The sequence below is a fragment of the Cetobacterium somerae ATCC BAA-474 genome, from assembly GCF_000479045.1.
GTDB lineage: Bacteria > Fusobacteriota > Fusobacteriia > Fusobacteriales > Fusobacteriaceae > Cetobacterium_A > Cetobacterium_A somerae.
This window is the reverse complement of record NZ_KI518170.1, coordinates 1-57,671: the sequence shown is the minus strand read 5'-3', so window position 1 is coordinate 57,671 and position 57,671 is coordinate 1. Positions and strand designations below refer to the sequence as shown.

Genomic DNA, 57,671 nt, shown 5'->3' with positions numbered 1-57,671 from the left:
TCTTTTAGAAAAAATATTGAAAGAGTCTAAAATAGAGAATGAGAAAGTGGCGGTTTTGATAAATGGATTAGGAGAAACCACTTTAATAGAACTATTTATAGTTAATAATAGAGTTACAGATATTTTAAAGGAAAAAAATATTATCATAGAAAAAACTTTAGTAGGAAATTATATGACATCTTTAGATATGGGAGGATTTTCAATTACAATATTAAAACTTAATGATGAAATTGAAAAATTATTAAATGCTAAATCTGATACTGTGGCGTTAAAAACATTCTAGGAGGACAGATGGAATTAATAACTTTAATAGATAAAATAGCAGATAGAATATATGAAAATAAAGATTATTTAAGTGAATTAGATAGAGAAATTGGTGATAGTGATCATGGTGTAAATCTATCTAGAGGTTTTCAAAAAATTAAAGATGAAAGTGAAATATTAAAAAGCCTTAATTATTCAGATTGTTTCAATAAAATGGCAATGATACTAATATCTAATGTAGGTGGAGCATCAGGAGCAATATATGGAACTGGATTAATGAAAGTAGCTCAAACTTTAAAGGGAGTTGATATATTAGATAGGAATAACATAGTAAAAGCAGCTGAAGCAATGGTAGAAGGGATAAAAATGAGAGGGAAGGCTCAGTGTGGCGAGAAAACAATGCTAGATACAATAGTACCAGTAGTTGAGGTATTAAAAAATAATAAAGAAGATTCTTTAGATGCATTATTAAAAAAAATTCAAATAACAGCAAAAGATGGAATGGAATCAACTGAAAATATGTTAGCAACAAAAGGAAGAGCGAGCTACCTAGGAGCAAGGAGTATTGGTCACATAGATCCAGGAGCAATGTCTTCATATTTAATTATTGATACAATCTGTAAAAATTTAAAGTAGGTGATAAAATGTTAGGTTTCGTAATTGTTTCTCATAGTAAACGTTTAGCTGATGAAGTTATCGAACTTTGTAATGAAATGAAAAAATATAACTTTCCTGTAGTAAATGGAAGTGGAACAGATGAAGATTATCTAGGATCAAATCCTTTAATTATAGCGGAAGCCATAAAAAAAGCATATATAAAAGGAGGAGTTGCTATTTTTGGTGATTTAGGAAGTTCAATATTAAATGCAGAGTTGGCGTTAGAATTTTTAGATGAGGATTATGATAAAGAAAAAATAAAAATAATGGATGCTCCTTTAGTTGAAGGTGTATTAATGGGAATGGCGATAAATGATGATAAATTAACTTTAAAAGAGTTAGAAGATGAATTAAAAGAGTTAAAGTTTTTAAGTAAGATATAGAGAGTACAAGCTATTAAAGTTATATTTTAATAGCTTATTTTTATATAAAAAAATAAAAAATGTAACTTATGTTACAGAAAAATTGTCTAAAAAGATATATTATATATTCAAAAGAGAAAGGAGAGGATATTGTGGGAAATTTTGGAGGAAATTTACAAAAGATTAAGAATGGTAAAAAAACATATGGAATAACACCCCATATTCCAGGAGGATTTGTAACACCAAATACACTAATAAAAATAGCAGAAGTTGCTAAAAAATATAAAGGTGTTTTAAAAATTACATCGGGACAAAGAATTTTAATAACAAATTTGAAAGAAGAAGACTTAGCTAGTGTTTGGAACGAGTTAGAAATGGAACCAGCTGTAAAAACCCAAAATTCTGTAAAAAATGTAGAAATTTGTCCTGCAAATTTTTGCAAAAGATCAAAATATCCTACAATAGGTTTAGGTATGAAAATTAGTAATGATTTTCATGGAATGGAACTTCCATGTAGAACTAAAATAGCAGTAGTTGGATGTAGAAACGCATGTACAAGTGCTTATTCTAAAGATATTGGTGTTATTGTAGATATGGATGGGAAACTTTTTATTACAGTTGGTGGAAGTGCAGGTTTTAATCCTAGAAATGCAGATATTTTAATTAAAAATCTTTCTGAAAATGAAGCGTACCTTTTAGTAAAAACTGTATTGGAGTATTATAATGAAAATGCTCAAATGGGAGAAAAGTTAGGTCATTTTATAGATAGAATAACAATAGATAAGTTTAGAAGTGATATTATAAAAGAAAAAAAATTAAAGGAGGAAAAAAATGATAACTAAGGATACTATAATAGCAGATATTATTGAAATAAATCCAATGGCAGTAGAAATTTTAATGGGATATGGGATGGGATGTATAGGATGCCCGTCAGCACAAATGGAAACTTTAGAACAGGCATGTGAGATTCATGGATTGAATATAAATGAAGTTTTAGAAAAATTAAATAAAAAATAGAGAGGTGTAAAATGAGTTTATTTTTAGGAAAAATACACTATTGGCTTTTTAATAAAATATTATGGTTTGAAAATATAGAAGAGTGTGTTATTACTTTAGCTTTAGAAGAGGGAATGGACGTTAAAAATATTAGAAATGAAATTGAAAGTAAATATGGAAAAAAACTTGAAAATAGAAATTTAGAAGAGATTATTGATTTAGAAAATATACACGGATGGTTACAAAATAGAATACATTCATCAGAAGCAAGATTAGCAGCATGGATAAAAATTATTTTACAAAATGATTTAGATGCTCAAATAAAATTAGAGAAAATTTTTCAAGAACAAGGTGTTTTAGCAGCAAGAGAGGCGAAAATTGAAATAGACTATATTAGTGCTACTGATATATATAATAGTATAAATAATTATATTTTAGATGGGATGCCTTGTGATAGAGTAAATGTTGTATCAGTTTCTGAGGAAAATCTTGTGAGTTGGAAAAGAAGAATTTGTGTACACGAAGAAATTTGGAGTAAAGAAGGTGTAGATGTAAGGTTTTTTTATAATTTAAGAAACATTTGGATAAAAAACTTTGTAAAGGAATTAAACAATAATTTTGAGTATTTAGAAGAACCTTTAGGAGAGTATAAAATATTAAAAAAGAATTAAAAAATAAGTACTTAAACGTAGCGAAGTTAATAACTTCGTTATTTTTATAAATGTCACTAATTTGACTGAAACTATAAATCATGTTACAATATATACATTATCTAAAAAAAGGGAGGTTTTACATGAGTGTGAACAAAGGAGAAAATATAGGGTTAGATATCGAAAAAACAAAAACTTTCAAAAATTTTTTATTAAGAGAGAATCCCATTTTTTACATTTCGTTTTTTATCATTTTTACAATTTTATCAGTTATTGGATTAAATAAATCCCAGTTTGAAAAGATAACAAAAGTATTATTAAATTCCATAATAACAAATTTTGGATTTTTATATTTAATAATAGTATTGTTAATAGCATTAGTATGTTTATATCTTTGTTGTAGTAGTTACGGTGATATTAGATTAGGGAAAGATGACTCAAAACCAGAATATTCAAATATTTCTTGGTTTTCAATGCTTTTTTCAGCTGGAATGGGAGTAGGGCTAGTATTCTTTGGGGTAGCAGAGCCTATGACTCATTTTGTAAATCCAATAGGTGGAATAGAAAGTGGTTCTAAATCGGCAATAGATTTTGCGTTTAATACATCATTTTTTCATTGGGGAATACATCCATGGGCTATTTATAGTTTTTTGGCCCTAGGAATGGCTTATTTTCAATTTAGAAAAGGAGAAAAAGGACTTATTAGCTCACTATTTTCACCGATTTTAAAAGGGAAAAAATATGAAAAACAGTTAAAAATGATAATAGATGTGATAGCTATTTTGGCAACAATAACAGGAGTAGCGACAACTTTAGGATTTGGAGCACTTCAAATAAATAGTGGACTAAATTATCTTTTTAATATTCCAAACAATATAATAAGTCAAATTATAATAATAGGTGTTGTTACAGTTATTTTTGTATACTCAGCATTGGGGTCACTGGATAAGGGAATAAAAACTTTATCGAATTTAAATGTGTTAATATCATTTTTATTATTGTTTATTGTAATTGTTTTAGGACCTACAATAGGAATTTTCAATGTTTTTTCAGAGAGTTTAGGAAATTATTTGAATAATTTTTTGAAGATAAGTTTAAGAACAAATAGCTTTGGTGATAAAACATGGTTATCTTCATGGACAATCTTTTATTGGTCTAATTGGGTTGCTTGGACACCTTTTGTTGGAACATTTATAGCTAGAATATCTAAAGGAAGAACTATAAGAGAGTTTATTATAGGAGTTGTGGTAATCCCATCGCTAGTTTCATTTATATGGTTTTCAGCTTTTGGAACATTAGGAATATCTTTGGGAAGAGAGTTTGCAAAAGTAGCAATAGAGCATACTGAAACAGCGTTATTTTTAGTTTTTGGTGAGTATCCTTTGGGAGATTTAATGAGTGGAGTAGCTATTGTTTTATTAGCTTCATTTTTTATAACCTCAGCAGATTCAGCAACATATGTTTTAGGAATGATGAGCTCAGATGGAGATTTAAATCCTCCAAAATATAAAAAGTTAATTTGGGGAGTTTTTCAATCTCTTTTGGCAATAGCTCTTATATCTGCTGGAGGGTTAGATATGTTAAAAACAGCATCTATAATAATAGCTTTTCCACTTTTGATACTACTTCCTATAATGATTTTTTCACTTTTTTACTCTCTTAAGAGAGATATTTTTATAAAAAAGCGTATAAAATTGAAAAATGAAATAAAAAAGATGTCTTTAGAAGAGATAGGATATCTTTCAGATACAGTAAAAGATTTAAGAATTTGCAAAGAAGAATAATTTTAAAATGAAAAAATATGAAACTAATTTCACCTAGGTAAAATTAGTTTCATATTTTTATTTATATGCTCTTTACAAAGTCCCATTTATAGGGTAATAAAGTGGGGACTAAAATTTTGAGGGGGTTTACAAAAATGAATACAGTAAAGATGATGCTATTATTAAGTTCAGTATTAACAACATTATGCTATTCGGATAATTTAGATGGGTCTAATCATGCAAAAGGTCACGAAGGTATAAATCCTGGGAGTTATTCTAAAACAAATCCATTTTGGACAAATAATCCAGAAATATTTGGAGATAACAGAGAGAAAGCACACGTAACTAAAATGTCTTTTAATACTATTGAAGAGGCACTAAATAATCCAAATTATACTGATTTTAAAAATTCTAAAAACTTTAAAAGTTTGAATGGAGATTGGAAATTTAAATTAGTGGATCATCCAGATCAAGATTTAAAAGATTTTTACAAAACTTCCTATAATACGAATAATTGGAAAACTATACCAGTTCCATCGAGTTGGCAGTTACATGGATATGATCAAATTAGATATAATGATACAGCATATCCTTGGGAATATCAAAAAACACCGATAAATCACCCTGATACTCCTAAAGATTATAATCCAATTGGTTATTATAAAAGAGAGTTTAATATGGATAAAAATTGGGGTGGAAGAGAGGTTTATATCTCTTTTCAAGGTGTTGAATCAGCATATTATTTATACGTAAATGGAGAGTATGTAGGATATAGTGAAGATTCATTTACAGGACATGATTTTGATATAACAAAATTTTTAAAAGAGGGAAGCAATGAAATTGCAGTTAAAGTATATAGATGGAGTGATGGTAGTTGGTTAGAATCTCAAGATATGATTAAATTAAGTGGTATTTTTAGAGATGTTTTCTTATATTCAACTCCTAAAACATATATAAGGGATTATACAGTTGTAACAGATTTAGATAAAAATTATGAAAATGCAGATTTAAATGTAAAGGTAGATGTATCTACAAAGTCTGGTTTTGTCCCAGGGAAATATACTGTTATTGGAAAAGTTTATGATGATAAGAAAAAAGAAGTTAAGAATTTTGAAAAAGTTGTTGAAGTTACAGGAGATGAATTAAAGCAAATTATAAATTTTAACGAAAAATTTATAAATCCCAAAAAATGGAGTTCAGAAGAACCAAATTTATATACTTTAGTTTTAGCTTTAAAAAATCCTAAAGGTGAAATAATTGAAACTGTAAGCAATAGAATAGGATTTAGAAAAGTTGAAATAAAAGATAATAAAATAATGGTAAATGGAAAGAAACTGATGTTAAGAGGAGTTAATAGACATGAGTTTACAGGAGATAAAGGTAGAGTTGTAAGTGAAGATGTAATGCGTAAAGATATTGAACTTATGAAACAAAATAATATAAATACAGTGAGGTCTTCACATTATCCTAATGATCCTAAGTGGTATGATTTATGTGATGAGTATGGACTTTATGTTATGGATGAAGCTAATTTAGAAACTCATGGAAGACTTGATGAGATTCCTCAAGATAGAGTAGAGTGGACACCAGCAGTTATAGATAGACAAGAAGCAATGGTTGAACGTAGTAAAAATGAACCATCTATAATTATGTGGTCAATAGGAAACGAATCATCAACAGGAAAAAACTTTGAATTAGCTGCAAAATATTTAAAAGAAAAGGATCCAACAAGACTTACTCATTATGAGCCACAAAGAGATATAACTGACACATATAGTAGAATGTATAGATCAATAGAAGAGATGAAGGCGTATTTGGTTTATGAAGATAATACAAAACCATATTTACAATGTGAATTTGCTCATGGAATGGGTAATAGTATTGGAAATCTTCAAGATTATTGGGATGTTATGGAAAGTAATGAAATATTTCATGGTGGATATATTTGGGACTGGGTAGATCAAGCTATAGAAACAATTGATCCTAAAACAGGTGAAAAATATTTTGCATATGGTGGAGATTGGGGAGATGAAGAATTTACAGATAAAAACTTCTCAGCTAATGGATTGATATTTGCTGATAGAACAGTGCAACCAGAACTTATAGAAGTAAAAAAAGTATTCCAAAATATAGGTATAAAAAATTCTGATTTATCCAAAGGAAAAATATCTTTAGAAAATAAATATATGTTCACTAATTTGAAAGATTATAGTGGAAATTGGGAAATTACTGAGAATGGAAAAGTTATAAAAAGTGGAAAATTTGAAGTAGATTTATTACCTGGAGCTAAAAAAGATGTAGATATTCCATTAAAAGATATAAAATTAGATTCTAAAAAAGAGTATTTCATAAATATAAATTTCGCATTAAAAAATGATAAAAGTTGGGCACCAAAAGGTTATATTGTTGCAAGTGAGCAATTCCAACTAAAAGATAAAAATATTAGTGAGAAAATAGATTTAAAGAATGTTAAAGAATTAAAGTATAAAGAAAATAATAGTATTTTAGATATTTCAGGGGAAAATTTTAAAGCAGAGATTGATTTGAAAAAAGGTGGAATAAAATCTTTTGAAAGTAATGGAAAAAATATTATAGAAACTCCACTTGAATTTAATTTCTGGAGAGCTCCAAATGATAACGATAGGGGAAATGGAGCAATGAAAAGACTTGATACTTGGAGATATGCTGGTAAAAATAGTAAAGTTGTAAATTATAAAGTTGAGAATATAGAAAATAAAGTTATTAAAGTAGATTTAGAAATAGATATTCCTACAAAAGAAACATCAAAACTTTATGTAACGTATCTTATTGATGGAAATGGTGAAATTTTAGTAGATTCGTCACTGTATTCTCCAAAAACTTTACCAGAAATACCTGAATTTAGTATGATAACAGAATTAAATCCTAAAAACAATAGAGTTAAGTGGTACGGAAGAGGACCAGAAGAGAATTATATTGATAGAAAGACAGGGTATGATGTTGGAATTTATGAAGAAAATGTAGAGAATTTCTTTATTCCATATATAAATCCATCTGAGACAGGAAATAGAAGTGATATTAGATGGGTTGAAATCGCTAATGAGAATGGAGAGGGATTATTAGTTACATCTCTTCCAGAGAGAGAAACTTTAGAGTTTAATACACTTTATTATACTCCTGAAGAACTTTCGAGTGGAAAAAGACATCCATTTGAATTAGATAAGAATAAGAACGTAGTTTTAAGAATAATTGGAAAACAGATGGGAGTTGGTGGTGATAATTCATGGGGAGCTAGACCACATGATCAGTATCAGTTAAAATCTGGAGAAGTACAAAGATACACATTTAAAATAGTAGAAAAAAATAAAGATATAGATTCATTTGAAAAAAGAGATAATAATTTAGATATAGATTCTAAAAATTATTTTGAAGCAAGAAGAGCTATTGAGCAAGTTGCAAATAATGTAGTATATCTATCTGATTTAGGAGTAAAAAACTCAAATAAGATGACATCTAAAGATAAAACTATCGCTGAAAATCCATTGACTCTAAGACTTGAGAATGGAGAGGTTATAAAATTTGACAAGGGTATAAATGGATTATCAGACAATGATATAATTGTTAATATTGAGGGAAAAGGATTTAAAAAGTTCCAGAGTTATGTAGGATTAGATAGAGAAGTTTTAGGTTATAGAGGAACAGCTGAATTTAAAGTTTTTGCTGATGGAAAAGAAGTTTTTAATAGTGGCGTTATGAAAAGTTCAGATAGAGCTAAATTTATTGATATTGATTTAAATGGAGTTAAAGAACTTAAGTTACAAATATTAAATTCAGATGGTGTAACAAAATATGATCATGGAACATATGGAGATGCAAAATTTGTAAAATAAAATGCTAAAATAATTAATTAGAAAAAGAGTTGTGGAGAATTTTCATAACTCTTTTTTTTGTAAAAAATATAAAAAATTATCCAATAAAAAAAAACTATATAGTTATAAAATGATTGAAGTTTGAACATAAAAGTGCTATAATTTGGTAATATGTAAAAAATGAAATTAGGAGCGTACAAATATGAATGACTGTGTAATTCTAAAGGGAAAAAAGGACAGGTTAGTTGTGCAATTAGATAGTAACATCGATTTTAGCTCTTTAAAAGATAAATTTTCTGAAAAGATTAAACAGGCTGAAGCATTCATAGGCGATGCGAAAATAGCCATTGAATTTACTAATAGAAAACTAACAGAAATAGAGGAAAATATTTTAATCGGAGTAATAAATAGAGAGACGAATATAAAGATAGCATTCATTTTTTCTGAAAAATCTACTTTTTCGCAGTTACCAGGAGGACAACTTCCATTTAGTAATATAAAAGATGTAACAGATGAGGGATGTACAAAGTTTCATAAAGGAACTTTACGTTCTGGACATAATTTAGAATTTGATGGAAATGTAGTTGTATTAGGGGATGTGAATCCAGGTGCAGTAATTAAATCTAAAGGAAACGTTGTTGTATTAGGATATTTAAATGGAACAGTTTATGCAGGAGAAGATGATGGTTCAGAGGCCTTTGTAGGAGCTTTTTCTTTAAATCCTATTCAAATAAAAATAGGACAAGTTATAGCGAAAAATCCAAGTACAAATGTATTAGATGTTAATAAAGTTAAAAAAACCTTAGATTTTGAAGTAGCTTATTTAAAAGATGGAAATATTTTTATTGAAAAATTCAATAAAGCAACTTTAGAGCATATGGTAAAAATATAAAGGGAAATAGGAGGAATTATGGGAAAAGTTATAGTAATTACTTCAGGAAAAGGTGGAGTAGGTAAAACGACGAGTAGTGCTAACTTAGGGGCTGCACTAGCTATGCAAAATCAAAAGACACTATTAATTGATACAGATATAGGTTTAAGAAATTTAGATGTTGTTATGGGATTAGAAAATAGAATAGTTTATGATTTAATCGACGTTATAGAGGGTGTTTGTAAGCCTAAGCAAGCTATAATAAAAGATAAAAGAAATGATAATTTACATCTTTTACCAGCAGCTCAATCAAGAGATAAAAATGCGGTAACTCCAGAGCAAATGAGAGAGTTAATTGAAATACTAAAAGCTGAATATGATTTTGTATTAGTTGATTGTCCAGCAGGAATAGAGCAAGGATTTAAAAATGCTATCGCAGCGGCAGAAGAAGCTTATGTTGTAACAACACCAGAAATTTCTGCAGTTAGAGATGCAGATCGTATTATTGGATTATTAGAAGCAAATGAAATTAGAAATCCAAAATTAATAGTTAATCGTTTAAGAGTAGAAATGGTTAAAGATGGAAATATGTTAAGTGTGGATGATGTAACAGATATTTTAGGAATAAAACCTATTGGAATTGTTCCAGATGATGAAAATATAGTTATATCAACAAATAAAGGAGAACCTTTAGTGTATAAAGGGGAATCTTTAGCAGCTAGAGCATATGTAAATATAGCTTCAAGAACACTTGGACAAAATGTTGAGTTTTTAGATTTAGATCCTAAAGTTGGATTTTTTGATAAGATAAAAGAAATATTTAAAAAATAAGGGGAGGCGAAATATGGGATTTTTTAGTTTTTTGAATAAAGAAAAATCTAGTTCAGTAGCTAAAGACCGTTTAAAGTTAGTACTGATACATGATAGAGCTATGCTTTCTCCCAAAATGCTTGAAACTTTAAAAGATGAAATAATTGCAGTAATATCTAAATATGTGGATATAGATAGAGATTCTTTAAATATTGAAGTTTCTCAAGAGGCGGAAACGGGAAGAGAAACAGCATTGATAGCAAATATACCTATAAAAATAAAAAAATAGTACTACGGTGCTATTTTTTTTTAATAAATGAGGGGATAAAATTAAATAATACAGGGGGATAAAAATGAAAAAAGAAAATTTAAGTAAACTATTATTACTTTTAGTTGCCATGATTTGGGGAAGTGGATTTCCAGCTACAAAAATAATTTTAGATAGTGGAATAAAACCATTTGAATTTTTAGGAATAAGATTTTTTATAACAGCAGTAGTCATGTTTTGTATTATGAAAATAAAAAAAATAAAAATTGAAAAAACTGAAAGAAACTTAGGATTAATAGCGGGCTTAATTTTATTTTCAGCCTTTGCTTTTCAAACGGTTGGATTAGTTTATACAACTTCATCTAAAAATGCTTTTATAACTGGAGCAAATGTTATTTTTGTACCATATATTGTATGGATTATCACAAAAGAAAAACCAAAGTTAATTTACATACTATCATCTATAATGTGCTTTATAGGTATAGGGTTTCTTTCTTTTGAAAAGAATTTAACAATTAATTTTGGAGATTTCTTAACTTTTATATGTGCTATATGCTTTGCTCTTCAAATTGTAGTTATAGGAAGCAGAATAAAAAATAAAAATCCCTTTACAATTAATGGATTTCAAATGTTTTCAGCAGGAATTATTGGAATCTTGCTGAATATAATATTTGAAGGAGCAACAATCTTTACTAGAACATATGATTTTAAACAGATTTTAGCATTAGTATACATAATTCTTTTTAATACTTTCATCTGTTATTCAATTCAAACATATGCTCAAAAAGAGATTAATCCTAGTCAGGTTTCTTTAATTTTAACAACAGAGATAATATTTGGAGCATTATTCTCTGTTTTACTTTTAGGAGACAAGATGACTTTTCAAGTTGTAATAGGTGGATTACTAATTTTTACATCTATACTATTAACAGAAGTCAAAAAACGATAAAAGTTAATTAGGAGGAAAACATGAGCCATATTGTAGGTAAGTCAGCATATAAAAGTTTAGAGGAGAGACTTAACAGATTTCCTCAAGGAGCACCACCATCTAAAGTCCTATATGATATACTAGCGATACTATTTTCAGAAAAAGAGGCAGAGTTAGTAGCACAACTTCCAATAAAGCCTTTTACATTAAAAAAGGCAGCATCAATTTGGAAGATATCAGAAAAAGATGCTAAAAATATTTTAGATACACTAGCATCAAGAGCGATTTTATTAGATACGGTACATAAAGGGGTTCAAACTTATATACTACCACCACCAATGGCTGGATTTATAGAATTTTCTATGATGAGAACTAGAGGAGATATTGATCAAAAACTTTTAGGAGAACTTTTATACCAGTATATGAATGTAGAAGAGGATTTTATAAAGGATCTTTTTTATAGTTCGGAAACAAAATTAGGAAGAGTTTTTGTAAATGAAGATGCTCTAGAAAAAACTAGAGAGACACAAAATACCATGTCTTCAAATACTTTAGATAATTTAGTTCAAGTTTTAGATTATGAAAAAGCTTCACATATAATAGAAACATCAGACCATATGGGAATTAGTATGTGTTATTGCAGACATAAAATGCAACATGTGGGAAAAGCTTGTGATGCACCAATGGATATTTGTATGACTTTTGGAAATGTAGCAAACTCATTGATAAATAATGGTTACGCAAGAAGAGTTGATAAAATAGAGGGAATGGATTTACTTCAGCAAGCATATGATAGTAATTTAGTTCAATGTGGCGAAAATGTAAGAGAGGGAGTAACATTTATTTGTAATTGTTGTGGATGTTGCTGTGAAGCTTTAGTGGCAGCTAAAAAATTTGGAATGATGCATCCCGTAGAAACAACAAACTTTTTACCTAAAATAAATCATGAGACATGTATAAATTGCGGTAAGTGTTTAAAGGTTTGCCCTGTTAATGCTATAAAGAAAATAGAGGGAGAATACGTAGTTCAAGAGGAACTTTGTTTAGGATGTGGAGTATGTGGAAGAGCTTGTCCTAAAAGTAGTATATTATTAATGCCTCGTGAAACAAGAGTGATAACTCCAATAAACTCTGTTCATAGATCAGTTTTAATGGCAATTGAGAAAGGTATGCTTCAAGAGTTGATATTTGATAATAAAGCTTTATTTAGTCATAGAGCTATGGCGGCCATACTAGGAGCAATTTTAAAACTATCTCCTGTGCATAAAATTATGGCGAGTAAACAGATGAAATCAGTTTACCTAGAGAAATTATTAAAAAATTATTAATTTTAAGAATGGAGAGGTTTATGAAAAAAATTATAGTTTTCCTATTTATTTCGATGATATCTTTTGTAAAAGGGGATGAAGTGAGTAAAATAAAAATGAGAGAACTTATAAAGCAGATAAAAACCCAATCCAAAGAGAAAATATTAGTGCCACAAAATGGAACTAATATTTTTTTTAATGGAGATAAATTGGATATGGAATTTATAAAAAATGTAGATGGGGTTTCCCAAGAATCATTGTTTTATGGTGTTGGAGGTATAAATGAAGCAACTCCTGAAGATGAAAAAAATTATCTTTTAAAGAATTTAATTGAAATAGAAAAAGAGGGAAAAGTAGTATTTTCAGTAAATTATGCTAACGATAAAAAGTTGAGAGGTAAAATTTTAAAGGATACAGAGAAATATAATTTTGTGGGAGAAGCAGTTTCTTCATATAGTGCTAATAGTATTTTTCAACCTCTTCAAAAAAATAGTTTAAAAAATGTAACTAACTTAAAGGAAGTTAAAAATTTTTTATATCTTTTAAATCCTGAAAAATTTAAGAATGTAGATGATTACTATAGAGTTTTAAAGAATACAGATTTTGATTTATTAATTATAGAACCTAGTTTAAATGGTAAATTTTTAACAAAAGAACAAATCAAATCTTTAAAAATAAGAAAAAATGGAACTCGAAGATTGATAATTGCTTATTTTAGTATAGGAGAAGCAGAAAATTATAGAGGTTATTGGCATAATTCTTGGAATAAAAAACTACCTGAATGGATAGTTAAAGAGAATGAGAATTGGGAAGGTAATTTTATAATAAAATATTGGAGTCCTCAGTGGAAAGAGATTATAAGAAATTATCAGAAAAAATTAGATGACATAGGAGTAGATGGGTACTATTTAGATACTATAGACACTTATGAGCAGTTTTAAAGGTGGTATTTTATGAAAAAAAATTTTATTTTAAGTATAGTTGAAAGTATTGTATATTGTCTAGCAATATATTTAATATTTTTTTATTTTTCAAATTTTAAAAGTGATTTCTTAAATATGAATATTCAACCATTAACTATTGTTATAGGAATAATGGCATTAAAATATGGAGTCTATATTAGTCTACAAACGGTTATAATAGCCTCATTATTTTATATTCTTGCTTACTATCAATTAGGCAATGATTTAGTTGTGTTCTTTTTAGATTTTAGTTATTATAAATTTATTTTGCTTTTCTTTTTTATTGCCCTATCCCTTGGAAGATTTTCTGATAATCTTAGAAAAAAAATTGATGATTTAAAAGATGAGAATAAAATCTTAGAAGAAAAAAATCAAAATCAAAGAGAAAAAAATTTAGAATTAGTGAATATAAATGAAAGATTAAAAAGTAGAATAGTGGGAAGTAAAGAAAGCATTTTAACTCTACATCAAATAACATCTTCAATATTAACTAAAAATGTAGAAAAAATATTTACACAAATTTTGCAGATATTAACAGATTTTTTAGGAAGTGACGTAGTATCGATATATATATACAATAAAGAGAGAAATACGTTTAGAGCAAGAGTAAAAATAGGAAATAGCGTAATTCCAAACTTTATAATAGTAGAAGAGGGAGATATATACTCTAAAGTTTTAAAAAGTAAAGAAACACTAGAAGGGAATAGAGATTTAAATATAAAAAATCCTGTTTATGTAGCTCCAATTTTGAAGGGCGAAGAAGTTGTTGGAATTGTAAACATAGAAAGATTAAAATATAATAATCAAGAAAAATATCTATTAGAATTGTTTAAGGTAATAAGCCAGTGGATTAATAATGCTTTAGTAAATGCTTTTGATAAGGCAGAGATTGAAATATTAAAAAATTCATATGAAAACACAAGAATATATAATTTACAATATTTTTCATATATTTTAGAAGAGGATAAGAAAAGAAAAAAATTATTTGGATCTGAATATATAGCATTAGAAGCTGGAAATCCAAATTTTACACCAAAAGAATTGAATGAAAAGTTAAAAGGAAAAGTTAGAGATATAGATGTTGTAGGAATGAGTGAGGAGACTATAAAATTTCTTTTTGTAAATGCTAATAGAGAAAGTAAAGATGTTTTAATAAAAAGGGTTTCTGAAATTCTTCCAGGAGTTGAAATATATGAAATCTAAATATATATTAGGTCTAGTACTAATAGCAGTATTCTTTTTTCAAGAGTTAAGAATAAAAAATTTGGAAGATATATTTAATTTAAAACAGATTTATAATTTTAGTCTTCCAACTCCAGTATCTGGAAATTTAAAAATAGAAAAACCTGAAAAATATCTTATTTTATACGGAGATGGAAGTGAGGGAAGTCAAGATATAAAAGATGGATTAGAAGAGGTTTTTAATTTTTCAAAAGTTAAGTATGACTCAATTTCAATTTCAACAGATAAAGCTTTAGATTTTTCTGAGTATAGTTTAATAATCTTAGCAGTAGAAAATTATAGTGGTTTATTAAAGGAAAACTTTTTAGGAATAAAAGAGAGAGTTGAAAAAGGTGGAAATCTTTTTATAACTCAAAGATCTTATAGAAGTCCTTTTAATCAAATGGCTGGGATAGAAAAAATTGGTGAATTTATTGAAACTAAAAGTTTCAATTTAAAAAAAGATATATTTCCAGGATTAAAGGATTTAAAACCTGGAAGTATTATCTTTGGTAGCTCGGGACTAAAAATGAATTTAAAAAAAGATATTGATGTGATAGCTACAACAGATAATAATGAACCTTTAATGTGGATTAGAAAATATGGAGAGGGAAAAGTATTTTTTAGTAATACCACATTATTTCAAGGTAAAATTTTTAGAGGAGTAATGAAGCAATTAATAGCTTATATTGAAGATGTTACATTTTTTCCAATTTTAAATTCTAAAATACTTCAAATTGATGATTTCCCATCACCAATTCCAGTAGTTCAAAATGAAATTATAAAAAAAGAGTATGGAATGGATACTTCAGGATTTTTTAATCTTATTTGGTGGCAAGATATGATGGGAATTGCAGAAAGACAAAGATTAAAAATGACAGGATTTATTATAATTGAGTATAACGATTTAACTATTAAAGATAAAATAGTCAGAGTTGGAAAAAAGACGTTTGATGATCTTAGTAAAAGAGGAAGAGAACTAAAATCGATAGGTGGAGAATTAGGATTACATGGATATAATCATTACTCTTTAGGATTGGAAAAAGAGATTGATTATGAAGATTATGGATATACACCATGGGAAAGCATTGATGCAATGAAAAAAGGATTAACAGTAGCAAAGGATGAAATAGAAAATATTTATGGTGAAAATTTTAATATTTATAGTTATGTAGCACCAAGTAATCTATTACCTGTAAGTGGGAAGAAAGCTATAGTGGAAACATTTACAAATTTAAAAGTATTTTGTGGAATTTTTTATGGAGAGAATGAACCGGGATTACTGTTACAAGAAGTAGGAAGAGATCCAGATTTTAAAAATATATACTCCCTTCCTAGAATGTCATCTGGATTTTTCTATACAGATACAGTTATTTGGCAAATATATAATGCTATTGGAGCATATGGATATCTTTCACATTTTATACATCCAGACGATATTATGGATAAAGAGAGAGGAAATGGTAAATCTTGGGAAGAGTTAAAAGCAGAGTTTGAAAGAATATTTTCAACTGTAAATAGTAACTATCCAGTTTTAAAATCACAAATTCAAAGTGAAATGACATATGATTATAGTGTTATAGAAAATATTGATTTAGAATATGAAAAGAAGGATAACAATGTTTTCATAAATATAAAAAACTATAGAGGACAATTTGATTCACATTTTAAAATAAAAAATAAAAAAATAATTAAAGTCCTAGGTGGCGATTTTAAATTTATTAACAAAAGTGAAAATGAATCTTTTTATATTGTGACAGCAAAAGACCCAGAAGTTAAAATAATATTGGAGGATTTATAATGAAAATAAAAAAGATATTCCTCATATTTATATTTCTTATATTAGATATTCTAATATTTTTTTATTTTAAAAATGGACTCTTAAGTTTCAGATCATACTTTTGGATTTCTCATTTTTCATTAGCTTTAATTTTTATATATTTAAATAGATTATTTTTAGGAGAAAATCAATTTGATATTTTTATTTTAATTTTTCCTATAGTTGGATATGTTATGGCTTTAATAAATAATTTTTTATTTTTTAGAGAATATTTTAAAAGTGATATTGAAATAAATGAGAATTTAGAAAAATATATTTTAAATGAAGAGAAAGAAATAATTGTAAATAGCTCAATTGATCTTAATTTAATAGGAGCTTATGATATCTTGGCAGTTGGAACTCCAACAGAAAAGAAAAACTTTTTAATTGGTTTTGAAACTCAAAATTTAAAGTTTAAGGTCGATGTTCTAAAAAAAGCACTGTGGGATGAAGATATAGAAGTTATACACTATGCAGCAACAGAGATAAATAAAATTGATGAAAATTTTCAAAAGGTTATAAAGGAAAAAGAGATGTTAAAAGACTCAAATGAACTTTCTAAAATATATTATGATTATTGTACTTCAGGACTTTTGCTTGGAGAGATTTTAGAATTTTATCAAAATAAATACATAGATATTGCAAAGTCAAAAGAAAATTTAGATATAATTGATAAATATAATCTTTTAACTATTTATAAAGATATGAAAGATTATAAAGCGTGTAATAGACTAATTCAAGAACTTATAGAAAAAAAAGATTTAGATGAGAAAATAGTGGAATTTATAGAAAAATATTACTATGATTTAAATGATTATGAAATGTTGAAAGAGGTTAAAAAATGGCAAAAATCTGTTTAATATGCGAAGGGTCTTATCCATATGTTGTAGGTGGAGTATCTTCATGGATTCAGGATTTAGTAAAATCCAATGAAGAACATTTATTCTCAATTGTATGTATAATACCAAATTTAGATTTTGCAAAAATAAAATATGAAATACCTAAAAATGTTACAGAGATTAAAAATATAATTTTGGATAAAAATTATGAGATTTCACCGTTTAAAGTTTTTAAAAATAGATTTAAATTTAAGAAATTAGAGGAAGAGATAGAAAAAATTTTAAATTTTAATAATCTTGATTCTGAAGAAGTTATAAAAATAATAGAAAAAATATCAGATAAAAAATATGGAAATCCATTGGAGATAATAATAAATAAGAGTTTTTGGAATAGTTTATTAAAATACTACAAGCAAAATTATGATGGAATTGGATTTAATACTTTTTATTGGACATATAGAAATATATTTTTAAATTTAATATCTTTATCTCAAGAGGAGTTGCCAAAAGCTGATATATATCATCCTGTGGCAACAGGGTACTCTGGATATGTATCCGCACTAGGAAAAATAAAAAATGGTGGATCATTGCTTTTAACAGAACATGGAATTTATCCACGTGAAAGAGAGGAAGAAGTTATTGGTGCTAAATGGATAGAGAAAGATTTTAAAAAAATATGGATAGATTTTTTTTACTTTTTATCAAGATTAACCTATGATGAGTGTGATAAAATAATATCTTTATTTGACTACAATAAAGAACTTCAAATTGAAAATGGAGCAGATTCAAAAAAGTGTGAAGTAATTCCAAATGGTATTGATATTGAATCTTATTCTAAAGTTATAAGAGAAAAAAGAGAAGGGTTTAATATTGGTTCAGTTTTAAGAGTCGTTCCTATAAAAGATGTAAAAATGATGCTAAAGGGATTTAAAATGGCGTTACCTAAGCTGAGAAATACTAAACTTTTTTTAATAGGACCTACAGAGGAAAATGAGGAGTATTATAACGAGTGCTTAGAATTAGTAGAAAATTTAGATTTGAAAGATTATGTTACTTTTACAGGAAGAGCAGATGTAAAAGATTATTATAAATTTTTAGATTTTTTAATGTTAACATCAATTTCAGAAGGACAACCACTTAGCATATTAGAAGGATTAGCTTGTGGAATTCCTTTTATAGCTACAGATGTTGGAAATTGTAGAGAAATTTTAAAAGAAAAATCTGAAGGAGAAGCAGGAATAATTGTACCACCAACTTCATACTCTGATTTAGGAGATGCTATAGTTTCACTTTTTCAAAATAGAGAAAAAATAAATGAGATGGGAAAAAATGGAAAAGAGATAGTTAAAAAATACTATTCAAAAAAGAAATTTATAGATTCATATAAAAGATTATATAAAGAGTTAGGAGAATAATATGGCAGGAATAGGATTTGAGTTGAAAAATCTGTTTTCAGAGGATAATAATACGTTTCAAGATATAAAGGCCATGGCCTATTCAGCCCTTATTGGAGTAGGTCCATGGCTCATAACTGTTATAACTTTAAATATTCTTATGTTTATAGGAAAACAATATATTCTTTCAAGAGGAGAGAGAAATCTATTTATGACAGGAATAGTTTATTCGTTCATATTTTCTCAACTTTTAACTGGAGCAGTTCAATATTTAATAACGAGATTTATATCTGATTGTATATACTCAGGAGAACAAAAAAAATTAAAATCAACATATATAGGAACAATAAAATTTATAACTATAATATCATTTTTTATAGGTGTTTTATATTTTAAAGGACAGGATTTATCGTGGTTTTACATATATACATTAACTGCATTATTTTGTTTTTTATCAGGAATTTGGGTAAGTATGAATTATATATCAGCTGTAAAGAACTATAGTTATTCGATATTAGCTTATGTTATAGGAAATGTTGTAGCGGTAGGTTTAGGAGGATATATTTTAAAATATTCAAATAATGAATTTTTTAAAAATAATCTAGCTTATTCAATTATTTTAGCTTATACAATTGGAATAGGAATAACATTTTTTATGCTTTTTTCATATTTAACATATATATTTGAAGATTCAGATGAAAGTGAGTTTGAGTTTTTAAGAGCTTTCAAGAGATATACCTCTTTAAGTTTTATTGGAATATTTTTTAATTTTGGAATGTGGTCTCATATATTTGTAAATTGGATATATGGTGATTCATATAGAGTAGGAGGAGTATTTTTAAGCTCTCCATTATATGAGGTTGCAGTATTTTATGCTTTCTTTTTAACAATTCCAACTATGATTTATTTTTTAGTATTTATGGAAACTAAGTTTTTTCCAATTTATAAAAGATATTACGCTCTTCTAACTTTAAATGGAAACTTAGTAGATATAGATGTTGAAAAGAAAAAAATGATTGATGTATTAAAAGAGGAGATTTACTATATAATGGAGCTTCAATTTTTTGTTTCATTTTCAGTAGCTCTTTTATCTAAAGTAATATTTTTAAAATATGGAATGGATTTATATTTACTAGATCTATTTAGAGTCATGATTTTTGCAGCTTATTGTACGGTTTTTATATCTGTATATATAACTATATTTTTATATTTTGATTCTAGAAAAGAGGCGTTATTAATATCAATTGTATTTTTCATTTTAAGTACCTTTTTTTCAATAATAACATCATTAATGGGAAATGAATATACAGGACTTGGATTTTTTGTAGCAGCTTTTTTATCCCTTATTTTATCAGAAATAATGCTAGATAGAATAGCTCAAGAGTTAAATTATATTACTTTTTATAAGCAAAATTTTTCTTTTAATATTAAAGCTCCTTTTCTTGAGAAACTAGAAAAGATACTAAATCGCAAATTAATTTTTCCGCTAATAATAGTTATACTCTTATTTTTAAGTGGTTGTACAAGTACTCATACAAAAGATGGATTTAATAGAAAAACTAAAAGAAATTGGAATACAATGAGTTATTATAATAAAGAAGGATATAATTATGATGGATATAATCAAGAGGGAATTAATTCAAGAGGATTTACAAAAGAGGGATGGAACATATATACAGACTCACCGTATGACTATTTTAATTTTGATTTTAGTGGAATAAACAGTGATACAGGAAAAAATATTGACGAAAGAGGATTTGATTATAACGGATATAATAGAATAACTAAGTCTAAATATGATAAAAAAGGATTTGATTTTCAAGGGTTAAACAAGGAAACAAAAACAGAGTTTGATAAAAATGGATGGACGTGGTATGGTTTAAATAAAGAAACAAATAATTATTATAATAAGAATGGGTATAACTATGAAGGATATAATGAAGAGGGTTATAATAAAAGTGGTTATGATAAAGATGGAAACAAAAAACCAATAGAAGGTTTTGAAAATGAAAATGACGCGTCATATGAGAATATTTATGATAAAGATGGTTACGATAAAAATGGTTATGATGAAAATGGAGTAGATAGAGAAGGATTTAATAGAAAAGGAGTGTATGTTGGAGATGAATATTAAAAATATTATATGTACATTTCTACTACTTCATTTAAGTTCTTTTGGTGTTGGACGGGAGATATTAAATTTTTATTTAGAAGAACCAGAAAACAATCTATATCAGAGCTATGGAGAGCTAGAAAATAAAGATGGAAAAAAATATTACAAATGGAAAATAGGAACGGGTACATCAAAACTAAATGACAATTGGACTTTTGATTATGATATTGAAAAAAAATATGATAAAAATTCTAATACAGATGGATGGGAAAATACCTTTTCTTTATATAGGAAATTAGAGGAAAAAGAAGTTTTTGGAAAAAATTGGTTTAGCGATATAGGCCCCTACATTAAATATAATGTAAGTGATATATCGAGTGATTTTGGAGAGAACTTTAAAGAAAATAAATACTCATTGAGATATAGAGTTCGTACTAATTCAGATATAGGATTGGGTGGAGCTTATTGGGGATTTGATTTTTTTCTTTCATCTATTGATACAAATTCTAGAGATGGATATTCCTTAGAGGGTAACTTAACAGGAAGTATAAATTTAGGTTATGGATTCCAGAATTTTTTCACAATATATAATGAGTATTTAGATTATGGAAATAATAGAGGAACCTATTTATTTAGAATTGAAAACAATTTTAGATGGACATATGATTTAAATGAAAATTTTGCATTTTCATTAGATTCAGAAATTGATTCATATAACTACTACAAGAATACAGATCAAGATAAATCATTTAAATTCAATGTAGGACCGTACTTATTATACAGTCAAGATATAACGGAGAAGTTGAGAATTTTTGCAAAAATTGGAATAACTGGATATAATTTTGAAGAAGTAAAAACAAAATTTTCAAATGTTTCAGAATCTGGACTATATATGAAAATTAGATGTGGTTTTGAATATGTTTTTTAAAAAAAATAGTTAAAAACATTGATAAAAAAGTCATTATGTGCTAAAATTTTCTTTGAATATTTGTTCAAAGAAAATTTAAAGGGGTAATAATGAAAGTAAACAGGTGTAAATTAGCAATTTTGTTAGCAAGTTTAATGTTAATGGCTTGCGGTGAGAAGGAAAAGTCTATTATAGGTAAAGGAAATGGATTTTCTGGAGAGATTAAAGTAAATGTAATCACAAAAGGAGATAAGATTGAAAATCTTGAATTAGTTTCAGATAATGAAACTTCACATATAATGTCAAGATCATTTCCAATTTTAAAAGATAGAATTTTAAAAGCTCAATCTCCAATAGTTGATAGTGTATCAGGAGCAACATACACATCTTTAGGAGTTAAAAGAGCAGTGGCTGCAGCATTAAAAGAGGGTGGAAAAGATTTTGGTAGAATAACTGTAAAAACAGCAGGACCAGAGCAACCAGTGGCATATTTAGAGCCAGTATCTACAGACCTAGTTATAGTTGGTGGAGGACCAGCAGGTCTTGCAGCAGCAATATCTGCAAAAGAAGCTGGATTAAATAATATAATATTAATTGAAAAATTAGATATATTAAGTGGAAATGGAAAGTACGATATGAATTTCTATGACTTAATTAATTCAGAAGCAGAGAAAAAAGCAGGTGTAGAGGATTCTGTTGAGAAATTAATTGCTGATAATACAAACTGGATGGATACTCCAGAAAGAACTAGAGCTCAAGCAGAAGGAGCTTCAAAATTAGATTCTTGGTTAAGAGAAATGGGAGTAAAATTAAATCATTATTACGGAAAAAGAGGGCATATGGCTGAAAAAGATGCTTATGCTGGAGAAGAAGTACAAGATGGAATGGAAGCAAAAGCTAAAAGTTTAGGTATAGATATAAGAACAGGGACAAAAGGAACAGATTTAATAGTAGAGAATGGAGCTATTAAAGGAGTTAAGGTTCAAAATGGAAATAACTTTTATGATATAAAGGCAAAAGCTGTTGTTATGGCAACTGGAGGATTTTCATCAAATAAGGAGTTGTTAGCTAAATACTCTCCTGGAACTGAAAAACTTCAAACTTCAAATCAACTTGGAGCAACGGGTGATTTTATTCCTGTATTTGAAGAAAATAATATGCAATTAGCTAATTTAGATGAACTAAATTTATTCCCATTTATAGTTAGAACTACTAGAGATTTAACTGGTGGTGGAGATGGATTTATGCTTGTAAATGCAAAGGGAGAAAGATTCTTAAATGAAAATATCTCTAAAAATGATAGATTTAAAGCTGCTCAAACAATATTAGCTCAACCAGATGGAAAGGCATTCTATATATATGATCAAGCTTTATATGAAGCAAGTTACCGTTTACAAAAGCACACTGCAAAAGGATATCATGTAAAGGCTGATACTTTAGAAGAATTAGCACAAAAATTAGGTGTACCAGCAGATAAGCTAGTAGCTACAAGAGATCATTTCAATAAAGCGATACGTGGAGAAGAAGAAGATCCATTTAGAGCAAAACCATTTAAAAGAGAGTTCAGAACAGAGGGACCATTCTATGGTGTTCAGGTTGAATCAGCTGTTCATATGACTAGAGGTGGAGTAGTAGCAAACGAAAAAACTGAAGTTTTAGATGTAGAAGGAAATGTAGTTCCAGGAGTATTCGCTGCAGGAGAAGTTACAAACAGTAGTGCTGCATACAGTGCTGCAGTTATATTTGGACGTATTGCAGGAGAGAACGCAGTTAAATTTATAAATCAACAATAAAAAAAGGGTTGCATAAACCCTTTTTTTATATATCTATAACTTTTCCATTTTCAAAAGAAATAATACGGTCACACATATACTTTACAACATTTAAATCATGAGATATAAAAATATATGTTAGATTTAATTTTTTTTGTAGCTCACTTAAAAGATTTAGAATTTGAGCCTGAACAGAGATATCTAAAGCTGAAACAGATTCATCTAAAACAATAACTTTAGGATTTATAAGTAGAGCTGCTAGAATTAAAACTCTTTGTTTTTGTCCTCCACTTAGCTGATTTGGATATTTATTTAAGTAATCTCTAGATAAACCAACTAATTCTAACATAGAAAGAATTTTTTCAAGTCGTTCATGTTTAGGAAAATTTAAAACAGATAAAGGTTCTTCTAAATGCCACTGAATATTTTTTTTAGGATTTAGAGAAAGATAGGGATCTTGTAGGACCATTTGAATATCTTTACGAAACTCTAAAATTTCATTTTTATTATAAGCAAATATATTTTTATTTTTATATATGATTTCACCAGAATCAGGTGATAAAAGTAGTAGTAATATTTTTCCAAAAGTACTTTTGCCGCATCCACTAGGTCCTACAATTCCAAGAGTTTCACCTTCAAAAATATTAAAAGTAACGTTATTTAAAACCAAAGAGTTTTTAAATTTTTTGTTTAGATTTTTTATTTTAAAGATTATTTTATTTTTCATAGATTCTTTTCCTTTAAAGGATTGATACATCGAATTCCTTTATGATTTTTTTTATCAAAATTATACATAATTCTATTTTTTTTACAATTCTCTATAGCAGCAGGACATCTAGGAGAAAAAAAGCATCCTTCGATATTGTCATTTATATTTGGGATTCCTCCTTTCATCACTTTAATAGACTCTCCTTTTTTAAAATTTTCAGGAAGAGAATCCAGAAGTCCTTTAGTATAGTGATGATTAGGATTAAGAAAGATGTCATAGGTACTACCACTTTCTACAATTTGTCCAAAATACATAATTAAAGCATTGTCAGTAAAATTCTTAATAATCTCTAAATCATGAGATATTAGAATTATAGAAGTTTGATATTTATTTTGAATCTCTTTTAAAAGATTTAAAATTTGTGCTTGAGTATTTTTATCAAGTGCTGTTGTTGGTTCATCTGCAATAATAATTTTGGGATTATTGGCAATTGCCATTGCAATACCGATTCTTTGACCCTGTCCTCCACTAAGTTCATGTGGATATTTATTATATATCTCCATAAAATTATCTTTAAAACCAACATCAGATAGAACTTCAAAAGTTCTATTTAACATCTGTTTTTTATCTAAATTTTGATGTTTTTCAATTACTTCTAAGATTTGTTTTCCAACTTTCATTAGAGGATTTAATGAACTAATTGGATTTTGAAATATAATAGAAAAACTATTACCTCTAATTTTTTCAAGTTCTTTTTCAGAAGCTTTACAAATATCAGTACCTAAAAAATTAATGGTTCCTTTTGAAATTTTTAAATCATCTGATAATAAATTTAAAAGACTCATTGCTGTAACAGTTTTACCACTTCCACTTTCACCAACTATTCCTAGAACTTCACCCTTTTTTAAAGAGAAAGATATTTCATCAACAACAACTCTATTAATTTTTGAAATCTCCTCTATGGATAGATTTGTAACATTTAAAATAACCATATTTATATATACTCCTATTTTTTTATATACTCTTTGATACCTTCGCCAAGAAGATTAAAGCCAATAGCTACTAAACTAATTAAAACTCCAGGAACAAAAGCATAAAATGGATTTGTTGTTATATACTCCTGAGCTCTGTAAATAATCTCACCCCAAGTAGGTTCAGGAGGATTAGCTCCCATTCCTAAATAACTAAGACTAGCTTCTGTTAGAATTGCTGTTGAAAAAGATAATGCACCAACAACAATTAATGTAGATAGTATATTTGGAAAAATATGTGAAAAAATAATTTGAATCTCTTTAACCCCTATTATTCTAGCCCAAGTTATATATGGTAGATTTTTAATTTCCATAACTTTACTTCTGCTAATTCTGAAAAAAGTAGGAATATTTAAAATGCCAATTGAAATGGCTGTGTTTTTAAGATCTTTTCCAAATATGGTTATAAAAACTAATAAAAATAAGATAGATGGAATAGACATAAAAGCATCAATTATTTTAGAGATTATTTCATCAATCCAGTTGGAGAAATACCCCGATATAGTTCCTAAAAAACTTCCGATAATTCCACCAATAAGAACAGAAATAAAACCAACATAAAAAGCTCCTTGAGAAGCAACCATAACTCTAGATAAAATATCTCTTCCCAACTGATCAGTTCCTAATATATGGGAAAAAGATGGCGGTTTTAATCTATTTAACTCATCAATTAAGTATGGATTATATGGAGTCCAAAATATACTTAAAATCATAAAAAAGAAAAGAACACCAATAATAGATAAACCAATTTTTAAGTTAGTATTTTTAGATAGATTCATCTTTTTTCTCCTTCTTTTCTAATTCTTGGATCGATAATAGAATACATAATATCTATAATAAAATTTATCAAAATAACAGAAAAACTTATATAAAGAACAATACCTTGAACAAGTGGATAATCTTTTCGACTTATTCCTTCCATTAAAAGGGTTCCTAATCCTGGTAATGCAAAAACATTTTCAATAACGATAGTTCCAGTAATAAGATAAATCGTAATCATACCAATTACAGTGATAACACTAATCAAAGAGTTTCTTAATATATGTTTTTTATATATCTCATTTTGATTTAAACCTTTACTTTTTGCTACTCGAACATAATCCTTTGAACTTTCCTCAATCATACTATTACAAAGGTAGTGACTGACTAAAGGCACCTTACTTATGCTAAGAGTAAGTATCGGGAGAATAAGAGATTTTAAAGATGTAATTGGGTATCTATTCCAATTAACACTTCCTAAAGTAGGAAGAAGTTTTAGCTTTAATGAGAAGATATACATTAAAACTATTGCAGTCCAAAACGCAGGGATTGAAAACCCAATTTGAGAAAAAACTTTTAAAAATTTAAAAGTCTTAAACTTATGATTTTTAGCTAAAATTGTTCCTAATGGTATAGATGTAACCAATACAATTACTAAAGTTGAAATTGTAATTATAAAAGTAGTTAAAAATCTAGACTTTATTAGTTCAACAACAGTATAACTAGAATAAGAAAAAGAGTTACCTAAATCTCCTTTTAAAAGTTGAAAACACCATTTAAAAAATCGAATATAAAAAGGAGCATTTAAGCCAAGCTCCTCTCTCAAACGAGCTTCTAAAATAGGATCACTTTCAATTCCTAGTCTAATTAAAACTGGGTCTCCAGGTAATGATTCAAAAAGTAAAAAAATAATTAAAGATACTATAAAAATAGTAATAATAGATGAAAAAAATTTTTTTAAGTATATCAAAGATTTCACCTACTTATTAATTTTTTTTAATTTTATAGTTGAAACATCTATAAAAGCAAAAGGGTATGTTTTATATCCTGTATATTTAGATGAGAGAGCTACGGCGACTCCCTGATCCATTAAATAAACAGATGCAATATCTTCATTTAACAATTTTTGAATCTCTTTATAAATTTCAATTTTTCTTTGAGTATCATAAGTTTCAGTCGCTTCTAATAAAAGTTCATCCACTTTTTTATTTGAATAATTCCCCATATTTGAAGAGTAATTTGTCTTATATCTTTGAAGAATTCTTTGTGGATCAGGGTATCCTGCAACTCTTAAAAGAGCAGCTTCATATTTATGACCTTTGTAAACTTCTGGAAGATACTGTCCCCATGGAATTGGATTAATACTTACATTAACACCAATTTTAGATAAATCCTCTTTAATAAAAAGAGCTAAATCATTTTCAAAAGTATTTTCTGAAATAGTTGTTAAAGTAAAACTTAAGTTACTGTAACCAGCTTCTTTTAGAAGCTCTTTAGCAGTTTCTGGATTATAGGGATAATTTTTTTCTAGTCCATTCTTATAAAATTCTTTTAAATATGGAGACATATGTGTATATAACTTTTCAGCTTTAGGTAAAGCTAAATTTTCAATAATTCTATCCATATCAATAGCTTCCCAAATAGCTTGTCTAACTTTTTTATTTTGGAAAGGTTTAAAAGAGTTATTTAAATATAAAATATTAACATCATTACCTAAAGATGATACCACTTCTATATTTTTATCTTTTGTAACTTCTTTTAAAGATTCTAAATTTAAAGGAAGAAAATCGATTTCACCATTTTTAAATGAAAGAAGTCTACTAGCTCCTTCTTTATAGACTTTAAATTCAACCTCTTTTATTTCAGGAGCACCTAAATAATAGTCTTCAAAAGCCTCTAACACAATTTTTTGTCCAGGGATATATTCAACAAATTTATATGGTCCTGCTCCAATTGGATTTTTTTCTAATTCGCTTTCGCTAATTCCTTTTGGTATAATAGAAACATCAGTAATATTATATATATCAGAGCTACTATGTTCAGTATCTTTTATATTTATCTCAATAGTATTAGTATCTAATATGTTTATACTTTCTAATTTTTTATTCCATTCTCCAACAATGGCTTTTCCACTATTTGTCCCAGCGACTCTTTCAAAAGAGTATTTAACATCTTCAGGAGTAATTTTTTGCTTATTATGAAATGTAATATCATTTCTTAGTTTGAAAATATAGCTTCGTCCATTATTTTTAATTTCATAAGATTCAGCTAAAGCGGGAACGAGAGTTTTAGAGTTAGGATCAAATCGAATTAATCCAGTATTCATATTTCTAATGACCTCTTTTGTAGCAGCCGAAACATCAGTATCTGGAGCGATTGAGTTAAATCCGACTTTAATAGGAATTATTATTTTTGTTTTATTCTCAATTTGTTCTTCCTTACATCCACCTAAAGAAAGTAGTGATATTGCTATTAAAGCAGCCATAATTTTCTTTTTCATAATGCCTCCAAAATTTTTATCTAAACTGTATTAAGTTTAGCATAGTTTTACAAGAAATTCTACTTGTAGTATAGAAATTAAAATATTTTGAAAAATAAAAAATTTTTTATATTTTTTAAAATATGATAAAATATGGAGTAAATATAAAAAGTTAAGAGGTGTAAGATGTTTAAAAATATATTATTAGACAATCTGACAATAGGAATATTAGTTTTAGATAGTAACTTAGAAGTTAAATATTTAAATAAAAAAATGAGAAATATTTTAAAAGAGCAGAATATTGACGAAAAACGTTTAAATTTGTCAGTAAAAGAATTTAGTTTAATTGAAAATTATCAAGTAAGAACTTACGATATAGAAGTAGAAAATGAGAAGTTTGTCCAAATGGAATTCCATGAAATAATGGAAAAATCTGAATATAAATTAGTAACAATGTTAGATACAGTTCAAGATTTCATATTTTATTTAGATTCAAAAGGTAGAATAGAGTATTTCAATGAATCTTATGCAAATTATCTAGGCAAATCTTATTTAGAGATAATTGGAAAAAAAGAGAGTGAATTTTTTCCAAAAAAGATGGCAGAGAAGTGTGAAATTAACAACAGAAAAGCTTTAGAAAATGGGAATTTTTATGAAGAGGAAAAATTTCAAGGAAGGTGGTATCAAACATTTAAATCTAGAGTTGACTTAGGAAATGATAAGTATGGTATTTTAGGAATGATAAAAGAGATTACAGATTCTAAAAAGAAAACATTAGATTTGAAAGAGAAAGTTTATAAAGATCTTTTAACTGGACTATATAATAGAAATTTTTATGAAGAAAAAATAAATAAACTTTTAGAAAATAAAAAAAACACTATTTTTTCAATGATGATTCTAGATATTGATAAATTTAAAGAGATAAATGATAATAACGGTCATGATATTGGTGATCTAGTTTTAAAAAAAATATCTGAGATTTTAAAAAGAAATGTAAGAAAATCAAATGATTTCATAATTCGAATAGGTGGAGATGAATTGTCAATAATTATAGATGGGACTTTAGAGGATTTAGAAAAAATTTATGAAAGAATACAAAAAGATTTAGAAAAAGAGAATTTATCAAATGATTTAAAATTTAGTGTTAGTGTAGGAATGGCAGAAAGATATGAAAATGAAAGTTTAAATAGTTTATATAAAAAAGCGGACATTGAATTATATAAAATGAAAGATAAAAAACAAAAAATAAAATAAGGGAGATACTTAATGAGTCGAACAAGATTATTTAGATTTATTTCTATTGCTACTATGATTTTGATTTTCTGGTTTTCTCATCAAAATGGTGAAGAATCTTTAAAACAATCTAATTTTATACTTCAATATTTAAAAGATTTTCTAGAGATATTTGGTTTAGATGTTAGAAAGTTAGCACATTTTACAATATACCTAATCTTAGGTAGTAGCTATTTTTTAAGTTTCAAAGTTTTAGATAAAAAATCTGTTTTAATAAGTATAATTTTAACATTTTTATATGCTTGTACAGATGAATTTCACCAAGGATTTATACCAGGAAGAGGACCAGCAATAAAAGATGTATTAATAGATACGTTAGGGGGAAGTTTAGGAATAATATCAATATTTTTATTTTTTAATTTCAATAAAAATCCTATAATCAAATTAAATAAGAAAAAATAATAGTCTGAGAAAATTTCTCAGACTATTACCATATTATAAAGCCATTGTTAATATCTCTAATACATCTTTATATTCTAATTTTTTCATAGTTCCAATTGGGCCTAATCTTGTTGCGCTAGTTGCCATATCTTCAAATTTTGAACTATCAATTCCTATATCTGTTAGAGTAGATGGAATATCTAAGGAATTAAAAAATTCTCTTGTTTTTGTGATTACTTTTTTAGCAACTTGGAAATCATCGTCTCCAAAAATACCCCAAACATTATTGGCATATTCTACAAATCTATGAACATTTTCTTTATCAAGAACATACTCCATCCAATAAGGTGTTAAAATTCCTAAACCAACACCATGTGTTATATCATACTTAGCACTTAGTTCGTGTTCCATTTGATGTGTTGCCCAATCAGTAGATTCTTTTCCAGCAGATGTTAATCCATTTAATGATAAAGAACTTGCCCACATAATATTGGCTCTTGCATCATAATTAGTAGGATTTTCATAAGCAATTGGTGCATAATGAATAACTGTTTTTAAAAGACCTTCCATTATACGAGATTGCAGATAACCTTTTTTATCTGGTGAAAAATATTGTTCAAAAAGATGACTCATTATATCTACAGCACCAGCTGCAGTTTGATATTTGTTAACTGAAAAAGTATAAGTTGGGTCAAGTATAGAAAAAACAGGTCTTAAAATATAACTGTTAAATCCTAATTTTAAATTTTCTTTTGAGTTAGATAAGACACTATTCCCATTCATTTCGCTTCCTGTTGCAGCAAGAGTTAAGATAGAAGCTACAGGTAGTGCTTCAGTTAATAGATTAAATTTTTTATCCACACAAAGGTCTTTCCAAATATCTCCATGATATTTAGTTTGAGCAGCGATTCCCTTTGCACAATCGATAGTACTTCCACCTCCAACAGCTAAAACTAATTCTAAATTGTGTTTTCTACAAAGATCAGCTCCTTCTCTAACTGTTTCAATTCTAGGATTAGGATCAACTCCAGAAAGTTCAATAATTTCAATGTTTTCTTCAGTTAAAAACTTTATAACCTCATCATATAATCCATTTTTTTTAATACTATTTTTCCCATAAAGAAGTAAAATTTTACTTGCATGTTTTTTAACTTCTTTTCCTACATTTGATACTTGCCCATCTCCAAATAGAACTCTCGTTGGAACATCATAAATAAAATTTTTCATAATAAAATCCTCCTATAAAATTTTAATAAAATTTCTATCCTTAACTATGGTACCTTTATTAATATAAAATTTAATTATTCTAGTTAGGTTTCTATAGCTTATATTAAGTCTACCAGAAAGTTCATCTAGAGATTTAAAAGTTATTTCTCCTCCATTATCTTCAAGATATTTTATAAAAATATCTTTTGCTTTTAAAGTACTTTTATAAAATATAGCTCTATTTGTATTTAAAAGTTTTTTGTTCCCTTCAATAGCTAAAAATCTCCAAAAGTTAATATTATCTTCAAGATAGTCTTTTGCTAATTGAAAAGGTAGAAGAATAACTGCCACATCACTTTTAGCAACTACATCAAATAATACTTCCTCTTTATTAATGTATTCAATATCTCCAAAGATTTCTAAAGGTCTAAGTATATTTAAACATATTTGATTTCCATTATCAAGAATACAAGAAACCTCAACAGTTCCTTCTACTATAAAATAGATGCTATTAGTTCCTTTATGAGCTTCTAAAATATACTCTCCTTTTTTATAATGTTTTATTAATAATTTTTCATGAACTTCTTTAATTAAAATATCGTCTAAATTATAAAAGTTTATGTATTGTTCTATTTTTTTCATAAATTCTCCTTAATGGGCCAATTGTCCTATCTATTATATAAGAATTTATATATCATAAAAATAGAAAAAATGCTAGAAAAATATATAAAATATGAAAATAAAACGAGGTGGAGTATGAGAGCGGTAGATATTATTCAAAAAAAGAGAGACAATATTGAGTTAACATCTGAAGAGATGAGCTTCTTACTAGGAGAGTATTTACAAAATAGAGTTCCTGATTATCAAATGTCTTCATTTCTAATGGCAGTTTATTTTAATGGAATGACAAAGGATGAGCTAAAAGTATTTACAGAACTTATGATGAATAGTGGAGAAGTTATAAAGTTTGATGGAATAGAAAAGTTCTTAATTGATAAACATTCAACAGGTGGAGTAGGAGATAAAACTACTATTGCTTTAGCAGGATTATTTGCAGCCTTTAATATAGGAACTGCAAAACTTTCTGGAAGAGGTTTGGGACACACTGGAGGAACAATAGATAAATTTGAGGCTATTCCTGGATTTGTTTTCCCAGAAACAAGAGATGAATTGGTAAAAATGGTAAATAAAGTTGGAACAGGTATTATGGGATATTCGGATACAATAGTTCCTTTAGATAAAAAATTATATTCTCTTAGAGATGTAACTGCAACAGTATCAAGCATACCTTTAATAGCAAGTTCTATTATGAGTAAAAAGCTAGCAGTTTATGCTGATGGAATTATTTTAGATGTTAAAGTTGGTTCTGGAGCATTTATGAAAAACTTAAAAACAGCTGAAGAGTTAGCAAAAACTATGATTGATATTGGAGATTCTTTTGATAGAAAAGTAGTAACTTTATTAACAGATATGGATCAACCACTTGGATATGCTGTTGGAAATGCTAATGAAATAATTGAAGCGATTGAAACTTTAAAAGGAAGAGGACCAAAAGATTTCACTGAGCTTGTAGAAACAATAGTTGCGACTGCTCTTCAAATTAAAGGTGATGTTAAGTCTTTAGAAGAAGGAAAAGAGAAGGTTGCTGAAGTTATATCTAATGGTGCAGCTATTCAACACTTAAAAGATTTCATAGAAGCAGCAGGAGGAAATCCAAAATTAGTTGATGACTATACATTACTTCCAAAGTTTAAATCAGAATATGAGTTTAAAGCTAAAAAATCAGGATGGATTTCTAAGATTGAAGCTGAAGAGATCGGAAAAGCAGCAATGGTTTTAGGAGCTGGAAGAGCGACTAAAGATGATATAATTGATCATTCTGTTGGAGTTTTATTAACTAAAAAAGTTGGAGACTATGTTGAAGCGGGAGAAGTTTTAGCTTTTGTTCAACACAATGATAAAAATTTAGAATCATCTATTAGATTTTTAGAAGGTGCTTATACAATAGTGGATGAAAAAGTAGAAAAAAATAAAGTAATTCTAGAAATTTTATCTAATATTGGGTTATAATAAATATAAAGAATATTTTAGGAGGAAAAATGAATTTAAGTAAATATATTGATCACACAGTATTAAAAGCTACAACAGAACCAAAGGATATTATAAAATTATGTGCGGAAGCTAAAGAACATAAATTCTTTTCAGTTTGTGTAAATGGATGTTATGTTGAATTAGCAGCAAAAGAACTTACAGGAACAGATGTTAAAGTTTGTGCTGTAATTGGTTTCCCTTTAGGAGCTATGTCAACAAAGTCAAAAGTTTTTGAAGCAAAAACTTGTATAGAAGATGGTGCATCTGAAATTGATATGGTTATCAATATTGGAATGTTAAAAGCTGGTGAGACAGAGTATGTTAAAAATGAAATAGCAGCTATTAAAGAAGCTATTGGAACAAATGTATTGAAAGTTATAATAGAGAATTGTTATTTAACTGATGAGGAGAAAAAAATAGCGACTCAGTTATGTTTAGATGCAAAGGCTGATTTTGTAAAAACATCAACAGGTTTTGGAACAGGTGGAGCTACTTTTGAAGATATAATGTTAATGAAAGAGATTGTTGGAGATAAAGCTGAATTAAAAGCTGCAGGTGGAGTAAGAGATTTAGCAACTGCAGAGAAATATATATCTTTAGGTGTAACAAGATTAGGAACAAGTTCAGGTGTTGAATTAGTGACAACTGGAACTGCTGACCCAAATAAATACTAATTATGAATCAAGATTACTTAAGTAGTTCCCTTTCAAAGGAGTGCTTAGATAATTTATTAAGAGTTTCTCAATGCCAAGAGTTTAAGCAGGGAGAAACTCTTTTTTTAGAGCACTCATTTTGTGAGAGTATATATTTCATAATTAGTGGAAATGTTACAGTATATAAAGATAATTCAGATGGAAAAAGAAAAATAATCTATTTGCTGGGAAAAGATTCATTTTTAAATGATACTATGGTATATGATGAATCACAAAAAACAAGTGTTAGTTGTGATGCTTTTACTGATGTTAAAGTGATGATTATTCCAATAAAAGAGCTTAAAAGATTAATTTTAAAATATCCAGATTTAGCTATCTTAATGATAAAATCTCTTTCAAAAAAGACAAAACGTTTATATCGACAATTAAAAAATACAACAACTATATCTATGGATAAAAGAATTGCTGCAAAACTATGGAAATTAGCAAAAGATTTTGGATATGAATACAAGGAATTTCATGGTTTTACAGTAAAAGTAAATAACACCTATTTGGCAGATATGTTAGGAACTAATAGAGAAACTGTTTCAAGAGGTATAAAAAAACTTAAAGAGCTAGGTCTTGTTAAAGTTGAGAATGGACAAATCTTTATTTTAAAAACAGAAATTAGAGATTTTTATAGACGTTAAAATAAAAAATAGGAATACTCCTATATTTGTGGTATAATTATGAGTAAAATTTAAAAAAATTAGGAGGAACAAATGACAAATAATGACGTTCTAAGAAGAGTTAGATATGCTTTAAGAATAAATGATAAAGCTATGATGGAAGTTTTCAAATTAGGAGGAATGAATATCTCTTTAGAAGAGTTAACAGCTCTTTTAAGTAAGCCTGAAGATGAAAACTTTAAAACTTGTAATAATAAAACTTTAGATGTATTTTTAAGTGGACTTATAACTTATAAAAGAGGACCACAAAAAAATGCTCCAGAAAAAACAGAGGAAGTACCAAATAATAAAAATATAAATAACTACATCCTAAGAAAGTTAAAGATTGCTTTAGCTTTTAGAAGTGAAGATATGATAGATGCATTTAAGACAGGTGGAATTAATATGTCTGAATCAGAATTAAGTGCAATCTTCAGAAGACCAGACCATAAAAATTACAGAGAAGCTGGAGATAAATATGTTAGAGTATTTATTAAGGGAATCACTGAACTTTTCAGAGGGGAAAAATAATAAGATTACAAATTGATCTTAAAAAAATTTATTTTTTGTCAATATAGAAATGTGTGACTAGAGTCACACATTTTTTTCTATATAAAGTAATAGAATGAGATACTAGTATAAAAACAGTTGTATAAGAGGTGAAGAGATGAAAAAATTATTAACAAATGATGAATTTAATAGAGCATTATTAAGTTTATCAAAAGAGTATGATATCTATGCTCCAGTTACACTTCCTTTTAAAGGAACGTTCTCTGATACTGATTTAGTTAAATATGAGAAGATAACTAAATTAGAAGAGATCAATCTAAAAGATAAAAGTTACTATTCAGCTAAAGAGATTCTACTACCTATAAGACAAACAATATTTTACTTTAATGAAAATGAGTTTAAAAAACCAGAGGGAAGAACAAAAAAAGCTTTAGTTTTACTAAGAAGTTGCGACCTTCATGCTATTGAAAGAGTAGATAATATATATTTAAATAACAAATTTGCAGATGAATATTATGCAGATGCAAAAAAAATGGTTAAATTTGCAGTTATTGGCTGCCCAGGAAAAGGATGGGAGAGCTGCTTCTGCGCTTCAATGGGAACAAATACAACAGAGAATTATAACTTAGGTCTTACATTTAAAGATGGTGCAGTTTATACTCATATAAAAGATGAAGAGTTAAACGAGTTCTTTAATGATGGGAAAGAAGAAGAGTTTCAAATGGAGTTTGTAACAGAAAATGTTGAAAAAGTTACAGTTCCTGAAAATATAAAGTTAGAAGATATTATAAATGATGAGATGTGGAGAGATTACGATAGATGTATTAAGTGTGGAAGATGTAATTTTGTTTGTCCTACTTGTACTTGTTTTACAACTCAAGATATCTTTAATAGAGATAACTCTAAAACTGGAGAGAGAAGAAGAGTTTGGGCTTCTTGCCATGTAGATGGATTTTCAACTATGGCTGGTGGACATGAATTTAGACAAAAATCTGGAGATAGAATGAGATTTAAAGTTATGCATAAAATCTCTGACTATAAAAAAAGATTTGGAACACATATGTGTATTGGATGTGGAAGATGTGATGATGCTTGTCCTGAGTACATCTCTTATATAAACTGTATAAATAAACTATCGAAAAAGTTAGGTGATAATAATGAGTAATATATATATGCCTGAAAGAGGAGAAATTTTATCAATAGTTCAAGAGAGTCCAATTGAGTGGTTATTTAAAGTTAAAACAACTATAAAACCAGCTCCAGGACAATTTATACAACTATCTATTCATATGGTAGGAGAGGCACCAATATCTGTTGCTAATTATAATCATGACGAAGAATGGATTGAGTTTCTAATAAGAAAAGTTGGAAAAGTTACTGATGCAATATTTAATCTTCAACCAGGAGATTCAATATTTTTAAGAGGAGCTTATGGAAATTGTTTCCCTATGGATACATACTCTGGAAAAAGAGTAATTGTAGTTGCTGGTGGAAGTGGAACTGCTCCAGTAAGACCACTAATAAAACATTTTATAGATGATGAGAATACAGATATTGAGCTAATTTTTGGATTTAAAGATCAAGAATCTATTCTATTTAAAAAAGAGATAGATGAGTGGAGAAAAAAAGCTCCAATGATTTTAACTGTGGATAAAGGTTGTGGAATTGATGGAGAGTGTGTAGGACTTGTAACTGAGTATATTCCTCATCTAAAAATGTATGAAAATTTTGATAATTTAGAAGTTGTTATAGTAGGACCTCCTATGATGATGAAATACTCTGCATTAGAGTTTTTAAAGTTAGGAATTCCAGAGGACAAAATTTGGGTTTCTTTTGAAAGAAATATGTCTTGTGCTGTAGGAAAGTGTGGACATTGTAAAATTGATGAAACATATGTTTGTTTAGAAGGACCTATATTTAATTATGTAAAAGCTAAAACGCTTTTAGATTAGGAGGAGACCATGGCTTTAGAGTTAAGTAGAAAAAGTTTTACAAAAAATGCGTATAGAATAACAAAAGATAGAAAAAAAACAGCTTTAAGAGTTAGAGTTCCTGGTGGAGAGATAACAGCAGAACTACTTTTAAAAGTTTCTGAAATAGCTTCAAAATATGGAAATGGAAAAGTTCATATAACAACTCGTCAAGGATTTGAAATTAAAGGTATTGATATTACAAAAATTGATGAAGTAAATAAAGAGATTCAAGTTTTAATTGATGGTTTTGATATTAATCAACCAAATGGAGAGGGAAATGGATATCCAGCAGCTGGAACAAGAAATATAACAGCTTGTATTGGAAACAGTGTTTGTCCTAAGGCTCAATATAATACAACAAACTTTGCTAAAAAAATAGAGAAAGAAGTTTTCCCTAATGATTTCCATTTTAAAATTGCTTTAACAGGATGTCCAAATGATTGTATCAAAGCAAGAATGCATGACTTTGGTATAATTGGAATGACTATGCCTTTATACGAAAAAGAGAGATGTGTTTCATGTGGAGCATGTGTAAAAAAATGTAAAGGATTATCAACAGGTGCTTTAAGAGCAGAAAATTATACAGTTGTAAGAGAACATAGTAAATGTATAGGGTGTGGAGAGTGTGTTTTAAACTGTCCGACATCATCTTGGGTTAGAGATGAGAAAAAGTACTACAGACTTGCTATTATGGGTAGAACAGGAAAGAAAAATCCAAGACTTGCTGAAGATTGGATTTTATGGGCTGATGAAGAAAGTATAATAAAAATTATTAAAAATACATATAGATATGTAGATACGTATATTAACAGAGCACTTCCAAAAGAACATATTGGATATATTGTTGATAGAACAGGATTCAATGAGTTTAAAAAGTTTGCATTAGAAGGTGTTAACTTAGAAGAAGTGGCAATTGAAAGAAATATGGTTAACTGGAATGGAATTATCTACTCTGGTGCTGAAAATGATATTGGTAAATAATTAAACTAACTAAAACTGTAGAGTGAGTAAAATCAAGCTACAGTTTTTTTATTGACTTAGAGTTTACTCTAAGTGGTATAATATTTTACAATTTAAAAATTAATTCACTAAAATGGAGGGAAGATGATTTGGATTTTACAGAGATTGCTACTATTAATACTTCCAATATTAGGAGTAGCATATATTTTTTATAAAATATATGGAAGCTTATGGTATTTTCTATTTATACCAATTTTTACTTTTTTACCTTTTGTTCTCTTTTATTTTTATCGAAATAAAAGAAGCGTATCTTTAGAAGTTTTTTTAGGGCATTATCTATTTTATCTTAATTATATAGTATTTGGAGCTTTAATTCTTTTATCAATTGCCCTTATTTTTAAGATGTTTTCAATTGATATTTTAAAAGAAGTTAGTTATAGAAAGACGAGTTTTCATATTTTTATAATTTTTAGTTTAGGTATTCTGTCGATTTTAGGATATAAAAATTTTAAAAATATTTCTGTAGAAAATTATGAAACACCAAAAGAGATAATTAGAAATGAAAAAAACTTAAAATTTGTTTTTATAAGTGATGTTCATTTAAATGGGAAATTTGATGGGAGTAAATTAAAAACAGCTTTTGAAAAAATGAAAAATGAAGATGTTGAGTTAGTTCTTATAGGTGGAGATTTTTTAGATAATTCATATAAGAGTGTAACAGATGATATTAAAAGTATAATTGATGAAACAAACTTTAAACATGGAATTTATTTAGTTTTAGGAAATCATGAATACTATGGTGGAATAGAGGGAAATATTGAATATATAAAAAATCTTGGAATAAATATTTTAAGAGATGAGATAGTGGAGATTGAAGGAATAACAATTGTAGGAAGAGATGACAGATATAATAAAAAGAGAAAATCATTAGATGAACTTTTAAAAAATGTCGATAAAAAAAGTTCTGTTATAGTTGTTGATCATAATCCTCAATCTTTAAAAGAGTTAGGAAATGAAAAAGTGGATTTGTACTTATCAGGTCATACACACAAAGGCCAACTATTCCCTTTTAATTTAGTGGTAGATTATATGTATGAAAACTCAGGTGGATATAGGAAGATAGGAGAGACACATACATATGTAAGTTCAGGATTGGGAACTTGGATGATTCCATACAGAATTGGAAGTAGTAGTCAGATAATGATCTTTAAATAAAGCTAATTAAAGAGATAACTTTATTATGTAATAGAGTTATCTCTTTATATACTGTTTGAAAATTTATTTTTTTATATAGTTATTTACAATAGAAAGGATATCGTTGCCATATTTTTCAAATTTAGCTTCTCCAATACCATTTATTTTTAAAAGTTCATCTTTTTCTCTAGGTTTATAATTGCAAATATCAATTATAGTTTTATCAGAAAAAATTATATAAGATGGAACATGGTTGTTATGAGCGGTTTTACTTCTGTATTCTGATAGAAGATTAAATAACTGCTCTCCACCAGGAATAAGAGGTAATGAAGTTTTTTTATCATTAGGTCTTTCTTTTTTCGTAATAGAATCGTCATCATTGTTTAAAACCCTCATAGATAAGGTTTCTTTAGATTTTATAAAAATATAAGCACTTTCTTTTAATTTTAAAAGTGGGTATTTTCCCTCAGTACTTTCGATAAAATCACTTCCTATAAGGTAATCCATAATTGTTTTAATATAGGTAGAGGATTTATCTTTTAAGCATCCATATGTAGATTGTTCATTTAAACGATTGTCTCTAATTCTTGCATTGTTAGAACCTTTTAGAATATCTAAAATTAATTTTGCACCATATTTATTATTCAATCTTCCAACACATGAAATAATTTTTTGAGCGTCAATAGTTATATCAATAAGTTCACCTTTATTTTCACAATTTCCACACATTCCACAATTTTCAGCCAAAGGTTTATTTTCAAAATAGTTTACAATGTATTCAATAAGACAGCCATTAGTTCTAGTATAATTTTCCATAGCAGAAAGTTTACTATATCTAATTTTAGCTATTTCTGGAGATAAGTTTTCATTTTCAATAAATAGTTTTTGAATAATAATATCTTTGGGATTATAAAGTAGAATACAACTTGAAATAAGCCCATCTCTACCGGCTCTACCAGCTTCTTGATAATAACTTTCAATATCTTTTGGTAGATTATTATGAATAACCCATCTTACATTGGATTTATCAATACCCATTCCAAAGGCATTAGTTGCGACAATTATTTTACATCTATCTAAAAGAAAATCCTCTTGATTACTCATTCTCTCATTATCAGAAAGGCCAGCATGATATTTAGCAATACTCTTTCCTTTAGAAAGAAATTCATAAATTTGTTCACACTCTTTTCTTGTAGAAGTATATATTATTCCACTTTCTTCAGGATGTTCTTCAATAAATTTTTGTATAAATTTAAAATTATCTACATTTTTGAAAACAGAAAACTTTAGATTATCCCTCTTAAATCCATTTTTAAATATAGTTGCTTTAATATTTAAACTTTCTAAAATATCTTCAGTAACTTCAGGAGTAGCAGTGGCAGTGAAAGCAGATATTACTGGATTACTATTTAAAGATTGAATAAAATTTTTAATGTTTTTATAGCTAACTCTAAAGTCATGTCCCCATTGAGATATACAGTGTGCTTCGTCAACAGCAATTTGTGATACATTAATATTTTTTATAACTGATAAAAATCTTGAATTTTCAAGTCTCTCAGGTGCAATATAAATTATTTTGTATTTATTAAAAAGAAGAGCATTATAAATAATCTCACATTGTGAATTTGAAAGACTACTATTTATAAATACAGAAGGGATACCATTTTCATTTAAAGCATCAACTTGATCTTTCATAAGTGATATTAAAGGAGATATAACAACAGTAACTCCCTCAAAAATTAAGGCTGGTATTTGAAAACATATAGATTTTCCACCACCTGTTGGCATAATAGCTAGAGTATCTTTTCTTTGTAAAATATTTTTAATGATGTCATGTTGTCCTTTTCTAAACTCATCATATCCAAAGTATTTTTTTAGAATTAAATTTTCTTTTGCTAGGAATTTATTCATACATCCTCCTGGGATTTTATTTATTACAATATTATTATATTATATCATTAAAAATAAAAAAGGTATCTATTTTATTTTTGACAAAATAGATACCTTTTATTAATCTTTTAAAATTAATCTTTTTTAGATACGTAATAATATGCTGCTCCTAATCCAACTCCTCCAACTATGTTTCCTAAAGTTACTGGAATTAAGTTAACAATCATTCCCATAAAAAATTGTGGTTCTTTAAACATTAGTGCTGAGAAAAGAGTCATGTTTGCAATACTATGCTCTAAACCAACAGTTATAAAGGCAAATAGACACCACCAAATCATGATTAATTTACCTGACTCAGATGTCATTTTTATAGAACACCAAACAGCTAAACAAACAAGTATATTACAAAGTATTCCTCTATAAAATAGATCCCAGAAAGGTGCTGTAGCTTTTAATGTAGCTATAGTTCCCATAAATTTACCAACACTTTCAGCTCCAGGAACAAAGTGAACAGTTAAATTTGTTAGAGAGAATAAATATCCACATAAAATAGATCCAGCTAAGTTTCCGAAATAACATACAACCCAAAGTTTAATAGTATCAGCCCAAGTTGTTTTTTTAGATAGTGTAGATATTGTCATAACAAAGTTATTTCCAGTAAAAAGTTCACTACCACACATAATAACTAAACTCAGTGCTACTCCAAAGCAAGCTCCCATAAGTGTTCTAGCACCTAAAGGTCCAATAACTGGTGCTGCTAATCCACCAATAGAGAAAATTAATAAAATTCCTAATCCAACAAAAAATCCAGCAAAAGTTGATAAGACAAAGTATTTTCCAAAACTATTTTTTAAAAAATTAGATTTGCTAACCCCTGCATTTGCAACTTTTTCAACTGCCTCAAAAAACATATATTCCTCCTCAATTAAATGATATACTAGCATTTTATATTAAAAATAAAAAAACATAGTGTGATTTAAATCACACTATGCTAAATTGTGTAAAAAAAGATTTTTTGTGGATTAAAATGTAATCTAACTGTATCTTTTAAAAGAAAACATTACAATGTCTTAAATCTACATTCCATAAAAGCTTGATGTTTCTCTTTGTGCACTGGCAGCCATGAATCGCATCAAATATAGTTTCTAAGTTATAATGTCTAATTACATAAGATTCTACACAGACATCTAAAGTTGTTTTTCTATCTCTTAAATTGCAAGGATATACTATAACAATCTCCTCTTTAAGCTTATTAAGTGTTTTTAAAGTATCTAAGGTAATATCGTTGATATTTTCAAATCTATGTAAAACATTATTCTCTCTATCTAGAATAAGTCCCTCTCCAATATGGAATAGATTTTCCTTAACAATATTTCTGTAAGAGTTAGTTAATTTTTCATAAGCTATAATCATGGTATCAACCCCTTCTATTATCTTAATTACCATATGTATTACCTCATAGATACCATAAAGTCAAATGCTTTCCTTTAATTTGAATCATCATTCTAATAAATAGTTCCTAAAGAATAATCATGTATTGGGATTGGATACATTTCAAATCCTTGTACTTTTTTATTAAGTGCACCATTTAAATCTCTATAAAATAGCATTACTTCGCTATTATTATTTACAATAATCTCTTGAATCTGTTGATAGATTATTTCTCTTTTATTTTTATCTAAAGTGCTTCTAGCCTCTTCTAAAAGTTTATCTACTTTTTCATCACTAAAAAATGTACGATTTCCTGGTGCACCAAAAGCGCTTGAGTGGTGAGTTGGATAAAGAGCGTAGTCAGAATCTCCTGTAACGCTTCCCCAAGATCCTATAAACATATCAAACTCTCCACTATTAGTTTTAAACCAATAAATACTAGGCTCTAAAACAGTAATTTGAACACTCACTCCAATATCATTTAAATATCCGGCGATAATTTCAGCAGTTTGAATATCTATATTATTACTCATTGTAGCTAAAGTAAGAATTTTATCTTTTAAAGGTGTTAGAAGTTTTGAAGCTTCATTTTTATCATATCCTAAATTTTTTAAATTTGGATTATGACCTTTTACTCCTTTAGCAACTGGAGAGTTAGCAATTTTTCCCTCTCCATTTAAAACTACTTCTAAAATAGCTTCTTTGTCAATAGCTAAATTTATTCCTTTTCTTATATTAGAGTCTTTAAAAATATCTTTTTTTAAATTTAAACCCATATATGTATATGAATATGATGGTTTAGATATAAATTTTAAATTTTCATTACTATTAATAGTTTTTTCATCTTGAGGTGGTAGTGAAAAGGCTATATCAGCTTCTCCTGTTTCAAGAGCTATAGTTCTATTTGTTGCTAAAGGTATTGTTTTTATATTTATTTTTTCATAAGTTGGCTTAGTATCAAAATAGTTTTCAAATCGTTCAAGTACCAAACCCTCCCCTGGAGACCAACTTTCTAAAATATATTTACCGCTTCCCATAGGTTGTTCAACTAAAATATCTGGATTTTTTGTTAGATAATTTTTACTTACAATGCTTAGCGCAGGATGTGTAAGTTGATCTATAATAGATGAAAATGGTTTCTCTAAAATCATTTGAAAGTTATACTTATCCTTTATAATAATCTCTTTAATAGGAGGTAATATACCTGCAATTCTAGGAGATTTTTTCATTCTTTCAAAGGAAAACTTAACATCTTCAGAAGTTAAGTTTTCTCCATTTTGAAAAAAAACATTGTCTTTTAAAGTAAAGTTAATAGTTTTATTATCTATAAACTTATAGCTTTTAGCTACTCCTAAAACAGTTTCCATATTTGAATTTTTTTCTAAAAGTCTTGAATATAACAAACGATTTATTCTTAAAGAAAATCCATCGTTTCCAAAGTGTGGATCAAATGTTCGAGGGTCTCCCTCTTGTACTATATTAATTGTTGCTGAAAAAATAGCAACACTCATTGTAAAAATAAGAAATAAAAACAAACAAATCCTTTTCATAAACTCCTCCCCTATAAGATAATTTTTTCGACTTCATCAATAGCTGTTCCTAAAAACTCCTGAGCAACTTCTTTGAATTTTTGAGAATCACCACTAACAAAAAACTTTATAGATATTTTTTTAGAAGATGCTCCTTCACCTATAATTAGTTTCAAAGATTTTGCAGTTTCTTTAGCTGGATCTACAATATTTCCAATAAAATGCCTCTTTATATATTTTTCAATTAATGGATAATGAGTACATCCTAAAATAAGAGTATCAACATTTTCAGGGAGATTACTTAAATAACCTTTTATTAATTGATTACTCTCATCATTATCAATCCATCCTTTTTCAATCATTCCAACAAAAAGTGGACATTTGACTTGATAGATATTTAAATTTTTGTCAATTCTATTAAACTCTTTTAAATAGATATCCATTTTAATTGTGGCAGGAGTAGCAATAACTCCTATATTTTTATTTTTTGTTACTCTTATTCCCTCTTTAACACCATTATTAACCACTCCCACAACAGGGATATGATATCTTCCCTTCATTATATGCATAGCAGCTCCAGTAGCTGTATTACAAGCTATAACGATGGCATCAACTTTTTTTTCATAAACTAAGAAGTCTGAGACCTTTAGACAGAGCGCACGAATCTCTTCAATCTCTCTATCCCCATAAGGAGCATGTAAACTATCTCCAAAATAGATGATATTATCATAGGGAAACTCTTTTATAACCTCTTTTAATACTGAAACTCCCCCTACTCCAGAATCAAATACTCCAATTGTTCTCATTAAAACCTCGCATTCATTTTTATATTAATTTTATTATACTACCTGATTCTCCAGGAATTGCTGGAGTAACTTCTAATCTTCTTGGAATTCTAATTTTTAAGTCCTCAACGTGACTTATAATTCCTATTTTCATTGCATCTTTCCATCTAATCTCCTCTAGAATTTCAATAACCCTATCAAGAAGAGTGGCATCTAAAGTTCCAAATCCTTCATCTAAAAAGAAAAATTCAAGTTGTATTTTTCCTTTTAACTGTAGTTGGCTAGATAAAGCTAGTGCTAATACAAGAGATACAATAAAAGTTTCTCCCCCTGAAAGTGTTGAACACTCTCTAGTAAAATTACTATTAAAAGCATCTATAATATTAAAATCACAGTTATTGTCAACTGTTAAAATATATCGACCTCTTGTAATTTTTTGTAATCTTTTAGATGCTTCGTAAGCAATATAATCTAATTTTTTTCTAGCTAAAAATTTTACAAATTTTCTTCCTTCAAATTTTTTCTGAAGAATAATGATATCATCTTGTTTTAAAGTAAGTTTATCTATTTTTTCTAAAAGCTCTTTAGACTCTTGAGCTAGTTGTTCAAGTCTATTTAAATCGCCTTTGTGCTCTGTAATCTCTTTAAAAAGATTTTGCTCTTGAGTTGTTAAAGCTTCAAGTTTTTCTTCTAACTCATTCCATCTTTCTTTATTAAAAACTCTATTATCAATAGATTTTATTATCTCGTCTTTTAAACTTTGATATCTTATACTATCTATTTCATATAATGATATTTTATCCTTTAATATGTTTATTTTACTATCCTCTAAGATATGTTTTAATATGTCTTCAATAGACAAAAATCCATTTTTAGTAGCTTCTATTTTCAGCCACTCTTTTTTATCATTATAAGTATCTTTTAAATGATTATTCTTTTCTTCTAAACTAATTACTTCAAGAGAAAGAGTTTGAATAGTATTAAAATCCTTGAAGATATTATCTCTTACTTTTCGAAGAGATATATCTAAACTTTCCTTCTTATTAGAAACCTCACGATACTCTCTATCCATATTTTCTAGTAGGGTTTTTCTACTACTAATAAAATCTAAAGAATCACTTTCAAGTTTAAGTAAAGATATATTCTCTCTCTCCTCTAAAATTTCCTTTTCATATATAGTTAATTTTTCTTTAATCTTATTTAACTCACTTTCTTTTTGAGCTATATTAGATGAATAATTTTTTATATTTGATTTTAAAGTAGAAATTTTATTATTTAACTCTTTTTCATTTTCTAAAAGCTCTTTTTCTTTAACTTTTAAATCACCTATCATATTTTCTTTAATTTGAAGCTCATTTTTTAGATTATCTATATTATCTAATTCATTTAATTCACTTAATTTTTCAAGATGATAATTAAGTTTTGTATCTATTTCTACTATAGTTCGTTCTAACTGCTCCTTTGTTTTAGATAATTCATCTAAAATAGATGTGTCTATACTTTGAATCTCTTTAGCTGGATTTGGATGATCCTTTGATCCACAAACAGGACAAGATTCTCCATGGATAAGATTTTTAGATATTTCGAAAGCTTTACTTTCAAGATGCTGTTTGTTAATATTTTCTATTTTTTTCAAATAACTATCTAACTCTATTACTATTGAATCTTTTAAAGCCTTTTCTTTTTTAATCTCAGCCTCTAATTTATTTTTTTCTTTTAATTTTTCCTCTAATAATTTAATATCAGTGTTTAATTTTTTTATTTCATTTTCAAGAGAGATTAGCTTATCTTTATCTATTTTCTCAAGATTTTGAAGATTATTATTTTCACTTTCCAGTGATACACTATCAATTTTTAATTTTTCATATAAAGATTTTAAATCAGAAGATATTGAGTCAGAATCCTTTAAAGTTTCTTCTAAAAGCTTTTCTTTAAACTTTAATGATCTAATATATTGATCTCCTTTACGTAAGTTATCAAGTTCAGTATAATCCACTTTTAAATTATCTAGTTCTAACATTAATTTGTCTAATTCAAGTTGTTTTTCTTTTTCTTGTTCTTTAAGAATTTCAAGAGCGGAGTTTAGATTCTCTAAAGTATTTTTTGATTTTAAAAGACTAGTCTGATTATTTAAAATACTTTCTTTAAGATTTGTTATTTCATCAATAATACTTTTGAAAGATTGTGCAACTTCGTGCTTACTTAAGATATTTTTACATAGATTAATATCCTCTTTGTCTAAATCTAATCTTTGAAGTTCATATATATATGACTCTAGTTTTTCAAATAAAACTTTTAGTTCTTTTAATTCATTATATTCCTGAGATAGTTCTTTTTTACTCGACAAAAGATTATTATATTCTTCCTCTTTAGTTGTTAAAGTGGTTTTAAGATTATTTATTGTTTCTAAGGAACAATCACCTTTTCCTTTAATTTGGTTTTCTAAAGAGGTGATCTCCTCTTTCAATTTATTATTTCTAATTTTTATTTTTTCAGACATTTTAGTTCCATATCTTTCTAAATCGAAGATATTTTCTAACATAGTCATTTTGTCAGCACCTTTTAATTTTAAAAACTCACTGAACTTACCCTGAGGTAAAACAACTGATCTCGTAAAATCATTTACATTTATACCAAAGAATTCATTTATTTTACTTTCTACATTTTTAACTGTATCAGCTATAACATCTCCATTTAAAATTAAAATGGGATTACTTTGTTCAAACTTCTCTTCACCCTTTCTAGAAAACTTTTTCTTATAACATCTAGTTATTTCAAAGATATCTTTTCCAAGTGCAAATTTAAAATAAACCTCTAAAGTATTACTATCTTGGTTTAAACATGGTCTTATATTTTTTCCTTTACTACCCATAGTTCTTGGTATTTCATCAAATATTGCAAAAATCATGGCATCTAATATTGTAGATTTTCCACTTCCAGTTTCACCAAAAATACCAAAAAGTCCAAGAGTTGTAAGGGCATCAAAGTCAACTACCTGCTTTTTAGAAAAGCTTTGCAATCCAGTTATTTCTAATCTAATTGGTCTCATTACTTTCTCCCTCCTCTAAAATTTCTAAGAAAAGTTTCGTTATGTTGTCATTTGGAGGTAATCCCATTGTTTCTTCTTTATAAAACTCAATAAAAGCCTCTTCAAGAGTTTGTTCGTTACAATTTGTAACTTCAATTTCTTTTGATTTTGTTTTTACGATTGGAACTATTTCTAAAATATTTTTATTAGATTTAATTTTTCTAATAACAGAATTTGTAAGAGGTTCTTCTAACTCTACATTTAAATAGATCCATTCGTTTTTATCGATAAGTTCTAGTGATTTATTGATAGCCTCATCTGCTCCAATTACATCATATTCTCTAATAGGCTTATAATTTTCTAAAGGTATTTCCTTTACAGTAGTTGAATCTTTTAATATATCAACTACAAAAACCTTTTTATCAAATTTATTTTCAGTTACCCTATACTCGATAGGAGAACCACAATAGTAAGCTTTTTTGTTTGCAAAGCACATTGGTTTATGAACATGTCCTAAAGCTATATAATCGACATCAGGTAAATCACTAGTAGAAATTGCACGTGAGCCTCCAAGTTCTAAAGCAACTTCACCCTCTCCCATAGATCCAGCCACATAGATATGAGTCATTACTACACTAGGTATATTTTCGTTATTGTAACGAACACCCTCTTCTAAAATCTCTTTGATTCTAGTATTGAACTTGACATCATCAAAAGTTTCATTTAAAGTAGCTTCACTTGGAAATGGAAGATTGTATATATATATTTTTTTATTGTTTTTTTCTATGAAAATTCCACCTGGAACAGAGTTGTAAATATTTAGAGTGCCGTATTTTCCGATATTAATTTCTTGAAATGCACTATCATAGATTATAACTCCATAGTCTTTAGCTAAGTGAGATACAGCAGTTAATCTTTGAGGATTATCATGATTTCCAGGAATTATAATAATTCCTACTTCACCATTTAAAGATAACTGTTTTATACTGTCAAAAAATAGCTTCTCAGCTTCAGCTGATGGATTATAAGTGTCGTATATGTCTCCCGCTAAAAGAATTAAATCAATGTTTTCCTCTTTTATAACTGTCTCTAGAGCATTAATAAATAGTTTTTGTTCTAATATTCTTGATTGTCCTTCAAGCTTTTTGCCTAAATGCCAATCAGAAGTGTGAAGTACTCTCATAAAAGCCCCTCCTAAATTATTTCTTCTTTAATACAGTGTATCACTGAATTTAGCAAAATTCAAATTTTAAGGTAAAATAAAAAAGGCTGTCTATAAGACAACCTTTTCATTTTAAAACTATTTTCCTGTCATTCTTTTTAAAGCATTAGCTACAAACTCAACTTGAGTTCCAACTATAATTTGAACAGAAGTTTTACTTGGTTTTAATACTCCAGCTACTCCTAATTTCTTAATTTCTACTTCATTTACTAATGAACTATCTTTAACATCAAGTCTTAATCTAGTGATACAGTTATCTATAGTCACTAAGTTATCAGTTCCACCTAAAAGTGGTAACATTCTTTCAGCTAACTCATCATTTGTAGAAGCTTTTGATGGAGCATTTTCCTCTTCAGAAGGATCAGCATCCTCTCTTCCAGGAGTTTTAAGATTAAATCTTGTAATGATAAAGTAGAAGATAAAGTAGTATAAGAAGAAGAATACAATACCTTGTATAACTAACATATACCATCCTGTAGCTAGTGGGTTTCTAGATGATAAAAGCATATCTATTAATCCAGCAGAGAATCCAAATCCAGCAATCCAGTGCATAGTAGCAGCTATAAATAAAGAGATTCCAGTTAATATAGCATGAACTAAATATAATCCAGGTGCAACGAACATGAATGCAAACTCTAGTGGCTCAGTAACTCCTGTTAAGAAAGTTGCAAATCCAGCAGCAATCATGATAGATTTAATTTTATCTTTATTCTCTGGTTTAGCTGTTTTTACGAAAGCAACTGCTGCTCCTAAAAGACCAAACATCATAATTGGGAAGAATCCAGCTTGATACATTCCAGTAACTCCAGGGATTCCAGTTCCATTTGCAATTGATTGAGCTCCACCTAAGAATTTAGGGATATCATTGATTCCAGCAACGTCAAACCAGAATACTGAGTTTAAAGCATGGTGTAATCCAACAGGAATTAAAAGTCTGTTTAAGAATCCGTAGATTCCAGCTCCAACAGCTCCCATTCCACTGATTCCCTCTCCAAAGTTAACTAGCCCATCATAAATTGTTGGCCATACATACATTAAAAGGAAAGCAACTATAATCATAACAAATGATGTAATGATTGGAACTAATCTCTTTCCACTAAAGAATGATAAAGCCTTAGGTAACTCAACATCGCTAAATCTGTTATATAAAGCTGAAGAGATAACTCCAACTAAGATACCTATAAATTGGTTATTTATTTTACTAAATCCAACAGGTACATTGTCTATTTTCATAATTTGTCCAACAGCACCAGGTGATAATAATGTAGTAAGTACTAAGAAACCTACTAAACCTGTTAAAGCAGCAGAACCATTTTTGTCTTTAGACATTCCAAAGGCAACACCAACAGCAAATAATATAGGCATTTGATCTATTATCGCAGCCCCCGATTTAATTAAAAATGCAGCTAACGCACTATTTCCTCCCCAACCAGTTGGGTCAATAAAGTAACCTAATCCTAATAAAATTGCAGCAGCTGGTAAAACTGCAACAGGAACCATTAGTGCTTTACCTATTTTTTGTAAATAACTAAACATTTTTCCCTCCTAAATATATTTGTTTTTGAAATTTTATTTCTAACATATTTTATAATAAAAGAATTATTGTGTCAAGTACAATTCATATTTTAATAGAACATATTAGTTATATTGTATACAGTAAAATTATTTCTTTACTTTATTTGAAAATATGATATAATAATAAAAGATTAATTTAATAAATAGGCGATGGAGTTCGCCATTAAACGCGAAAGCTAATGACTCCTACTCTTTTTTAAGGGTAGGAGTCTTTTTTATTTCAAGGAGGAGAGAGATGAATTACTTTATTGTTTTACTTTTTTTTATTTTTTTAGCATTTTATTCAAATTATGTAGGGAAGATTTTTGAAAAGATTAAGTTCCCGTCTTTAATTGGAATGATGATTGCAGGAGTTTTAATTGGACCATATGGTTTAAATAAAACACCAGAGTTAGCTCTTGAATTAGCACCAATTTTAAAAGATATAGCTTTAATAATCGTTTTATTTATTGGGGGACTTGGTATAGGTGCAGATCAAATAAAAAAAATAGGCCGACCAGCTATATTGTTAAGTATTATTCCTGCAACTTTAGAAGGTTTTGCAATAGCATATTTATCAACTATTTTTTTAGGTTTTACTTTTATTCAAGGAGCTATTTTAGGGTTTATTATAGCTGCTGTTAGCCCAGCAGTTTTGATTCCATCTATGGTAAGTTTAATAGATAAAAATATTGGTCAAAAAAAATCTATTCCACAGTTATTATTAGTGGGAGCATCTGCAGATGATACAATAGCTATTACTCTATTTACATCTTTTTTAGCAATATATTTTCAAAAACTCGATGGTGGAACTTTTGATTTTAAAACTCAAATATTTCTTATACCAGTATCTATTGTAGTCAGTTTAATAATTGGGTGGTTAGTGGGATTGATTGGGAAATATAGTTATTTAAAAATAAATAATAACAAGATAAAAATAGCTGTAGTTTTTACAATTTGCTTAGTCCTTAGATTTATAGAAAATACGTTTCATTTTACTTTATATAATTCACTATTAACAATAATGTCTCTGGGATTTTTTATTCGTTATTATCAAGTAGAAAAGTATAAAGAGATTCATAAAGGAATGAATGAGATATGGAAATATGGAAAAATATATCTATTTACTTTTGTAGGAATGGCTATAAATCCAGGATTAGTAGGTGGTTACTTTTTTATTGGATTAACAATTTTAACTTATTCTTTATCTATAAGATCAATTGGAGTTTTAATTGCTTTAATTGGTACAAATTTAACATACAGAGAGAGATTGTTTTGTGTTATTGCATATTTACCTAAAGCTACTGTTCAATCAGCAAAAGCTGGTATTCCACTTCAAATGGGAGTTGTTGGTGGAGAAGTAATGCAAGCTATAGCCATTTTAAGCGTTTTAATAACAGCTCCTTTAGGTGCTATAGGTATAAACTCTACATATAAAAAACTGTTAGAAAATTCTTAAATAAAAAAACAAAAAAATAAAAAGGAAAAATAAGATTTTTAAGTACAAACACTGTATTAGGTTTTGTTTTACAAAAATTTATATTTTGAGGTGATTGAGTATGATTGAGTTTAAAAAAGTTACAAAATCTTATGATAAAAGAACACTTATTTTAAAAAATATAGATTTTAAAATAAAAACTGGAGAGTTTGTCGTTTTAATTGGAGAATCTGGTTGTGGGAAAACAACAACAATGAAATTAATAAATAGACTTATTGATCCATCTAGTGGTGTTGTACTTATAGATGGAGAAGATATAAGTACAGTGGATCCAATAATTCTTAGAAGAAGAATTGGGTATGTTATACAAAAAGAGGGACTTATGCCTCATATGACTATTGGTGAGAATATAGAGCTCGTTCCTAAACTTTTAAAATGGGAAAAAGAAAGAAGAAAAAATAGAGCTTATGAATTATTAAATCTTTTAAATCTTGATCCTGAAATATACTATGAAAAATATCCTCATGAAGTATCGGGAGGTCAAAAGCAAAGAGTTGGAATAGCTAGAGCTTTGGCTACAAATCCTGATATAATTTTGATGGATGAACCATTTTCCGCATTAGATCCTATAACTAGAGAAAGTATTCAAGATGAAGTTTTAAAACTACAAAAAGAGTTAGGAAAAACTATTATATTTGTTACTCATGATATGGATGAAGCTATAAAATTAGGAGAGAGAATAGCGTTTCTAAAAGATGGAGAGATTTTGCAATTTGATACTCCAGATGAAATTTTAAAAAGGCCAGCTTCTGAGTATATAGAGCAGTTTATTGGAAAAGATAGAATTTGGAAAACTCCTAAAAAGTTACTTGTTTCAGATATAATGTCTAAACACTATTGGACAATTGAAAAAAGAAGTAATATCTCTAGAGCTTTTAATCTTTTAAAAACTCACGATACAGATTTTCTTATTGTTACTGAAACTGAGGGTGGAAGATATAGTGAACCTATTGGGATAATATTTAGAAAAAATTTGATTTATGCTATGGAAAATAATATTTTAAGAGTAAGAGATATTATGGATAAAGAGTTTACTACTATAGATAAAGATAGTAATTTACTGGATGTTTTAAATAAGATGTCTAGTATAAATGCAAAAGTTATACCTGTTGTTGATGATAGAAATAGATTAACGGGAGTTATAACAAATTTAGGACTGGTTAATGCTATTAGTAAAATAGCTCCATCTCCTGAAGTTGAAGAGGAATCTATAGGAATGGGTGATGCTGTATGAACTCATTTATAAAATATTTTATAGAAAAACTACCTGAGGTTCATGTTGCACTTATGCAGCATATAGAGATAACAGGTCTTGCTGTAGCTATAGCAATTATAATTGGGGTTCCAATAGGGATTTTTATAATTAGAAGTGAACGACTTTCTAAAGTAGTTTTAACTATAGCTGGAATATTTCAAACAATACCTAGTTTAGCATTATTTGGTCTGATAATTCCTATTATGGGAATCGGAATAAAGCCAGCAGTATTTGTACTTTTTTTATACTCGCTATTACCAATTATAACAAATACGTATATTGGAATAAAAGGTGTAGATAAATCTACAATTCAATCTGCTATTGGTATGGGGATGACTAATTTCCAAGTTTTGACTAAGGTTAAATTACCAATTGCTGTAGCAGTTATAATGGGTGGAATTAGAATTTCAACTGTTGCTACAATAGGCACAGCTACAATTGCAGCACTAATTGGAGCTGGCGGATTAGGAGAACTTATATTTAGAGGAATATCTACAAGTAATAATAATTTGGTTTTAACAGGAGCTATTCCAACTGCTATTTTAGCTTTTGTAGCAAATTATTTTTTAGGAGTTTTGGAAAAAGTATTGACTCCTAGTGGAATGCTAACAAATCCGAAAGAAAAAAAGAAAAATGTAAAAATTTTAAAAATAGTTCTAGCTATTTTAATACTAGGAATTGGATTTAGAATATATGAAAATAATAAAAATAGAGGTATTCCAACAATTGTTGTGGGACATAAAAATTATAATGAGCAAAGAATTTTAGGTGTTATGATGTCTCAAGTAATAGAAGCTAAAACTAATTATAAAGTAAAAACAGTAGAGCTTGGAACAGGAACAGTTATATTTGAGGCTATTAAAAGTGGAGATATTGATGTGTACCCTGAATATACAGGTGTAGCATACGCAGCTTATTTAGGAAAGAAAGAGAAGGCAGATGCTAAAACTGTATTTGATATTATAAAATCTGAATATTTAGCAGATCACAATTTAGATATTAGAGAACCTATGGGATTTGAAAATACATATGCTTTTGCTATGAAACCAGAAGTAGCTCAAAAGTATGGAATAAAAACTATTAGTGATTTAAAAAGATATGCAAATAATATGGTTTTAAGTGGTCCTCATGAGTTTATGGAGAGAGAAGATGGACTTTTAGGAATACAAAAAGCTTACAATATAAGATTTAAAAGTATTTTGTCTATGGATCAGGGATTGGTTATTAACTCTTTAGTTTCAGATAAGATTGAGGTTGCTTTAGTTTATTCTACAGATGGATTGATAGCTAAACATAAGTTACTTCTTTTAGAGGATGATTTAAAGTTTTTTCCACCTTACGAAGTTGTAGTTACAATGAGAAAGGGGTTTGAAAATACAAAAGGAGATGTTATTGAAGCGTTAGACTCTCTTGTAGAAGCTTTAAATGAAGATGAGATGCAAGAGTTGAATCTTTTAGCAATTGAAGGAAATGAACCTATTGAAAATATTATTAACAAATTTCTCCAAAATAAAGGTATTATAAAATAATAAAAATAAAAGAAAGCTGAAGAGTTTTAATTCTTCAGCTTTTGTAATTTTATTCAATCTGATATTTGATTAATTTTGTTATAAGAATATAAAATATCCTAATAGTGGTAGTGTTAAAATTAACACAGGTATGTTTAATTCTTTATATCTTCCAGTTAATACCTTTATAATTACATGAGATATAATACCCATGCTCATTCCAGATGCCATGTTATCTGTAAATACAGTAAACATAACTGTAATAACAGCTGGAACAAATTCAGTCATATCGTCCATATCGATAAACTTCATACTTGTCATCATAAGGATACCTATAAAAATTAATGCTGGTGCTGTTGCAGCAGATGGAATTATATAAACAATTGGTGTTAAGAAAATTGTAAATATAAAGCAAATTCCTGTAGATATTGCAGTTAGACCTGTTCTTCCTCCCTCTTCAACTCCAGCTGCTGACTCTAAAAATGTTGTTATTGTTGTAGAACCAAATAATGCTCCAACAATAGTTGCTATAGAATCAACTAGGAAAGGCTTATCTACTTCTGGTAAATTACCATTTTCATCTAAAAGTCCAGCTTGTGCTGAAACTCCTAATAAAGTCCCTAGAGTACAGAAGAAATCTCCTACGAAAAATGTGAATATTAAAGGTAAAAATGCAAATTTTAATGCTCCCATTATATCAAGTTTAAAAGCTATACTAGATATTGATGGTGGCATAGAGAAAAAGCTCTCAGGTATTTGAGTTATCCCCATTGGAATTCCAAGTAGTGTAGTAATCACTATACCAATTAAAACTCCACCTCTAACTTTATTTAAAACAAGTGCAATTGTAATAAAAAGTCCGATTAAAGATAATATAGTATTTGGATTATAGATACTTCCCATAGATATAGTTCCATTAGAAATTGTCATTATTTGACCATTTTTAAATCCTACCATAGCTATAAAAAATCCAACAGCTACTCCTATAGCAAACTTTAAGTTTTTAGGAATTGCTTCTACAATAAGTCCTCTTAATCCGAAAACTGTAAGAACTAAAAAACCTATTCCAGATAAAAATACCATTCCCATAGCTGTTTGCCAATTAACCATTCCTCCAGCGACTAGAGTATAGGCGAAAAATGCATTTCCTCCCATAGCTGGTGCCATAGCAAATGGTCTATTTGTATAAAGACCCATAACGATAGAAAAAGCAGCTGATAGCAGAGCAGTTACAATAGTAACAGCTTTAACATCCATTCCAGCAGCACTCATAAATAAAGGCTGAACTATTAAGATGTATGCCATCGTCATAAAAGTTGTAATTCCAGCAGTTATTTCTGTTGAAATTGTAGTGTTATAATGGCTAAGTTGAAAGTAAGAATCAATAGCCCTTAGCACACCATTATTCTTTTGTTTAATGTTTTCCATTACTCCTCCTAATAATAAGCCATTTACGGTGGCTTGTAGAAACTCCTGACCTTATTACAGGATTATATCAGTGATAAAAATACAGACTATTGTACTATATTTCACAAAATTTGTCAACTTTTTTGTTTTTGAGTATTTAAAATATAAAAATATAAATAATAGTGAGTTGTTTTATTCGCTTATTTTTAATAAAATTAATGATAAGTAAAAATAATAATTACAATAAATTAAATCGCATTATAAAACTACATATAATGCCTCTTATCTGAAGTTTTATTAATTGAAAATAATTGTTATTTTTAATAATATTGAAAATATTGTAAGTTTTTATAAAATATGAGATAATAATACAGTATAAAACATATAATAAGGAGGTTTTTAGCTATGTATAATGTTACAAGAGATATGTTAATTGAAATTTTAGAAGGATATATTAAATTAGCAAAAAAATTAGATGGAGAGTTAGTTGTACTAAATAAAGTTGACGATGAAGCTGATGAGTTTTTAATTGAAAATATAAAAGATTTTAATCTTATAAAAACAAAGAAAAACGATTTACTAGAGATTACTATTTACGTTGATGATGAAGATGAGGTATATGAAGAATTTGTTATTGGCGATGGAAGTGATTATTCAAAAGTACAAAAAAATATTTATGAAAAATTTCCTAAGTATTTCAAAGTAGGATCTTTAGGAAATAAGTCCGATTCAAAAAAATCTGGAAAAATAAAAGAAAACCAGGTTAATAAAGATTCTCAAAATAATTATTTTCAAAAATTTATGAAAAAAAAATAAATAAGTTTATAATAAAAAGAGCAACTCCAATATTTTTTTACTTTGGAATTG

The 57,671-nt window shown here is 27.8% G+C and carries 51 protein-coding genes and 2 riboswitches (1 of these 53 running past the window's edge); of the genes, 35 read left to right on the top strand and 16 right to left on the bottom strand.

Going from position 1 to position 57,671, the window contains the following annotated elements:
* The 21 genes from dhaK to HMPREF0202_RS07795 all read left to right on the top strand — a co-directional run.
* Positions 1-283 carry the 3' portion of a dihydroxyacetone kinase subunit DhaK gene (gene dhaK / locus HMPREF0202_RS07895; protein ID WP_023050355.1) on the top strand. The gene continues 710 nt to the left of window position 1, outside the view, so the window shows 283 of its 993 coding nt (coding positions 711-993); its start codon lies beyond the left edge, outside the window; it ends in the stop codon at positions 281-283.
* A gap of 8 nt (positions 284-291) precedes the next feature.
* Positions 292-900: a dihydroxyacetone kinase subunit DhaL gene (dhaL, locus tag HMPREF0202_RS07890; protein WP_023050354.1), complete on the top strand. Its 609-nt coding sequence runs from the start codon at positions 292-294 to the stop codon at positions 898-900.
* Positions 901-908: 8 nt separating this feature from the next.
* Positions 909-1,304 (top strand): dihydroxyacetone kinase phosphoryl donor subunit DhaM, encoded by a 396-nt coding sequence (dhaM, locus tag HMPREF0202_RS07885; RefSeq protein ID WP_023050353.1) that lies wholly within the window; start codon positions 909-911, stop codon positions 1,302-1,304.
* A 131-nt stretch (positions 1,305-1,435) separates the two neighbouring features.
* A complete protein-coding gene (locus HMPREF0202_RS07880) occupies positions 1,436-2,125 on the top strand; it encodes a nitrite/sulfite reductase domain-containing protein (RefSeq protein ID WP_040406904.1) in 690 nt (229 codons plus the stop codon).
* Positions 2,115-2,300, top strand: coding sequence for a DUF1858 domain-containing protein (locus tag HMPREF0202_RS07875; RefSeq protein WP_023050351.1), 186 nt, complete (start codon positions 2,115-2,117; stop codon positions 2,298-2,300). Before HMPREF0202_RS07880 ends, HMPREF0202_RS07875 begins: the two co-directional genes overlap by 11 nt.
* 11 nt (positions 2,301-2,311) lie before the next feature.
* The gene (locus tag HMPREF0202_RS07870; RefSeq protein WP_023050350.1) at positions 2,312-2,950 is read left to right on the top strand and encodes a hypothetical protein; all 639 of its coding nucleotides are present in this window, start codon (positions 2,312-2,314) and stop codon (positions 2,948-2,950) included.
* A gap of 122 nt (positions 2,951-3,072) precedes the next feature.
* Positions 3,073-4,713 (top strand): BCCT family transporter, encoded by a 1,641-nt coding sequence (locus tag HMPREF0202_RS07865; protein ID WP_084537658.1) that lies wholly within the window; start codon positions 3,073-3,075, stop codon positions 4,711-4,713.
* Positions 4,714-4,847: 134 nt separating this feature from the next.
* Positions 4,848-8,561, top strand: a complete 3,714-nt coding sequence (lacZ, locus tag HMPREF0202_RS07860; protein WP_051364144.1) for a beta-galactosidase, LacZ type — start codon at positions 4,848-4,850, stop codon at positions 8,559-8,561.
* 181 nt (positions 8,562-8,742) lie between these two features.
* Entirely contained in the window at positions 8,743-9,432 is a 690-nt protein-coding gene (locus tag HMPREF0202_RS07855) for a septum site-determining protein MinC (protein ID WP_023050347.1), read from the top strand.
* Positions 9,433-9,450: 18 nt separating this feature from the next.
* Positions 9,451-10,242: a septum site-determining protein MinD gene (gene minD, locus HMPREF0202_RS07850; protein WP_023050346.1), complete on the top strand. Its 792-nt coding sequence runs from the start codon at positions 9,451-9,453 to the stop codon at positions 10,240-10,242.
* Positions 10,243-10,255: 13 nt separating this feature from the next.
* Positions 10,256-10,510, top strand: coding sequence for a cell division topological specificity factor MinE (gene minE, locus HMPREF0202_RS07845; RefSeq protein WP_023050345.1), 255 nt, complete (start codon positions 10,256-10,258; stop codon positions 10,508-10,510).
* A gap of 64 nt (positions 10,511-10,574) precedes the next feature.
* Complete coding sequence (locus HMPREF0202_RS07840; RefSeq protein WP_023050344.1) at positions 10,575-11,438, top strand: DMT family transporter; 864 nt, start codon at positions 10,575-10,577, stop codon at positions 11,436-11,438.
* 20 nt (positions 11,439-11,458) lie between these two features.
* The gene (locus HMPREF0202_RS07835) at positions 11,459-12,745 is read left to right on the top strand and encodes a 4Fe-4S dicluster domain-containing protein (protein WP_023050343.1); all 1,287 of its coding nucleotides are present in this window, start codon (positions 11,459-11,461) and stop codon (positions 12,743-12,745) included.
* Positions 12,746-12,765: 20 nt separating this feature from the next.
* A complete protein-coding gene (locus HMPREF0202_RS07830) occupies positions 12,766-13,665 on the top strand; it encodes an endo alpha-1,4 polygalactosaminidase (protein ID WP_040406902.1) in 900 nt (299 codons plus the stop codon).
* Between the two features lie 12 nt (positions 13,666-13,677).
* Positions 13,678-14,889 (top strand): GAF domain-containing protein, encoded by a 1,212-nt coding sequence (locus HMPREF0202_RS07825; protein ID WP_023050341.1) that lies wholly within the window; start codon positions 13,678-13,680, stop codon positions 14,887-14,889.
* Positions 14,879-16,708 carry a DUF2194 domain-containing protein gene (locus HMPREF0202_RS07820; protein WP_023050340.1) on the top strand — a complete coding sequence of 610 codons (1,830 nt, stop codon included), beginning with the start codon at positions 14,879-14,881 and terminating at the stop codon, positions 16,706-16,708. The genes HMPREF0202_RS07825 and HMPREF0202_RS07820 overlap by 11 nt, the downstream gene beginning before the upstream one ends.
* Positions 16,708-17,586 (top strand): hypothetical protein, encoded by an 879-nt coding sequence (locus HMPREF0202_RS07815; protein WP_023050339.1) that lies wholly within the window; start codon positions 16,708-16,710, stop codon positions 17,584-17,586. Before HMPREF0202_RS07820 ends, HMPREF0202_RS07815 begins: the two co-directional genes overlap by 1 nt.
* Positions 17,568-18,980: a GT4 family glycosyltransferase PelF gene (gene pelF / locus HMPREF0202_RS07810; protein WP_023050338.1), complete on the top strand. Its 1,413-nt coding sequence runs from the start codon at positions 17,568-17,570 to the stop codon at positions 18,978-18,980. The genes HMPREF0202_RS07815 and pelF overlap by 19 nt, the downstream gene beginning before the upstream one ends.
* Position 18,981: 1 nt before the next feature.
* On the top strand, positions 18,982-21,093 hold the full coding sequence (gene pelG, locus HMPREF0202_RS07805; RefSeq protein WP_023050337.1) for an exopolysaccharide Pel transporter PelG: 2,112 nt from the start codon (positions 18,982-18,984) through the stop codon (positions 21,091-21,093).
* Positions 21,083-22,000, top strand: coding sequence for a hypothetical protein (locus HMPREF0202_RS07800; RefSeq protein WP_023050336.1), 918 nt, complete (start codon positions 21,083-21,085; stop codon positions 21,998-22,000). Before pelG ends, HMPREF0202_RS07800 begins: the two co-directional genes overlap by 11 nt.
* A gap of 89 nt (positions 22,001-22,089) precedes the next feature.
* Positions 22,090-23,772, top strand: a complete 1,683-nt coding sequence (locus HMPREF0202_RS07795; protein ID WP_023050335.1) for an FAD-binding protein — start codon at positions 22,090-22,092, stop codon at positions 23,770-23,772.
* 25 nt (positions 23,773-23,797) lie between these two features.
* Here HMPREF0202_RS07795 and HMPREF0202_RS07790 read toward each other — a convergent pair whose 3' ends face one another.
* The 5 genes from HMPREF0202_RS07790 to HMPREF0202_RS07770 are packed head-to-tail and all read right to left on the bottom strand — an operon-like array spanning position 23,798 to position 28,750.
* Positions 23,798-24,478, bottom strand: a complete 681-nt coding sequence (locus HMPREF0202_RS07790; protein ID WP_023050334.1) for an ABC transporter ATP-binding protein — start codon at positions 24,476-24,478, stop codon at positions 23,798-23,800.
* The gene (locus HMPREF0202_RS07785; RefSeq protein ID WP_023050333.1) at positions 24,475-25,452 is read right to left on the bottom strand and encodes an ABC transporter ATP-binding protein; all 978 of its coding nucleotides are present in this window, start codon (positions 25,450-25,452) and stop codon (positions 24,475-24,477) included. The genes HMPREF0202_RS07790 and HMPREF0202_RS07785 overlap by 4 nt, the downstream gene beginning before the upstream one ends.
* A 14-nt stretch (positions 25,453-25,466) precedes the next feature.
* Positions 25,467-26,270 carry an ABC transporter permease gene (locus tag HMPREF0202_RS07780; protein ID WP_023050332.1) on the bottom strand — a complete coding sequence of 268 codons (804 nt, stop codon included), beginning with the start codon at positions 26,268-26,270 and terminating at the stop codon, positions 25,467-25,469.
* Positions 26,267-27,220 (bottom strand): ABC transporter permease, encoded by a 954-nt coding sequence (locus HMPREF0202_RS07775; protein ID WP_040406898.1) that lies wholly within the window; start codon positions 27,218-27,220, stop codon positions 26,267-26,269. Before HMPREF0202_RS07775 ends, HMPREF0202_RS07780 begins: the two co-directional genes overlap by 4 nt.
* Before the next feature lie 9 nt (positions 27,221-27,229).
* Positions 27,230-28,750, bottom strand: a complete 1,521-nt coding sequence (locus tag HMPREF0202_RS07770; protein WP_023050330.1) for an ABC transporter substrate-binding protein — start codon at positions 28,748-28,750, stop codon at positions 27,230-27,232.
* Positions 28,751-28,915: 165 nt separating this feature from the next.
* On the opposite strand from HMPREF0202_RS07770, the gene HMPREF0202_RS07765 reads away from it, so the two are divergent.
* Positions 28,916-29,983, top strand: coding sequence for a sensor domain-containing diguanylate cyclase (locus HMPREF0202_RS07765; protein WP_023050329.1), 1,068 nt, complete (start codon positions 28,916-28,918; stop codon positions 29,981-29,983).
* A gap of 12 nt (positions 29,984-29,995) precedes the next feature.
* A complete protein-coding gene (locus tag HMPREF0202_RS07760) occupies positions 29,996-30,424 on the top strand; it encodes a VanZ family protein (protein ID WP_023050328.1) in 429 nt (142 codons plus the stop codon).
* A gap of 33 nt (positions 30,425-30,457) precedes the next feature.
* Here the strand turns inward: HMPREF0202_RS07760 and HMPREF0202_RS07755 are convergent, their stop codons facing one another.
* Together HMPREF0202_RS07755 and HMPREF0202_RS07750 are read right to left on the bottom strand one after the other, a co-directional pair.
* Positions 30,458-31,630, bottom strand: a complete 1,173-nt coding sequence (locus HMPREF0202_RS07755; RefSeq protein WP_023050327.1) for an iron-containing alcohol dehydrogenase — start codon at positions 31,628-31,630, stop codon at positions 30,458-30,460.
* A 12-nt stretch (positions 31,631-31,642) separates the two neighbouring features.
* A complete protein-coding gene (locus HMPREF0202_RS07750; protein ID WP_023050326.1) occupies positions 31,643-32,251 on the bottom strand; it encodes a Crp/Fnr family transcriptional regulator in 609 nt (202 codons plus the stop codon).
* Positions 32,252-32,365: 114 nt separating this feature from the next.
* On the opposite strand from HMPREF0202_RS07750, the gene HMPREF0202_RS07745 reads away from it, so the two are divergent.
* The 8 genes from HMPREF0202_RS07745 to HMPREF0202_RS07710 all read left to right on the top strand — a co-directional run bounded on the left by HMPREF0202_RS07745 (position 32,366) and on the right by HMPREF0202_RS07710 (position 39,718).
* The gene (locus HMPREF0202_RS07745; RefSeq protein WP_040406896.1) at positions 32,366-33,679 is read left to right on the top strand and encodes a thymidine phosphorylase; all 1,314 of its coding nucleotides are present in this window, start codon (positions 32,366-32,368) and stop codon (positions 33,677-33,679) included.
* Between the two features lie 29 nt (positions 33,680-33,708).
* A complete protein-coding gene (deoC, locus tag HMPREF0202_RS07740; protein WP_023050324.1) occupies positions 33,709-34,374 on the top strand; it encodes a deoxyribose-phosphate aldolase in 666 nt (221 codons plus the stop codon).
* A gap of 2 nt (positions 34,375-34,376) precedes the next feature.
* On the top strand, positions 34,377-35,042 hold the full coding sequence (locus tag HMPREF0202_RS07735) for a Crp/Fnr family transcriptional regulator (protein WP_023050323.1): 666 nt from the start codon (positions 34,377-34,379) through the stop codon (positions 35,040-35,042).
* Positions 35,043-35,114: 72 nt separating this feature from the next.
* Positions 35,115-35,591, top strand: coding sequence for a YehS family protein (locus HMPREF0202_RS07730; protein ID WP_023050322.1), 477 nt, complete (start codon positions 35,115-35,117; stop codon positions 35,589-35,591).
* A gap of 136 nt (positions 35,592-35,727) precedes the next feature.
* A complete protein-coding gene (gene asrA, locus HMPREF0202_RS07725; protein WP_023050321.1) occupies positions 35,728-36,735 on the top strand; it encodes an anaerobic sulfite reductase subunit AsrA in 1,008 nt (335 codons plus the stop codon).
* Positions 36,728-37,522, top strand: a complete 795-nt coding sequence (gene asrB, locus HMPREF0202_RS07720; RefSeq protein ID WP_023050320.1) for an anaerobic sulfite reductase subunit AsrB — start codon at positions 36,728-36,730, stop codon at positions 37,520-37,522. Before asrA ends, asrB begins: the two co-directional genes overlap by 8 nt.
* 9 nt (positions 37,523-37,531) lie before the next feature.
* The gene (asrC, locus tag HMPREF0202_RS07715) at positions 37,532-38,524 is read left to right on the top strand and encodes a sulfite reductase subunit C (protein WP_023050319.1); all 993 of its coding nucleotides are present in this window, start codon (positions 37,532-37,534) and stop codon (positions 38,522-38,524) included.
* 123 nt (positions 38,525-38,647) lie between these two features.
* Positions 38,648-39,718, top strand: coding sequence for a metallophosphoesterase (locus HMPREF0202_RS07710; protein ID WP_023050318.1), 1,071 nt, complete (start codon positions 38,648-38,650; stop codon positions 39,716-39,718).
* 63 nt (positions 39,719-39,781) lie between these two features.
* Here HMPREF0202_RS07710 and recQ read toward each other — a convergent pair whose 3' ends face one another.
* From recQ to nagE, 8 genes are all read right to left on the bottom strand, one after another.
* Positions 39,782-41,608, bottom strand: a complete 1,827-nt coding sequence (gene recQ, locus HMPREF0202_RS07705) for a DNA helicase RecQ (protein ID WP_023050317.1) — start codon at positions 41,606-41,608, stop codon at positions 39,782-39,784.
* A gap of 113 nt (positions 41,609-41,721) precedes the next feature.
* Positions 41,722-42,498, bottom strand: coding sequence for a formate/nitrite transporter family protein (locus HMPREF0202_RS07700; RefSeq protein WP_040406893.1), 777 nt, complete (start codon positions 42,496-42,498; stop codon positions 41,722-41,724).
* A gap of 136 nt (positions 42,499-42,634) precedes the next feature.
* Entirely contained in the window at positions 42,635-43,033 is a 399-nt protein-coding gene (locus tag HMPREF0202_RS07695; RefSeq protein ID WP_023050315.1) for a hypothetical protein, read from the bottom strand.
* A gap of 59 nt (positions 43,034-43,092) precedes the next feature.
* Complete coding sequence (locus tag HMPREF0202_RS07690) at positions 43,093-44,568, bottom strand: ABC transporter substrate-binding protein (protein WP_051364143.1); 1,476 nt, start codon at positions 44,566-44,568, stop codon at positions 43,093-43,095.
* A gap of 11 nt (positions 44,569-44,579) precedes the next feature.
* On the bottom strand, positions 44,580-45,353 hold the full coding sequence (gene murI, locus HMPREF0202_RS07685; protein ID WP_023050313.1) for a glutamate racemase: 774 nt from the start codon (positions 45,351-45,353) through the stop codon (positions 44,580-44,582).
* 19 nt (positions 45,354-45,372) lie between these two features.
* The gene (locus HMPREF0202_RS07680) at positions 45,373-48,381 is read right to left on the bottom strand and encodes an SbcC/MukB-like Walker B domain-containing protein (RefSeq protein WP_023050312.1); all 3,009 of its coding nucleotides are present in this window, start codon (positions 48,379-48,381) and stop codon (positions 45,373-45,375) included.
* Positions 48,368-49,543 carry a metallophosphoesterase family protein gene (locus HMPREF0202_RS07675; protein WP_023050311.1) on the bottom strand — a complete coding sequence of 392 codons (1,176 nt, stop codon included), beginning with the start codon at positions 49,541-49,543 and terminating at the stop codon, positions 48,368-48,370. Before HMPREF0202_RS07675 ends, HMPREF0202_RS07680 begins: the two co-directional genes overlap by 14 nt.
* 117 nt (positions 49,544-49,660) lie before the next feature.
* Positions 49,661-51,118 (bottom strand): N-acetylglucosamine-specific PTS transporter subunit IIBC, encoded by a 1,458-nt coding sequence (gene nagE / locus HMPREF0202_RS07670; RefSeq protein WP_023050310.1) that lies wholly within the window; start codon positions 51,116-51,118, stop codon positions 49,661-49,663.
* A 176-nt stretch (positions 51,119-51,294) separates the two neighbouring features.
* Positions 51,295-51,353, top strand: a riboswitch (Fluoride riboswitch).
* A gap of 39 nt (positions 51,354-51,392) precedes the next feature.
* Here nagE and HMPREF0202_RS07665 point away from each other — a divergent pair.
* The 3 genes from HMPREF0202_RS07665 to HMPREF0202_RS07655 all read left to right on the top strand — a co-directional run bounded on the left by HMPREF0202_RS07665 (position 51,393) and on the right by HMPREF0202_RS07655 (position 55,418).
* The gene (locus HMPREF0202_RS07665) at positions 51,393-52,595 is read left to right on the top strand and encodes a cation:proton antiporter (RefSeq protein ID WP_023050309.1); all 1,203 of its coding nucleotides are present in this window, start codon (positions 51,393-51,395) and stop codon (positions 52,593-52,595) included.
* Between the two features lie 100 nt (positions 52,596-52,695).
* Complete coding sequence (locus HMPREF0202_RS07660; RefSeq protein WP_023050308.1) at positions 52,696-53,868, top strand: betaine/proline/choline family ABC transporter ATP-binding protein; 1,173 nt, start codon at positions 52,696-52,698, stop codon at positions 53,866-53,868.
* On the top strand, positions 53,865-55,418 hold the full coding sequence (locus tag HMPREF0202_RS07655; RefSeq protein ID WP_023050307.1) for a glycine betaine ABC transporter substrate-binding protein: 1,554 nt from the start codon (positions 53,865-53,867) through the stop codon (positions 55,416-55,418). Before HMPREF0202_RS07660 ends, HMPREF0202_RS07655 begins: the two co-directional genes overlap by 4 nt.
* Positions 55,419-55,496: 78 nt before the next feature.
* Here HMPREF0202_RS07655 and HMPREF0202_RS07650 read toward each other — a convergent pair whose 3' ends face one another.
* On the bottom strand, positions 55,497-56,825 hold the full coding sequence (locus tag HMPREF0202_RS07650) for an NCS2 family permease (RefSeq protein ID WP_023050306.1): 1,329 nt from the start codon (positions 56,823-56,825) through the stop codon (positions 55,497-55,499).
* Positions 56,818-56,915: riboswitch (purine riboswitch) on the bottom strand. Its footprint overlaps the gene before it by 8 nt.
* A 294-nt stretch (positions 56,916-57,209) precedes the next feature.
* Here HMPREF0202_RS07650 and HMPREF0202_RS07645 point away from each other — a divergent pair.
* On the top strand, positions 57,210-57,620 hold the full coding sequence (locus HMPREF0202_RS07645) for a hypothetical protein (protein WP_023050305.1): 411 nt from the start codon (positions 57,210-57,212) through the stop codon (positions 57,618-57,620).
* Positions 57,621-57,671 lie beyond the last annotated feature (51 nt).

Excerpts from the sequence above, each read along its gene's own strand:
- dhaL (WP_023050354.1), top strand. The coding sequence starts at position 292 with ATGGAATTAATAACTTTAATAGATAAAATAGCAGATAGAATATATGAA.
- dhaM (WP_023050353.1), top strand. The coding sequence starts at position 909 with ATGTTAGGTTTCGTAATTGTTTCTCATAGTAAACGTTTAGCTGATGAA.
- HMPREF0202_RS07875 (WP_023050351.1), top strand. The coding sequence starts at position 2,115 with ATGATAACTAAGGATACTATAATAGCAGATATTATTGAAATAAATCCA.
- HMPREF0202_RS07870 (WP_023050350.1), top strand. The coding sequence starts at position 2,312 with ATGAGTTTATTTTTAGGAAAAATACACTATTGGCTTTTTAATAAAATA.
- HMPREF0202_RS07865 (WP_084537658.1), top strand. The coding sequence starts at position 3,073 with ATGAGTGTGAACAAAGGAGAAAATATAGGGTTAGATATCGAAAAAACA.
- lacZ (WP_051364144.1), top strand. The coding sequence starts at position 4,848 with ATGAATACAGTAAAGATGATGCTATTATTAAGTTCAGTATTAACAACA.
- HMPREF0202_RS07855 (WP_023050347.1), top strand. The coding sequence starts at position 8,743 with ATGAATGACTGTGTAATTCTAAAGGGAAAAAAGGACAGGTTAGTTGTG.
- minD (WP_023050346.1), top strand. The coding sequence starts at position 9,451 with ATGGGAAAAGTTATAGTAATTACTTCAGGAAAAGGTGGAGTAGGTAAA.
- minE (WP_023050345.1), top strand. The coding sequence starts at position 10,256 with ATGGGATTTTTTAGTTTTTTGAATAAAGAAAAATCTAGTTCAGTAGCT.
- HMPREF0202_RS07840 (WP_023050344.1), top strand. The coding sequence starts at position 10,575 with ATGAAAAAAGAAAATTTAAGTAAACTATTATTACTTTTAGTTGCCATG.
- HMPREF0202_RS07835 (WP_023050343.1), top strand. The coding sequence starts at position 11,459 with ATGAGCCATATTGTAGGTAAGTCAGCATATAAAAGTTTAGAGGAGAGA.
- HMPREF0202_RS07830 (WP_040406902.1), top strand. The coding sequence starts at position 12,766 with ATGAAAAAAATTATAGTTTTCCTATTTATTTCGATGATATCTTTTGTA.
- HMPREF0202_RS07825 (WP_023050341.1), top strand. The coding sequence starts at position 13,678 with ATGAAAAAAAATTTTATTTTAAGTATAGTTGAAAGTATTGTATATTGT.
- HMPREF0202_RS07820 (WP_023050340.1), top strand. The coding sequence starts at position 14,879 with ATGAAATCTAAATATATATTAGGTCTAGTACTAATAGCAGTATTCTTT.
- HMPREF0202_RS07815 (WP_023050339.1), top strand. The coding sequence starts at position 16,708 with ATGAAAATAAAAAAGATATTCCTCATATTTATATTTCTTATATTAGAT.
- pelF (WP_023050338.1), top strand. The coding sequence starts at position 17,568 with ATGGCAAAAATCTGTTTAATATGCGAAGGGTCTTATCCATATGTTGTA.
- pelG (WP_023050337.1), top strand. The coding sequence starts at position 18,982 with ATGGCAGGAATAGGATTTGAGTTGAAAAATCTGTTTTCAGAGGATAAT.
- HMPREF0202_RS07800 (WP_023050336.1), top strand. The coding sequence starts at position 21,083 with ATGAATATTAAAAATATTATATGTACATTTCTACTACTTCATTTAAGT.
- HMPREF0202_RS07795 (WP_023050335.1), top strand. The coding sequence starts at position 22,090 with ATGAAAGTAAACAGGTGTAAATTAGCAATTTTGTTAGCAAGTTTAATG.
- HMPREF0202_RS07790 (WP_023050334.1), bottom strand. The coding sequence starts at position 24,478 with ATGAAAAATAAAATAATCTTTAAAATAAAAAATCTAAACAAAAAATTT.
- HMPREF0202_RS07785 (WP_023050333.1), bottom strand. The coding sequence starts at position 25,452 with ATGGTTATTTTAAATGTTACAAATCTATCCATAGAGGAGATTTCAAAA.
- HMPREF0202_RS07780 (WP_023050332.1), bottom strand. The coding sequence starts at position 26,270 with ATGAATCTATCTAAAAATACTAACTTAAAAATTGGTTTATCTATTATT.
- HMPREF0202_RS07770 (WP_023050330.1), bottom strand. The coding sequence starts at position 28,750 with ATGAAAAAGAAAATTATGGCTGCTTTAATAGCAATATCACTACTTTCT.
- HMPREF0202_RS07765 (WP_023050329.1), top strand. The coding sequence starts at position 28,916 with ATGTTTAAAAATATATTATTAGACAATCTGACAATAGGAATATTAGTT.
- HMPREF0202_RS07760 (WP_023050328.1), top strand. The coding sequence starts at position 29,996 with ATGAGTCGAACAAGATTATTTAGATTTATTTCTATTGCTACTATGATT.
- HMPREF0202_RS07755 (WP_023050327.1), bottom strand. The coding sequence starts at position 31,630 with ATGAAAAATTTTATTTATGATGTTCCAACGAGAGTTCTATTTGGAGAT.
- HMPREF0202_RS07750 (WP_023050326.1), bottom strand. The coding sequence starts at position 32,251 with ATGAAAAAAATAGAACAATACATAAACTTTTATAATTTAGACGATATT.
- HMPREF0202_RS07745 (WP_040406896.1), top strand. The coding sequence starts at position 32,366 with ATGAGAGCGGTAGATATTATTCAAAAAAAGAGAGACAATATTGAGTTA.
- deoC (WP_023050324.1), top strand. The coding sequence starts at position 33,709 with ATGAATTTAAGTAAATATATTGATCACACAGTATTAAAAGCTACAACA.
- HMPREF0202_RS07735 (WP_023050323.1), top strand. The coding sequence starts at position 34,377 with ATGAATCAAGATTACTTAAGTAGTTCCCTTTCAAAGGAGTGCTTAGAT.
- HMPREF0202_RS07730 (WP_023050322.1), top strand. The coding sequence starts at position 35,115 with ATGACAAATAATGACGTTCTAAGAAGAGTTAGATATGCTTTAAGAATA.
- asrA (WP_023050321.1), top strand. The coding sequence starts at position 35,728 with ATGAAAAAATTATTAACAAATGATGAATTTAATAGAGCATTATTAAGT.
- asrB (WP_023050320.1), top strand. The coding sequence starts at position 36,728 with ATGAGTAATATATATATGCCTGAAAGAGGAGAAATTTTATCAATAGTT.
- asrC (WP_023050319.1), top strand. The coding sequence starts at position 37,532 with ATGGCTTTAGAGTTAAGTAGAAAAAGTTTTACAAAAAATGCGTATAGA.
- HMPREF0202_RS07710 (WP_023050318.1), top strand. The coding sequence starts at position 38,648 with ATGATTTGGATTTTACAGAGATTGCTACTATTAATACTTCCAATATTA.
- recQ (WP_023050317.1), bottom strand. The coding sequence starts at position 41,608 with ATGAATAAATTCCTAGCAAAAGAAAATTTAATTCTAAAAAAATACTTT.
- HMPREF0202_RS07700 (WP_040406893.1), bottom strand. The coding sequence starts at position 42,498 with ATGTTTTTTGAGGCAGTTGAAAAAGTTGCAAATGCAGGGGTTAGCAAA.
- HMPREF0202_RS07695 (WP_023050315.1), bottom strand. The coding sequence starts at position 43,033 with ATGGTAATTAAGATAATAGAAGGGGTTGATACCATGATTATAGCTTAT.
- HMPREF0202_RS07690 (WP_051364143.1), bottom strand. The coding sequence starts at position 44,568 with ATGAAAAGGATTTGTTTGTTTTTATTTCTTATTTTTACAATGAGTGTT.
- murI (WP_023050313.1), bottom strand. The coding sequence starts at position 45,353 with ATGAGAACAATTGGAGTATTTGATTCTGGAGTAGGGGGAGTTTCAGTA.
- HMPREF0202_RS07680 (WP_023050312.1), bottom strand. The coding sequence starts at position 48,381 with ATGAGACCAATTAGATTAGAAATAACTGGATTGCAAAGCTTTTCTAAA.
- HMPREF0202_RS07675 (WP_023050311.1), bottom strand. The coding sequence starts at position 49,543 with ATGAGAGTACTTCACACTTCTGATTGGCATTTAGGCAAAAAGCTTGAA.
- nagE (WP_023050310.1), bottom strand. The coding sequence starts at position 51,118 with ATGTTTAGTTATTTACAAAAAATAGGTAAAGCACTAATGGTTCCTGTT.
- HMPREF0202_RS07665 (WP_023050309.1), top strand. The coding sequence starts at position 51,393 with ATGAATTACTTTATTGTTTTACTTTTTTTTATTTTTTTAGCATTTTAT.
- HMPREF0202_RS07660 (WP_023050308.1), top strand. The coding sequence starts at position 52,696 with ATGATTGAGTTTAAAAAAGTTACAAAATCTTATGATAAAAGAACACTT.
- HMPREF0202_RS07655 (WP_023050307.1), top strand. The coding sequence starts at position 53,865 with ATGAACTCATTTATAAAATATTTTATAGAAAAACTACCTGAGGTTCAT.
- HMPREF0202_RS07650 (WP_023050306.1), bottom strand. The coding sequence starts at position 56,825 with ATGGAAAACATTAAACAAAAGAATAATGGTGTGCTAAGGGCTATTGAT.
- HMPREF0202_RS07645 (WP_023050305.1), top strand. The coding sequence starts at position 57,210 with ATGTATAATGTTACAAGAGATATGTTAATTGAAATTTTAGAAGGATAT.